The sequence below is a fragment of the Paenibacillus arenilitoris genome, from assembly GCF_014705655.1.
GTDB lineage: Bacteria > Bacillota > Bacilli > Paenibacillales > Paenibacillaceae > Pristimantibacillus > Pristimantibacillus arenilitoris.
In genome coordinates, this window is record NZ_JACXIY010000036.1 from 1 (window position 1) to 56,923 (window position 56,923).

57 protein-coding genes and 1 tRNA gene (1 of these 58 cut by a window edge) are annotated in these 56,923 nt (G+C 56.0%); 49 read left to right on the forward strand and 9 right to left on the reverse strand.

Features of this window, described 5'->3' with window-relative positions; translation table 11 throughout:
- The first annotated feature begins 115 nt into the window (after positions 1-115).
- From rnpA to IDH41_RS24575, 11 genes are all read left to right on the forward strand, one after another.
- Positions 116-493, forward strand: a complete 378-nt coding sequence (gene rnpA / locus IDH41_RS24525) for a ribonuclease P protein component (RefSeq protein WP_190865832.1) — start codon at positions 116-118, stop codon at positions 491-493.
- Positions 494-630: 137 nt separating this feature from the next.
- A complete protein-coding gene (locus IDH41_RS24530; protein WP_190865833.1) occupies positions 631-1,410 on the forward strand; it encodes a YidC/Oxa1 family membrane protein insertase in 780 nt (259 codons plus the stop codon).
- Positions 1,407-2,030: an RNA-binding cell elongation regulator Jag/EloR gene (jag, locus tag IDH41_RS24535; protein ID WP_190865835.1), complete on the forward strand. Its 624-nt coding sequence runs from the start codon at positions 1,407-1,409 to the stop codon at positions 2,028-2,030. The genes IDH41_RS24530 and jag overlap by 4 nt, the downstream gene beginning before the upstream one ends.
- Before the next feature lie 98 nt (positions 2,031-2,128).
- Entirely contained in the window at positions 2,129-3,508 is a 1,380-nt protein-coding gene (mnmE, locus tag IDH41_RS24540) for a tRNA uridine-5-carboxymethylaminomethyl(34) synthesis GTPase MnmE (protein WP_190865837.1), read from the forward strand.
- Between the two features lie 25 nt (positions 3,509-3,533).
- Positions 3,534-5,423, forward strand: coding sequence for a tRNA uridine-5-carboxymethylaminomethyl(34) synthesis enzyme MnmG (gene mnmG / locus IDH41_RS24545; RefSeq protein WP_190865839.1), 1,890 nt, complete (start codon positions 3,534-3,536; stop codon positions 5,421-5,423).
- Positions 5,424-5,425: 2 nt separating this feature from the next.
- Entirely contained in the window at positions 5,426-6,148 is a 723-nt protein-coding gene (gene rsmG, locus IDH41_RS24550) for a 16S rRNA (guanine(527)-N(7))-methyltransferase RsmG (RefSeq protein WP_190865841.1), read from the forward strand.
- Positions 6,149-6,640: 492 nt separating this feature from the next.
- Complete coding sequence (gene noc, locus IDH41_RS24555; RefSeq protein WP_190865843.1) at positions 6,641-7,462, forward strand: nucleoid occlusion protein; 822 nt, start codon at positions 6,641-6,643, stop codon at positions 7,460-7,462.
- A gap of 329 nt (positions 7,463-7,791) precedes the next feature.
- Positions 7,792-8,565, forward strand: a complete 774-nt coding sequence (locus IDH41_RS24560; protein WP_190865845.1) for a ParA family protein — start codon at positions 7,792-7,794, stop codon at positions 8,563-8,565.
- Positions 8,546-9,400 (forward strand): ParB/RepB/Spo0J family partition protein, encoded by an 855-nt coding sequence (locus IDH41_RS24565; protein ID WP_190865847.1) that lies wholly within the window; start codon positions 8,546-8,548, stop codon positions 9,398-9,400. Before IDH41_RS24560 ends, IDH41_RS24565 begins: the two co-directional genes overlap by 20 nt.
- A 124-nt stretch (positions 9,401-9,524) precedes the next feature.
- A complete protein-coding gene (locus IDH41_RS24570; protein ID WP_190865849.1) occupies positions 9,525-10,688 on the forward strand; it encodes an aminotransferase class V-fold PLP-dependent enzyme in 1,164 nt (387 codons plus the stop codon).
- Positions 10,689-10,715: 27 nt separating this feature from the next.
- Complete coding sequence (locus IDH41_RS24575; RefSeq protein ID WP_190865851.1) at positions 10,716-11,198, forward strand: DUF4446 family protein; 483 nt, start codon at positions 10,716-10,718, stop codon at positions 11,196-11,198.
- A 28-nt stretch (positions 11,199-11,226) separates the two neighbouring features.
- Here the strand turns inward: IDH41_RS24575 and yyaC are convergent, their stop codons facing one another.
- The gene (gene yyaC / locus IDH41_RS24580) at positions 11,227-11,832 is read right to left on the reverse strand and encodes a spore protease YyaC (RefSeq protein WP_190865853.1); all 606 of its coding nucleotides are present in this window, start codon (positions 11,830-11,832) and stop codon (positions 11,227-11,229) included.
- 111 nt (positions 11,833-11,943) lie between these two features.
- On the opposite strand from yyaC, the gene IDH41_RS24585 reads away from it, so the two are divergent.
- The 5 genes from IDH41_RS24585 to IDH41_RS24605 all read left to right on the forward strand — a co-directional run bounded on the left by IDH41_RS24585 (position 11,944) and on the right by IDH41_RS24605 (position 13,999).
- Positions 11,944-12,183 carry a DUF3343 domain-containing protein gene (locus IDH41_RS24585; protein ID WP_190865855.1) on the forward strand — a complete coding sequence of 80 codons (240 nt, stop codon included), beginning with the start codon at positions 11,944-11,946 and terminating at the stop codon, positions 12,181-12,183.
- Positions 12,184-12,216: 33 nt separating this feature from the next.
- Positions 12,217-13,101: a mechanosensitive ion channel family protein gene (locus IDH41_RS24590; protein ID WP_190865857.1), complete on the forward strand. Its 885-nt coding sequence runs from the start codon at positions 12,217-12,219 to the stop codon at positions 13,099-13,101.
- Entirely contained in the window at positions 13,082-13,300 is a 219-nt protein-coding gene (locus tag IDH41_RS24595) for a DUF951 domain-containing protein (RefSeq protein WP_190865859.1), read from the forward strand. Before IDH41_RS24590 ends, IDH41_RS24595 begins: the two co-directional genes overlap by 20 nt.
- A 67-nt stretch (positions 13,301-13,367) precedes the next feature.
- Positions 13,368-13,458, forward strand: a tRNA-Ser gene (locus tag IDH41_RS24600).
- Positions 13,459-13,537: 79 nt separating this feature from the next.
- Positions 13,538-13,999, forward strand: a complete 462-nt coding sequence (locus IDH41_RS24605; protein ID WP_190865861.1) for a helix-hairpin-helix domain-containing protein — start codon at positions 13,538-13,540, stop codon at positions 13,997-13,999.
- Positions 14,000-14,383: 384 nt separating this feature from the next.
- Here the strand turns inward: IDH41_RS24605 and IDH41_RS24610 are convergent, their stop codons facing one another.
- The gene (locus tag IDH41_RS24610) at positions 14,384-14,566 is read right to left on the reverse strand and encodes a YjzC family protein (RefSeq protein WP_190865863.1); all 183 of its coding nucleotides are present in this window, start codon (positions 14,564-14,566) and stop codon (positions 14,384-14,386) included.
- A 238-nt stretch (positions 14,567-14,804) separates the two neighbouring features.
- Between IDH41_RS24610 and rpsF the strand changes: the two genes are divergently transcribed.
- The 12 genes from rpsF to IDH41_RS24670 all read left to right on the forward strand — a co-directional run bounded on the left by rpsF (position 14,805) and on the right by IDH41_RS24670 (position 29,776).
- Complete coding sequence (gene rpsF / locus IDH41_RS24615) at positions 14,805-15,089, forward strand: 30S ribosomal protein S6 (RefSeq protein ID WP_190865865.1); 285 nt, start codon at positions 14,805-14,807, stop codon at positions 15,087-15,089.
- Positions 15,090-15,125: 36 nt separating this feature from the next.
- Positions 15,126-15,650 carry a single-stranded DNA-binding protein gene (gene ssb, locus IDH41_RS24620; protein ID WP_190865867.1) on the forward strand — a complete coding sequence of 175 codons (525 nt, stop codon included), beginning with the start codon at positions 15,126-15,128 and terminating at the stop codon, positions 15,648-15,650.
- 27 nt (positions 15,651-15,677) lie between these two features.
- Complete coding sequence (gene rpsR, locus IDH41_RS24625) at positions 15,678-15,962, forward strand: 30S ribosomal protein S18 (RefSeq protein ID WP_190865868.1); 285 nt, start codon at positions 15,678-15,680, stop codon at positions 15,960-15,962.
- 386 nt (positions 15,963-16,348) lie between these two features.
- Complete coding sequence (locus IDH41_RS24630; RefSeq protein WP_190865870.1) at positions 16,349-17,209, forward strand: AraC family transcriptional regulator; 861 nt, start codon at positions 16,349-16,351, stop codon at positions 17,207-17,209.
- Between the two features lie 81 nt (positions 17,210-17,290).
- Positions 17,291-19,096, forward strand: a complete 1,806-nt coding sequence (locus tag IDH41_RS24635; RefSeq protein WP_190865872.1) for a cache domain-containing sensor histidine kinase — start codon at positions 17,291-17,293, stop codon at positions 19,094-19,096.
- 2 nt (positions 19,097-19,098) lie between these two features.
- Complete coding sequence (locus tag IDH41_RS24640; RefSeq protein ID WP_190865874.1) at positions 19,099-20,775, forward strand: response regulator; 1,677 nt, start codon at positions 19,099-19,101, stop codon at positions 20,773-20,775.
- Between the two features lie 120 nt (positions 20,776-20,895).
- A complete protein-coding gene (locus tag IDH41_RS24645) occupies positions 20,896-22,470 on the forward strand; it encodes an extracellular solute-binding protein (protein WP_190865875.1) in 1,575 nt (524 codons plus the stop codon).
- A gap of 41 nt (positions 22,471-22,511) precedes the next feature.
- Positions 22,512-23,471: an ABC transporter permease gene (locus IDH41_RS24650; protein WP_190865877.1), complete on the forward strand. Its 960-nt coding sequence runs from the start codon at positions 22,512-22,514 to the stop codon at positions 23,469-23,471.
- 14 nt (positions 23,472-23,485) lie between these two features.
- On the forward strand, positions 23,486-24,385 hold the full coding sequence (locus tag IDH41_RS24655) for a carbohydrate ABC transporter permease (protein ID WP_223830039.1): 900 nt from the start codon (positions 23,486-23,488) through the stop codon (positions 24,383-24,385).
- Positions 24,386-24,419: 34 nt separating this feature from the next.
- Positions 24,420-26,432 (forward strand): alpha-L-arabinofuranosidase C-terminal domain-containing protein, encoded by a 2,013-nt coding sequence (locus IDH41_RS24660; RefSeq protein ID WP_190865881.1) that lies wholly within the window; start codon positions 24,420-24,422, stop codon positions 26,430-26,432.
- Positions 26,433-26,453: 21 nt separating this feature from the next.
- Positions 26,454-28,220, forward strand: a complete 1,767-nt coding sequence (locus IDH41_RS24665; protein WP_190865883.1) for a glycoside hydrolase family 2 protein — start codon at positions 26,454-26,456, stop codon at positions 28,218-28,220.
- A gap of 314 nt (positions 28,221-28,534) precedes the next feature.
- Positions 28,535-29,776 (forward strand): cation:proton antiporter, encoded by a 1,242-nt coding sequence (locus IDH41_RS24670; RefSeq protein WP_190865885.1) that lies wholly within the window; start codon positions 28,535-28,537, stop codon positions 29,774-29,776.
- Here IDH41_RS24670 and IDH41_RS24675 read toward each other — a convergent pair.
- Genes IDH41_RS24675 through IDH41_RS24690 form a run of 4 tightly spaced genes read right to left on the reverse strand, consistent with a single transcriptional unit; the run spans position 29,773 to position 32,690 of the window.
- Positions 29,773-30,498: a hypothetical protein gene (locus IDH41_RS24675; protein ID WP_190865887.1), complete on the reverse strand. Its 726-nt coding sequence runs from the start codon at positions 30,496-30,498 to the stop codon at positions 29,773-29,775. The genes IDH41_RS24670 and IDH41_RS24675 overlap by 4 nt on opposite strands.
- Entirely contained in the window at positions 30,492-31,208 is a 717-nt protein-coding gene (locus tag IDH41_RS24680; RefSeq protein WP_190865889.1) for a fluoroquinolone export ABC transporter permease subunit, read from the reverse strand. Before IDH41_RS24680 ends, IDH41_RS24675 begins: the two co-directional genes overlap by 7 nt.
- On the reverse strand, positions 31,205-32,062 hold the full coding sequence (locus tag IDH41_RS24685; RefSeq protein ID WP_190865890.1) for an ABC transporter ATP-binding protein: 858 nt from the start codon (positions 32,060-32,062) through the stop codon (positions 31,205-31,207). Before IDH41_RS24685 ends, IDH41_RS24680 begins: the two co-directional genes overlap by 4 nt.
- 1 nt (position 32,063) lies before the next feature.
- Positions 32,064-32,690, reverse strand: a complete 627-nt coding sequence (locus tag IDH41_RS24690; RefSeq protein ID WP_397328534.1) for a TetR/AcrR family transcriptional regulator — start codon at positions 32,688-32,690, stop codon at positions 32,064-32,066.
- A 129-nt stretch (positions 32,691-32,819) separates the two neighbouring features.
- Here IDH41_RS24690 and IDH41_RS24695 point away from each other — a divergent pair, with 129 nt between their 5' ends.
- Positions 32,820-33,116 carry a hypothetical protein gene (locus IDH41_RS24695; protein WP_190865894.1) on the forward strand — a complete coding sequence of 99 codons (297 nt, stop codon included), beginning with the start codon at positions 32,820-32,822 and terminating at the stop codon, positions 33,114-33,116.
- Here the strand turns inward: IDH41_RS24695 and IDH41_RS24700 are convergent.
- Positions 33,091-33,324: a hypothetical protein gene (locus tag IDH41_RS24700; RefSeq protein WP_190865895.1), complete on the reverse strand. Its 234-nt coding sequence runs from the start codon at positions 33,322-33,324 to the stop codon at positions 33,091-33,093. The two genes, IDH41_RS24695 and IDH41_RS24700, sit on opposite strands and share 26 nt — an antisense overlap.
- Positions 33,325-33,597: 273 nt before the next feature.
- On the opposite strand from IDH41_RS24700, the gene IDH41_RS24705 reads away from it, so the two are divergent.
- The 6 genes from IDH41_RS24705 to mnhG are packed head-to-tail and all read left to right on the forward strand — an operon-like array spanning position 33,598 to position 39,417.
- The gene (locus IDH41_RS24705; protein ID WP_190865897.1) at positions 33,598-36,468 is read left to right on the forward strand and encodes a Na+/H+ antiporter subunit A; all 2,871 of its coding nucleotides are present in this window, start codon (positions 33,598-33,600) and stop codon (positions 36,466-36,468) included.
- A gap of 1 nt (position 36,469) precedes the next feature.
- Complete coding sequence (locus tag IDH41_RS24710) at positions 36,470-36,808, forward strand: Na(+)/H(+) antiporter subunit C (protein WP_190865900.1); 339 nt, start codon at positions 36,470-36,472, stop codon at positions 36,806-36,808.
- Positions 36,801-38,285 carry a Na+/H+ antiporter subunit D gene (locus IDH41_RS24715; protein WP_190865902.1) on the forward strand — a complete coding sequence of 495 codons (1,485 nt, stop codon included), beginning with the start codon at positions 36,801-36,803 and terminating at the stop codon, positions 38,283-38,285. The genes IDH41_RS24710 and IDH41_RS24715 overlap by 8 nt, the downstream gene beginning before the upstream one ends.
- A 7-nt stretch (positions 38,286-38,292) precedes the next feature.
- Positions 38,293-38,769 (forward strand): Na+/H+ antiporter subunit E, encoded by a 477-nt coding sequence (locus tag IDH41_RS24720; RefSeq protein WP_190865904.1) that lies wholly within the window; start codon positions 38,293-38,295, stop codon positions 38,767-38,769.
- Positions 38,769-39,050 carry a Na(+)/H(+) antiporter subunit F1 gene (locus IDH41_RS24725; RefSeq protein ID WP_190865967.1) on the forward strand — a complete coding sequence of 94 codons (282 nt, stop codon included), beginning with the start codon at positions 38,769-38,771 and terminating at the stop codon, positions 39,048-39,050. The genes IDH41_RS24720 and IDH41_RS24725 overlap by 1 nt, the downstream gene beginning before the upstream one ends.
- Positions 39,037-39,417 (forward strand): monovalent cation/H(+) antiporter subunit G, encoded by a 381-nt coding sequence (mnhG, locus tag IDH41_RS24730; RefSeq protein ID WP_223830043.1) that lies wholly within the window; start codon positions 39,037-39,039, stop codon positions 39,415-39,417. Before IDH41_RS24725 ends, mnhG begins: the two co-directional genes overlap by 14 nt.
- A gap of 1 nt (position 39,418) precedes the next feature.
- Here the strand turns inward: mnhG and IDH41_RS24735 are convergent, their stop codons facing one another.
- Together IDH41_RS24735 and IDH41_RS24740 are read right to left on the reverse strand one after the other, a co-directional pair.
- Positions 39,419-39,871 carry a hypothetical protein gene (locus tag IDH41_RS24735; protein WP_190865907.1) on the reverse strand — a complete coding sequence of 151 codons (453 nt, stop codon included), beginning with the start codon at positions 39,869-39,871 and terminating at the stop codon, positions 39,419-39,421.
- 170 nt (positions 39,872-40,041) lie between these two features.
- Complete coding sequence (locus tag IDH41_RS24740; RefSeq protein ID WP_190865909.1) at positions 40,042-40,392, reverse strand: DUF4870 domain-containing protein; 351 nt, start codon at positions 40,390-40,392, stop codon at positions 40,042-40,044.
- A gap of 309 nt (positions 40,393-40,701) precedes the next feature.
- On the opposite strand from IDH41_RS24740, the gene IDH41_RS24745 reads away from it, so the two are divergent.
- The 14 genes from IDH41_RS24745 to IDH41_RS24810 form a co-directional block, all read left to right on the forward strand.
- Positions 40,702-41,760 (forward strand): LCP family protein, encoded by a 1,059-nt coding sequence (locus IDH41_RS24745; RefSeq protein ID WP_190865911.1) that lies wholly within the window; start codon positions 40,702-40,704, stop codon positions 41,758-41,760.
- Between the two features lie 67 nt (positions 41,761-41,827).
- Positions 41,828-42,244 (forward strand): CBS domain-containing protein, encoded by a 417-nt coding sequence (locus IDH41_RS24750; RefSeq protein ID WP_190865912.1) that lies wholly within the window; start codon positions 41,828-41,830, stop codon positions 42,242-42,244.
- 144 nt (positions 42,245-42,388) lie between these two features.
- Positions 42,389-43,294 (forward strand): DUF2232 domain-containing protein, encoded by a 906-nt coding sequence (locus tag IDH41_RS24755; RefSeq protein ID WP_223830040.1) that lies wholly within the window; start codon positions 42,389-42,391, stop codon positions 43,292-43,294.
- A gap of 18 nt (positions 43,295-43,312) precedes the next feature.
- Entirely contained in the window at positions 43,313-45,274 is a 1,962-nt protein-coding gene (locus tag IDH41_RS24760; RefSeq protein WP_190865916.1) for a DHH family phosphoesterase, read from the forward strand.
- Positions 45,271-45,714, forward strand: coding sequence for a 50S ribosomal protein L9 (rplI, locus tag IDH41_RS24765; protein WP_190865918.1), 444 nt, complete (start codon positions 45,271-45,273; stop codon positions 45,712-45,714). The genes IDH41_RS24760 and rplI overlap by 4 nt, the downstream gene beginning before the upstream one ends.
- A 76-nt stretch (positions 45,715-45,790) precedes the next feature.
- Entirely contained in the window at positions 45,791-47,155 is a 1,365-nt protein-coding gene (gene dnaB / locus IDH41_RS24770) for a replicative DNA helicase (protein WP_190865919.1), read from the forward strand.
- Between the two features lie 190 nt (positions 47,156-47,345).
- Positions 47,346-48,632 carry an adenylosuccinate synthase gene (locus IDH41_RS24775; RefSeq protein ID WP_190865921.1) on the forward strand — a complete coding sequence of 429 codons (1,287 nt, stop codon included), beginning with the start codon at positions 47,346-47,348 and terminating at the stop codon, positions 48,630-48,632.
- A gap of 187 nt (positions 48,633-48,819) precedes the next feature.
- Entirely contained in the window at positions 48,820-49,491 is a 672-nt protein-coding gene (locus tag IDH41_RS24780) for a hypothetical protein (RefSeq protein WP_190865923.1), read from the forward strand.
- Positions 49,492-49,632: 141 nt separating this feature from the next.
- Positions 49,633-51,210 carry a M23 family metallopeptidase gene (locus IDH41_RS24785; protein WP_190865925.1) on the forward strand — a complete coding sequence of 526 codons (1,578 nt, stop codon included), beginning with the start codon at positions 49,633-49,635 and terminating at the stop codon, positions 51,208-51,210.
- A 194-nt stretch (positions 51,211-51,404) separates the two neighbouring features.
- Positions 51,405-52,172, forward strand: coding sequence for a response regulator YycF (gene yycF, locus IDH41_RS24790; protein ID WP_190865927.1), 768 nt, complete (start codon positions 51,405-51,407; stop codon positions 52,170-52,172).
- A 2-nt stretch (positions 52,173-52,174) separates the two neighbouring features.
- Entirely contained in the window at positions 52,175-54,022 is a 1,848-nt protein-coding gene (walK, locus tag IDH41_RS24795) for a cell wall metabolism sensor histidine kinase WalK (protein WP_190865930.1), read from the forward strand.
- Entirely contained in the window at positions 54,019-55,479 is a 1,461-nt protein-coding gene (locus IDH41_RS24800) for a YycH family regulatory protein (protein ID WP_190865932.1), read from the forward strand. The genes walK and IDH41_RS24800 overlap by 4 nt, the downstream gene beginning before the upstream one ends.
- Positions 55,480-55,510: 31 nt before the next feature.
- Entirely contained in the window at positions 55,511-56,263 is a 753-nt protein-coding gene (yycI, locus tag IDH41_RS24805; protein ID WP_190865934.1) for a two-component system regulatory protein YycI, read from the forward strand.
- Positions 56,264-56,298: 35 nt separating this feature from the next.
- Positions 56,299-56,923 carry the 5' portion of an MBL fold metallo-hydrolase gene (locus IDH41_RS24810; RefSeq protein ID WP_190865936.1) on the forward strand. It continues 182 nt past the right edge of the window, so 625 of the gene's 807 nt are visible here — the first part of the coding sequence; it begins with the start codon at positions 56,299-56,301; its stop codon lies off the right edge, out of view.

A 56,923-nucleotide genomic window follows, 5' to 3' on the forward strand; every position in this document is an offset into this window, starting at 1 on the left:
GAACATACAAACGAACCTCGCCAGCGCCGCTGCTTACGCCGGCGAATAGTTGGCGATACTTGAGTGAGAAGCTTGCTTTCTTGCTAATTTGAACAATGAACGGTGGCTATCAGTCGTGCATAGAAAACTTCGCCTTCGCAATCGGGAGGATTTCAGCCGAATATACAGGGGCGGCAAATCGTTTGCCAACGGGCAATTCATCGTCTACTGGTCGAAGCAGCCCGCGGCCGATCCGTTCCGCCTGGGCGTATCGGCGAGCAAGAAGATCGGCAACGCCGTCGTTCGCAACCGGATGCGCCGAATGATCAAGGAGATCGTCCGCCACCAGGCAAGCCGCATCGTTCCGAAAACCGATTTGATCCTGATCGTGAGGAAGCCGGCGACCGCCATGAAGCTGAAGGAGATGGAGAAGAGCGTTCTCCACGTGCTGAAGAAGGCCGGTTTGCTCAAAAACGGGGGCAAACCCCCCGGGACGGAGAAGCAGTCGGATTAGCCCTTCCGCACGCTCGCAAGAAAGCGGATGCACGGGCATGGTCCTTGTTTCTTTGTCCTCTAAATTATGGTATAGTCGAGATTGGAAATATAAGAGTGTACAAGCTTGACGCAGGTGGCTCTCAGAGAGGAGTTTTCATGTTGTTTCGGATTACGAAGAAAAAGTGGTTTTTAGTGCTTGGGCTTGTCCTGTTAATGGGGGTGTTGGCGGGCTGCGGGGCTCCGACGAACCAGACGACGGAGACGGCCGACCTTGCCGAGGGCAACTTCTGGGAGAGGAACGTCGTCTACTATTTCGCGATCACGCTCGATACGTTCGCCGGCTGGTTCGGCGAATCGTACGGACTTGCCATATTGCTTCTGACGATTATCGTTAGGACGCTGATCCTGCCTTTGACGCTCAAGCAGTACCGCAGCTCGAAGGCGATGCAGGCGCTGCAGCCGGAAATGGCCGAAATCAAGAAGAAGTACAAGGATAACCCGCAGAAGCAGCAGGAAGAGACGATGAAGCTGTTTCAGAAGCATCAGGTGAATCCGATGGCCGGCTGCTTGCCGCTGATCGTTCAGATGCCGGTGTTCATCGCGCTGTACAACGCGATCTATATGAATCCGGACATTCGCGAGCATTCCTTCCTGTGGCTCCAGCTCGGAGAGAAGGATCCGTATTATATCTTGCCGATCCTTGCCGCGGCAACGACGTACATTCAGTCCAAAATGATGCAGAAGCAGCAGACGCAGACGATGCCGGGCATGGGCATGATGCTGGCGATATTCCCGGTGCTCATTTTCGTCATGGCGATTTCGTTCCCTGCGGCTCTGCCGTTATATTGGGTATACAGCAATATCTATACGATCGTCCAAAACTACTTCCTGTATGTTCGTTCATCCAACAAGGGTAAGGAGGCCCCTGCGAAATGAAGAAAATCGTTGCATCGGGAAAGACGGTAGACGATGCTGTACGAAACGGATTATCGCAATTACAGGTAACTGAAGACCGCGTGAAAACAGTCGTGCTCGAACATCCCGCCAAAGGCTTTCTGGGCTTGTTCGGCGTAAAGGAAGCGAAGGTTGAGCTTGAGGTAATCCCCGATCCGATGCTTGAAGCGGAGCAGTTCATCCGCGAGGTGGCGGGCACGATGGGGCTGCAAGTGAACATCGATCGAAAGCATACGAGGGAAGGCACCCAACTCGCCGTATCGGGCAGCGGGGACCTCGGAATGCTGATTGGACGCCGCGGACAAACGCTTGATGCGTTACAGTACTTAGTAAATATTGTCGCTAACCGTTATTCGGACAGTCATCTTCGTATCGTGCTCGATGCAGAAGATTTTCGCGAGCGCCGCCGCAAGACGTTGGAGGATTTGTCGGAACGGCTTGCGGGCCGGGTCATCCGGACCAGGAAAGAAGTCGTCCTGGAGCCGATGTCGCCGCATGAGCGCAAGGTGATTCATTCGCAGCTGCAGAACCATCCTAAGGTGAAGACGTTCAGCAAGGGCGACGAGCCGAACCGGCGCGTCGTCATTGCGCTCAGGCAGTAGCGCGAGGATTGAGAGATAAAGTCGAATTGAAACGCAATTTGCAGCAATGGCTCCTTATGGTCATTGCTGTTTTTCCATTTGAGAGGTGTTGAAAGACGATGGTGCATGATACGATTGCCGCCATTTCGACCGCGGTCGGAGAAGGCGGCATTGCGATAATAAGGATAAGCGGACCGGATGCGGTCGAAGGGACCGCCCGTATTTTCCGTTCGAAAATAAATTTGAAGGATGCCGAATCCCATACGGTTCATTACGGCCATATCGTGGATCCCGCGACGGGCGAGCGCGTGGAAGAGGTCCTCGTCACGCTGATGCGCGGGCCGCGGTCGTTCACGGCCGAGGACGTCGTCGAGATTAACGCGCATGGCGGCGTCATCGCGGTGAAGAAGGTGCTGGACGTCGTCCTGCAGCTCGAGGGCTTCCGGACGGCGGAGCCCGGTGAATTCACGAAGCGCGCGTTCCTGAACGGCCGGATCGACCTGATGCAGGCGGAGGCGGTTATCGATCTGATCCGCTCCAAGTCGGACCGGGCTTTCTCGGTCGCGCGGAAGCAGGCGGAAGGGGCGCTCTCCAAGAAGATCAAGGAGCTGCGGCAGACCGTTATCGAGCTGCTGGCGCATATCGAAGTGAATATCGATTATCCCGAGCATGACGTCGAGGAAATGACAAGCGCCTATATCCGCGAGCAATGCGGATCGGCTATTGTTGAAATAGATCGGCTGTTAAAAACGGCGAACGAAGGCAAAATATTGCGTGAAGGCATCGTAACGGCGATCGTCGGACGCCCTAACGTCGGGAAGTCGTCGCTGATGAACGTGCTGACGCAGGAGAACAAAGCGATCGTCACCGATATTCCGGGAACGACCCGCGACGTCATCGAACAGTTCGTCTCGCTTAATGGCATTCCGCTGCGCCTGCTGGACACGGCCGGCATCCGGGAGACGAGCGACGTCGTGGAGAGGATCGGCGTGGAGCGTTCGCGAAACGCGCTGGAGGATGCCGATCTCATTTTGTTCGTCTTGAACTATAACGAGCCGCTTCAAGCGGAGGATCGCGAGCTGCTTGCGCAATTGAAGGATCGTCCGGTCATTATTGTCATCAATAAGACCGACTTGCCGCATCAATTAGAAATTGAGGTGGTGGAGGAGTCGATGCCGGCCGCTCCGATCGTCCGGATGTCGGTTGTGGCGGAAGAGGGGCTGGACGGGCTGGAGCGGGCAATAAGCGAAATGTTTTTCGAAGGGCAGCTCGAAGCAAGCGATTTGACATATGTCAGCAACGTCCGGCATATTTCTTTGCTGAAGCGTGCGCGTCAATCGCTGTCGGATGCGATCGAAGCGTCGAATATGGGCATTCCGATCGACGTCATTCAGATTGACGCGCGTGCGGCGTGGGAGTCGCTCGGCGAAATTTTGGGCGACGAGGCCGGCGATTCGTTGATCGATCAAATCTTTTCGCAATTTTGTTTAGGCAAATAGGTTAGGCAGATTGGAGGTCTGAAGTATGGGATATTTGGCAGGACAATATGATGTTATCGTGATCGGCGCAGGACACGCGGGCTGTGAAGCGGCGCTGGCCGCCGCTCGCATGGGATGCGAGACGCTGCTGCTTACGATCAATTTGGATATGGTTGCGTTCATGCCGTGCAATCCGTCGATCGGCGGGCCGGCAAAGGGCCACGTGGTGCGGGAAATCGACGCGCTCGGCGGGGAAATGGGACGAAATATCGACAAAACGTTCATTCAAATGAGGATGCTCAATACGGGCAAAGGCCCGGCGGTGCACGCGCTTCGCGCGCAGGCGGATAAATTCGATTACCAGCATGTCTTGAAGAAGACGATCGAGGAAACGCCAAACCTGACGCTGCGTCAGGGGATGGCGGAAGAGCTCATCGTCGAAGACGGCAAGTGCGTAGGCATCATTACGAAGACGGGCGCGGAGTACCGCTCGCGTACGACGGTTGTGACGACGGGAACGTATTTGCGCGGCAAAATCATTATGGGCGAGCTGATGTATGAGAGCGGTCCGAACAACCAGCAGCCGTCGGTCCGGTTGTCGGCGAGCTTGAAGGAGCATGGCTTGCAGCTTGTGCGCTTCAAGACGGGCACGCCGCCCCGCGTGCATAAGGATACGATCGATTTCACCAAGACGGAAATTCAGCCGGGAGACGACAATCCGAAGTTTTTCTCCCACGAGACGGAATCGTCGACGAACGAGCAGCTGCCTTGCTGGCTAACTTATACGTCGGAGACGACGCATAAGATCATCAACGATAATTTGCACCGCGCGCCGATGTTCTCGGGAGCGATCGAAGGAACGGGGCCGCGCTACTGCCCGTCGATCGAGGACAAAATCGTCCGCTTCGCCGACAAGCCGAAGCATCAGATTTTCCTGGAGCCGGAAGGCAAGAACACGTCGGAGTATTACGTGCAAGGATTGTCGACGAGCATGCCGGAGGACGTGCAGCTCGGCATTTTACGTTCAATCCCAGGATTGGAAAATGTTGAGATGATGCGTAACGGCTACGCGATCGAATATGACGCGGTCGTGCCTACCCAGCTATGGCCGTCGCTTGAAACGAAAGTGATCGACAGCTTGTTCACCGCCGGACAAATTAACGGCACCTCCGGTTATGAAGAGGCGGCAGGTCAAGGCATCATGGCCGGCATCAATGCGGCGAGGAAGGTGCAGGGGAAAGAGCCGATCGTGCTCGGCCGCTCCGAAGGGTATATCGGCGTTATGATCGATGACCTGGTGACGAAGGGGACGAATGACCCGTATCGCCTGCTGACGTCGCGAGCGGAATATCGCCTGCTGCTTCGCCACGATAACGCGGATTTGCGCCTAACCCCGATCGGCTATGAGATCGGGCTTATAACGGAAGAACGCTACGCCAAGTTTTTGCGCAAGAAGGAAATGGTCGAGGCGGATATCGAACGGCTGCGCGGCATTAAAGTGAAGCCCAACCAGGTGAACGACATGCTGACGGCTGCCGGAACGGCCCCGATGACGAACGGTACGGACGCTCTGTCGCTGCTGCGCCGCCCGGAAGTCACGTACGCCATGCTAGAGACGGTCGTGCCGTCTACGCCGGACATGACGGACGAGATGAAGGAGCAGGTCGAGATCCAGATCAAATATGCTGGCTACATCGAGAAGCAGCTGCAGCAGGTTGAACGGCTGAACAAAATGGAGAAAAAACGGATTCCGGACGATATTGTGTATAGCGAAGTGCACGGATTGGCTTCGGAAGCGAAGCAGAAGCTCGAGCTCGTCAGGCCGCTCTCGCTAGGCCAGGCTTCCCGCGTGTCGGGCGTTACGCCTGCCGATCTTTCGATCTTGCTCGTATATCTCGAACATTATAATCGCGTTACCGCGGCGAAAGGTTCTTGAACATGGATGAAACGATCGCTTGGTTCACCGGACGGATGGAGGAGAGCGGCATTCCGCTCTCCGGCCGTCAGCTAGAGCAATTCGACTTGTATTACCGTTTGCTCGTCGAGTGGAACGAAAAAATGAACCTGACCGGCATAACGGAGCGGGACGCGGTATACGAGAAGCATTTTTACGATTCCGTATCCTTATCCTTCTACACGAATGTGAACAAGGTACATAAGCTTGCGGATATCGGATCGGGCGCGGGGTTTCCCAGCATTCCGCTTAAAATTTGTTTTCCTCATTTAAACGTGTTGATCGTAGACTCGTTGAATAAAAGAATTCAGTTTCTGTCTCATTTGACGGAGCAGCTAGGTTTAGCCGACGTTGCCTGTCTGCATGGAAGGGCCGAAGACGTCGCCCGGCTGCCGGAGCATCGCGATCGGTATGATCTCGTTACGGCCCGCGCCGTCGCGCGCTTGAACGTATTGAACGAGTTTTGCTTGCCCTTCGTGCGCAAGGGAGGGCTCTTCGCGGCGATGAAAGGGTCGCAATCGGATGAGGAAGTGAAGGAAGCGTCTTTCAGCCTGCGCGAGTTAAAAGGAATAATCAAATCGCAGCATAAGCTTACGCTGCCGAACGAGCAATCCGAAAGACATATTGTCCTTATTGAGAAAACCGACGCTACGCCTCGCAAATATCCTAGAAAAGCGGGCACGCCCCTGAAACAGCCGTTAATATAGCTCGTAAATAATGTTCCACGTGAAACATTTGTGCCAATGTACGCTGCAGAGCTATCCTCGTTGATAAAATGCGACAATTGTAGGTAGAGGACGGCTGTCAAGCAGGATTTCGCTCAAAGGCAGTCGAAATAGATAGGTAAGATGAAACTCAGGTTGCGGCAATGCTAGCAAGCTTTGTCATGATGCGCGGATTGCATCTGACAACAATCGTCTGGAAATGGATCGGTCCGTTTGAAGAAAGCCATTCGATTACTTCCGAATGACTTTTTGTTATGGATAATCGCTATGCGGATGCGAAAAGTGAAGCAGGAGCGTATTTATTTCAAAAAAACTTTGCAGCTGGTTTGACCGGTAGGAGAATGACATCTAGGCTGGCACTCTATTGGCGGATGGTGAAATTTTCAGAGAATTGCTCATGACGACAGTGTTATGGCGATTCGAGACGGACAACAGCTTGCGGGTTTATCTCATGATCGGGTGGTAATTATCGATATGAAAGAACAATTTTCTCGTTTGTTCGGTTTGTCCGACCAGCGCATACTCCATGAAGAAGTGCGGCAAATTCCGATTCAGGAAATCGATTCAAGTCCGTTTCAACCGCGAACGATATTTGATGACGATCGAATCGAAGAACTGTGCCAGACGATCAAGACGCACGGGATCATTCAGCCGATCGTCGTTCGCATGCGCAACGGACGATATGAGATTATCGCGGGGGAACGCCGTTGGCGAGCCGTAACGAAGCTTGGTTATGATACGATTCCGGCTATCGTGCGCGAGTTCAACGATTCGCAGACGGCGTCGATCGCCTTGATCGAGAACCTGCAAAGGGAAAACTTGACGGCGATCGAGGAAGCGATTGCTTATCAGAAGCTGATCGAGCTGCATCAATTGACGCAGGAAAGCTTGGCGCAGCGACTCGGAAAAAGTCAATCGACGATTGCCAATAAATTGCGATTGTTAATGTTAAGTGATACTATTAAACTTGCGCTGATGGAACGGAAGATTACGGAGCGGCACGCCCGCGCGCTGTTGTCGCTCGATACCGAGGAGCTTCAACATCAGGTGCTGGAAGAGATCATCACCAAAGATTTGAACGTGAAGCAAACTGAAACCAGAATCGCTTTCTTGAAGGAAACGGCCAAGGTGAAAAAGGCGAAACGGATTTCGTTCACGAAGGATGTCCGTTTGGCTCTGAATACGATTCGCCAGTCGATCGAGATGGTATCCGGTTCCGGGCTTCCGATCAAAACGAATGAAAAGGATCATGAAGATCACTACGAAATCGTTATTCAAATCCCGAAAAGGCAATAAAAATTCCTTATTTTATACGTAATCGATGCCGTCCTCGCCGAGGGCGGCGAAACCATTTGTAAAGAAATATAACCCTTTTTATTACACAGCGCGAAACGGGTTATTCAACCGAAGGATGGCCGACAGCCGGTTTCTCTTGGTTAATTCATTCAAAGATAACCATTTACAAGTTTTTCTAAGCCGTTTCGCTTGGCTTATACTCGGGTTATATTTCACCGCGAAAACCGTTCTCTTTCTCCGAAATGGCGGGACAGCTGGTTTTGCTTGTAAACCATCACGAAGATAACAAGGCAGCATATTAAAGTTGTACATACAGAGGTGAGCCGGTTTTGTCGAAAATTATTGCGATTGCGAATCAGAAGGGCGGTGTCGGTAAGACGACGACGTCCGTTAACTTAGCCGCCTGTCTGGCATCGCTGGGGAGGAAGGTGCTGCTTGTCGATATCGACCCGCAAGGGAATACGACGAGCGGACTAGGCATCGATAAAGGGGATGTCAACAATTGCATCTACGATGTGCTTATTAACGATGTCCATCCGCGGGATGCGATGTTTGATACGAACGTGCCCGGATTGAAAATCATTCCGGCAACGATCCAGTTGGCCGGCGCCGAAATCGAGCTCGTACCTACGATATCCCGCGAGCTGCGGCTAAAAAAGTCGCTTCATCTGGTGAAGGATGATTTCGATTATATTTTAATCGATTGTCCGCCATCCTTAGGCATCCTCACGATCAATTCGTTAACGGCCGCGGATTCCGTCCTCATTCCGATTCAATGTGAATATTATGCGCTGGAGGGCTTGAGCCAATTGTTAAATACGGTTCGGCTCGTTCAGAAGCATTTGAATACATCGCTACAAATTGAAGGCGTATTGCTTACGATGCTGGACGCCAGAACGAATCTCGGCATTCAAGTCATCGAAGAGGTTAAAAAATATTTTCAGCAAAAAGTATATCAAACGATTATTCCGCGCAACGTTCGACTGAGCGAGGCGCCATCCCATGGACAAGCCATTATCACATACGATCCACGATCTAAGGGTGCAGAAGTCTATCTTGAACTCGCAAAGGAAGTGATCATGTATGAGCAAGCGGCTAGGTAGAGGGCTGGATGCGCTTATTCCATCGCTTTCTGTGAATGATGACGATAAAGTAATCGAGATTTCATTATCACAGCTAAGACCGAATCCATATCAGCCAAGGAAAACGTTCGATGAGGAATCCATTAAGGAATTGGCGGAATCGATTAAGCAGCATGGCGTCATTCAACCGATTATTGTTCGAACCGTATTAAAGGGGTACGAAATTATAGCGGGGGAAAGACGCTTCCGCGCATCCCAGTTCTGCGGCAATACGACGATTCCGGCGGTCGTCAGATCGTTCACGGATCAGCAGGTTATGGAAATCGCTCTGATTGAGAATCTTCAGCGCGAGGATTTGAACGCCATTGAAGTGGCGGTTGCTTACCAGGCACTGATTGATAAGTTCAAGCTAACGCAAGAAGAGTTATCGATGAAGGTCGGCAAATCCCGCTCGCATATTGCTAATTTTGTCAGACTGCTATCGCTTCCGGCGGAAATTAAAGACAATGTTTCACGTGGAACAATTTCGATGGGTCATGCGAGAGCGTTGGTCGGCATTAAGGACGTGAAGGTGCAGAAGGAGTTTGCCGATCAGACGGTGGCGTTGGAGTGGAGCGTCCGCGAATTGGAAGAGGCGATTCAAAAGCTGGATTCGAAGCAGCAGCCGGAAGAAAAAACGAAGCCAAAGCAGAAAAAGCGGGATCCTTATATCGATCATCTCGAAGAAACGCTGCGCGAACGATTTAAAACGACGGTAAAAATTAAACAGCAGAAGGATAAAGGGAAAATCGAGCTGCAATATTACAGTAAACAGGATTTGGAGAGATTGCTGGAATTGCTCCAATATATGGCTTAATCGCATTCGATTCATACCTGAACAATGGCATACCCGACGTTGTAATCTTTCGGTTGAAGGATTAAACTAAGGTATGCCATTGTTATGTGGAACAACGATAGAGAGGGTAAGGTGGATGAATCAAATGGAGAAATCTACGATATATTTGGATCATGCGGCAACCTCTTGGCCGAAGCCTCCGGCCGTAACGGAAGCGGTTATGCAGGCGATGCTGAACGATGCGGCCAATCCCGGACGGGGCAGTCACGCCATGGCCGTACGGGCTAGCCGAATTCTCTTTGATGCCAGAAAGCAGCTTGGCAAGTTGTTTAATATAAAAAACCCGAATGACATTGCGTTCGCCTCGAATACGACGATGGCGCTCAACCAAGCGATCAAAGGCTGGCTAAAGTCAGGCGATCATGTCATCGCGACATCCGTCGAACATAACTCCGTTCGGCGTCCGCTGTATGCGTTGGAGCAAAAGATTGGTATTCAGGTTACTTATATAGAAGCGGATGAACGCGGCAATATTAAACTTGACGACGTCGCCAAAGCCATTCGGCCAAACACGACGCTCGTTATCGTTAACCATAGCTCGAACTTGCTCGGGACCATAATGCCGGTGGCGGATATTGCGGAAATGACGAAAAAATACGGCATTAAGCTTCTCGTCGACGCAGCGCAAAGCGCAGGCATATTGCCGATTGACGTTAAAGCGATGGGCATCGACATGCTTGCTTTTCCGGGGCATAAAGGTTTGCTTGGTCCACAGGGCACAGGAGGCCTGTACATCGATCCGGAGCTGGAGCTGGAGCCGTTGCTGCACGGCGGCACGGGGAGCCAGTCCGAGGCGCTGGAGCAGCCTCGCGTACGTCCGGACCGCTATGAGGCCGGGACGCAGAATACGCCCGGAATCGCAGGTCTGCGAATGGGCGTTCAGCATGTATGGAACGAGTCCGTTCAGAGCATCCATGCGAAGGAATGGTCATTATCGCAGCGGCTGATGGAAGGGCTGCAGCGGATACCGGGTATCAGGCTGCTTGGCCCCGCGCTTGGGGAACAGCGGACGGGCATCGTCGCATTCGATGCGGAGGGAATCGATCCGTCGGAGCTTTCGTTTATTTTGGACCAGCATTATAACATCGCGGTACGCGCGGGCTTTCATTGTACGCCGCTCGCGCATGCTTGCGCGGGAACGTCCGCGACGGGAGCCGTCCGCGCAAGCGTAGGCATCTATACGACGGAAGCGGAAGTGGATGCGCTCGCCGATGCCATGCAGGAAATAACTTCGCAATATCGGGCATAGCCATCAAATGGGGGCGGATTAACAACAATGGAAGACTGGACAACAAATCCGATGAATGCAGTCACGGTGGTTTTGGTTCTGCTTGTCATCATTTTAATCATTTGGATTGCGGTCGTCGGCGGACGGCTCAAAAAATTAAGAAAGCAATATACGGCAGTTATGGGGAATACGGGTGTTACGAATCTGGAAGAAGTCATCATCGACATGAAGGAAAGCATAGCCGAGCAGAAGCAAAGGTCCGAACGTCTGCAAGCGCAGCTTAACGGTATCCAGCAGGTTGTCCCTCTAAAAAAAGGAAAGCTCGGCATTCATCGTTATAATGCTTTCGCCGATCAAGGAAGCGATCTCAGCTTCACGCTCGCGATCATCAATGAAGAGAGCGACGGAGCGGTCATTACGAGCATTCATAGCAGGGAAAACTCGTATGTGTACGCCAAGCCGATCGCAAAAGGCGAATCCGCCTACCCGTTAACGCCGGAAGAGCGAAAGGCGATTGCAGAAGCGAAGTGACGGCGGTCGCTTTGAGGGGAATAATCATTTAGCCGTTATCGGCGGCTGCGGTCTGCTCGCGAGCGCTTAAGAGCTGAGCATGATTCGTAATTGCCGTAAACAAGCTTAACGAGATAATATCGGCCATCTTCATCACCAGGTGAAGGCGGGTGTTTTGCAGCACGAAATATTCCATGAAGCCTCCGACGTTTACGATGCCTGTCAGATGGATATCGCCGACAGGGGGCAGTTCTTTATTAACGCCTGCGCCGGGGCGGACCGGGCCCATGCCGAGCTGAATGCAACCGACGCTCGATACTTGGCCGAGGCAGGCGTCGATTCCGATGACGAACGGCTTGTGGAAGCTTCGGTTGATTTCCTGCAGCGTATCGTCCAAATTCATGGCATGAACGGGTTCCTCTAACGTGCCGAACAAGGTAAAATGAGAGCTGCGGTACTTCGTAAGCGAGGTGCCGATGAGCGGTCCCAGCGCGTCACCGGTGGAGCGGTCGGTTCCTACGCAAACGATAACGATCGGCCGATTGTCGGATAATTCCTCGAGCATGACCGTTAACCGATTGACAAGGATACCGATCACGTTAGCGGTCGTGTACGGTACCTTTAACGACGAGTCCTTCATAAATGGTAGCTTCATAGAATCCCTCCGATATGCCGATATGTTACTAGTATATGGATGGGTCAACCATTTTATACGTCACATAGTTTATAGGATGATTGATTAGCGAAAGGTTTGGAGGATGGGCTTATGTTAATTGCATTTGACTCGACGCAGCAGGCGCTGCGGGCCGAGATGCTGCTCGAATACGCCGAGGTCGATATCGATATTTGCCCGACGCCTAAGGAGATAACGGCCGGCTGCGCGCTGTCCATTCAATTCCCCGAAGAAAGCCTTGACGTGGTGAAGGACGTCATCGACCAGGAAAATGTCGAAATCAGGGGCATCTTTCAAGCCGCGGAATCGGGATACAAACAAATTGAGGTATAACGAGCACCGCAACCGGAAGAAGGAGGAGCATCGATGTCAATCAACGAGATGTACGAATCGTCGGCAGGCTGGCTGACCGATCAGGATGTATGGCAGAGTATCGCCAATGCCGCCATTCGCGTAGCCGTTATTTTAATCGTAAGCAAAGTGGTCGTATGGATTATACATAAAACGATTAACCGTGCGGTTCTGGAACGGGAGAGCAAGCGCTTATCCAGTCAGGCGAGGCGAATGACGACGCTGGGCAAGCTAATGAAAAACGTTGCCTCTTATGTGATTTATTTTATTGCGGCGATGCTTGTCCTGTCCGAGTTCGGCATCGATTTGGGCCCTCTGCTCGCAGGGGCGGGCGTACTGGGGCTCGCGATCGGCTTTGGCGCGCAAAGTTTGGTGAAGGACATCATAACCGGCTTTTTTATCGTCCTGGAGGATCAATTCGCCGTAGGCGACGTGATCCAGACGGGGCAATTCAAAGGGACGGTCGAGATGATCGGGCTGCGCACGACGAAAATCCAAAGCTGGACCGGCGAGATGCATATTATACCGAACGGCATGATTAACGAGCTGACGAATTTCTCCCTTAACAATTCGCTTGCCGTCGTGGATATTTCGATTGCCTTCGAGGAAGAGGTCGACCGCGCGATCGAAGTGATCCGGCATACGATGATCGGCATGCAAGATCCGGATCTTATCGCTTCCCCGCAGGTGCTCGGCATACAAGCAATCGCTCCGACCGGAGTGACGATCCGGGTCATCGCCGAGTGCAAGCCGAACACGCATCCGGTTGTGGCGCGCAAGTTGAATATGGAGATCAAGAAAGCGCTGGACGCGAACGGCATCGAAATTCCGTATCCAAGAATGGTTACCTATCAGCGAAATGAAAAGGGAGGGGTTACGGATGGAACGAAAACAGTTTGAGCTGGGCGATATCGTGCAGATGAAGAAGCAGCATCCTTGCGGCTCCAATGAGATGGAGATTATACGGATGGGGATGGATATCCGCATCAAATGCGTCGGCTGCAAGCACAGCGTCCTCATTCCGAGAGCCAAGTTCGAGAAAAACATGAAGAAGGTGCTTCGATCGAAAGCGGCCGAAGAGGGAGCGGCGGATGCTTGAATCTGCGATATAATAAAAATTGGACTTGCATCTGATCGGCCTTTATGATAATATAATTTTTGTGTCCGGAGAGGTACCCAAGAGGCCCAAGGGGGCTGACTCGAAATCAGCTAGGCGTGTCAAAGCGTGCGTGGGTTCGAATCCCACCTTCTCCGCCATTCATATAACAGTCAAGCGATCCGCGAATGGATCGTTTTTTATTTTGACCAATCTACATAAAAGGGGGCTGCCCGTACCATGAGTACGCCAAAGCTGCCGCTAACCGATGCCGAGCGCAAGGCGATGAGAGCAAGCAAAATCAAGCTGGCCGATCTTGCAGGCTATAATGTCGACCAGCTAGGTGTGAGTTTGCAAATTTCAACAGAAAGGGCGAAACTGCTGCTTGCGCTTGCCCGGTTCCAGAGCATACCTTCCCTCGGTCCGAAGCTCGCTTGGCATTTGACCGAGCTGGGCTTTTACTCGCTTGAAGACATCAAGGCAGGGGGAGAGACCGGCGCGCAGCTTGTCGAGCGTCTGGAGAAGCTTCAAGGCGTCTGGATGGATCCTTGCGTGGAGGATGTGATGCGGCTTGCCGTGCATCATGCCCATCATCCGGGGAGCGGGAAGCAGTGGTGGGATTTTACCGCCGAACGCAAAAGTTACAGAGAGAAGCACGGCTATCCCGCCGACCGGCCCGCCAAAGCCTGGCATGAAGCTTAAAATGAGGCAAAGAAGAAAGAGGACTCTTCGCGAGTCCTCTTCTTGACGGTGATTGATGGTTGAGTCGATCAATTCTCACTTCAAGCATGCGAAAGCTTGGAGCTACATTTACGCGAATGGACCATTCAGCAATTGCTTCAGTACATCCATTGGAGCATGATCGTACGTTTCCCGCCTTAACGGATAACGTACGAACGCTCGGAATGCGCGTGTGTTACAGACAGGAGTCTTTGGCACAACCCTCCGCTTCATTTATACCGAGTGGACGAAATCCTCACCGAGTTCCTATCACCAACAGGTTCAATGGAACCACACCTCTCTTGCACCGTCGATCATTAGAATGGCACATGTCGCATTCGAATATTCACGAACATTTACAAAAGCTTAATGGCCCATCCGTTTCCATCTTCGTTCATGGTTCGTCGTCTCGGGGAAACGCTCGCCTCGCTTCAGCGTCACCTTCTTCGGATTCTCGATCCCCATATGAAACGAATTGTCGCCGGTCTCGATGTATACGCCGTCGTTCGGGGCTCTGTCGCCGGCAACGAACTTTGTCCATTCGCCCATTCCAATCGCCTCCAGCTTGATCATTTGGTTCGAACGAACGCGAATTCGCAGTCGTCCGGAGCTTTAGTATTCGCAGCTGAGTGCCGTTGCATAATTAGCAGATTCCGGCTGCCTGGCTGAAACTTGAGGATTCACGCTTGTCATGGGCGATTGGATTTGATATAGTATAAAGATGCGAGCATACGCTCGTTCCTTGCTCCATTTATGGGGCCGTTAGTCCAAAAGGAGGTGAAACCCTATGCGCAAATATGAAGTGATGTACATCATTCGCCCGGACGTTGATCAAGAGAACGTTCAAGCGATCGTTGATAAGTTCAACGGCATTATCTCCAATGGCGGAGAGGTCACGAAGACTGATGTGATCGGCAAACGCCGTCTTGCGTATGAGATCAACAAGCTTCGCGACGGGTACTTCGTACTGGTACAGTTCAACGCGACTTCCGAAGTCGTGAACGAGCTCGACCGGATCATGAAGATCTCGGATGAAGTCATCCGTACGTTGATCGTAAGAGACGTTGCTTAGTCCGCGCAAGATCGTTCGATTGGGAGGTCGGTAACGATGTTGAATCGTGTTATATTGATTGGTAGATTGACGAGAGACCCCGAGCTTCGCTATACGCCTGCAGGCGTAGCGGTTACGCAATTCACGATCGCGGTAGATCGCCCGTTCACGAGCGGCCAAGGCGAACGCGAAGCGGATTTCATTCCGGTCGTAACCTGGCGCCAGCTTGCCGAGACCTGTGCCAACTACTTGCGCAAAGGCCGTTTGACGGCGGTGGAAGGACGCATTCAGGTGCGTAACTACGAGAACAACGAAGGCAAGCGCGTCTACGTGACGGAAGTCATTGCCGATAACGTACGTTTCTTGGAGTCCAACCGCGAAGGCGGCGCGGCGCGCGAAGAAGGCGGAAGCAGCAATTACGGCTCTAGCGGCGCAAGCGGCGGAGGAGGAAACTCCGGCGGCGGTAACGCTTCTTATGGAGGCGGGAACCGGTCTAACAATAACTCGCGGAATGACAGCCGTGATCCGTTCCAGGATGACGGACGCCCAATTGATATTTCGGAAGATGATTTACCGTTTTAACATTATCAACGATTGGAGGATACGACCATGGCTTTCAAGCAAAGAGAGAACGGCGGCGACGAGCGTCCGGAGCGCAAGTTCAGCGGACGTAAAGGCGGTCGCAACAAGCGCCGTAAAGTTTGTTTCTTCACCGTTAACAAAATTACTCACATTGACTATAAAGACACGGACCTGCTGAAGAAGTTCATCAGCGAGCGCGGCAAAATTTTGCCTCGCCGCGTGACGGGCACAAGCGCGAAATACCAACGCTTGCTGACGATCGCGATCAAACGTTCGCGTCAAATCGCCTTGCTTCCTTACACGACGGAATAGTCGACAGGCAGCGACATAACAAGAAAGAGCCCTTAACCGGGCTCTTTTTTTTGTTTTATATTTCATCGCGAAAAGAGCTTATGCCGCCAAAGGACGGCTCAGAACCGAGCTGCGCAAGATGGAGCTAGCGGTTCGTGCGCAGCGTCAGTCGTTTACTGCTGGATACTTCGAAGGGCGGTATACCGCCTACAAATTGTTAAATCCTCCCTTGTGAGGAATGCCAAATTTATCATTATGTCGGGTTTCCTAGACAGATCCGATTTCAACATATTATGATAGGGTTTACAATCAGTCATTTTACGCAAAAATACGATCATGATATAGTTGTCATTTTGTCGTAAGGAATAGAAGAATCGGACAGTCGATTGATGGAGGGAGCGTCTTTGATGCAGGAATACGATCATGAATTTGCCGATTTTATTTACTATACGCCGGGGGACTTGGACAAGGAGGGACGGATCTGGCCGGTCCGTGCGGGACGATGCATAGCAAAACCCCATTATAAAGTGGGGCCCAAAAGAATCGAGTGCTATAGCTTTCATTTCGTGCGAGAGGGAAGGGTACGGTTGGAATTCGACGGGCATCATGTCGAGCTGCAGAAGGACGACATGTTCTGTTTGTTTCCGGGCCGGACTTACTACTACTGCATGCTCCCATCGGACGAACCGCTGCAGATGAGCTGGATCGCGGTTGACGGGGACAGGGTCGAAGGGCTGCTGGAGCTTGCCGAATTATCGCCGGACAGGCCGTACCGCGAGAAGCTGGCCGCCTCCTCCGTCAAGACAACGGCCGATCGGCTGATCGCCGCGCTGGCCGTCGCCGAGAAGTGGAATCCGGCCGTATCCTTGTCGCTGCAAGCACTCGTCTGCGAGCTGTTCGCCGGACTCGTTCCGGAATCGGCGACGGTCCCGTCGTCCGAACCTGCCGGCTGGATTAAAGGGTGCATGGATTATATCGAGCTTCACGCGACGGAAGGGATTTCCGTTCAGCAGGTGGCCGAATTTGCCGGCGTGAACCGCTCGCACTTCTCCTACGTGTTCGCCAGTCAGGTCGGATTGCCGCCAATGAAATATATCCAGAAGGTTCGCATGGAGAAGGCGAAGCGGTTTCTGAGAGAAACCGACGCGACGATTACGGAAATCGCGTTTTCGCTCGGTTACCCCAGCCTATATTCATTCACCCGAGCTTTCAAAATTTACTTCGATTCTTCACCGTCCACCGTGCGCAAAGCAAGAAGAGCCGAATAACGGCGCAAAATAGTAAGCGCTTTAATCAAAGGGCGCATCGATTGTTCTACACACGGCTATTTGTAAAGGAGGCTGTTGCCTATGAAGCTTTCCTCCCTTATCAGGTTGATATCACCGCAGCTCAGCATCCAAGGGAAAATTTTAATCGCGTTCAGTCTGGTCACCCTTCTCTCGATCGTTACGATTACCGGCATCGTGTACGTGAACATGCGGGAGATGATCAAGCGGAACGCGGTCACCTCGGTGACGGACAGCATTCGCCAGGCGGATGAATCGCTCAATATTATGCTCGAGGAAATCGACCGGTTGAATACGGTTGTCGTGACCAACAGAAACACGGTGATCAATACGCTGCTCAGCCCGTCCGAGGAAATCAGCTTCGAGTGGTTTCAGGAGCAGAAGCGGATTGACGAATTTTTATCGGGATTAATCGATTATAAGCCTTATATTACGAGGATCGCCGTGGTCGGCCTGAACGGCAAGGTGTTCTTCACCGGCGGCCCGTGGCTGGACCGTACCGTCCTGGAGACTCCGATGATGGATTACATGCTGCGCAACGGCTCGCGGCATGCGTATTTTAAGCCCGAAGGCGCGATGGACGCCATCACCGTAGGCCGGGAGATCCGTTTCAACCGCGAGACGATCGGCGTCGTCATGGTCGATTTGAACTATGAATTCATCAAAAAAACGTACGGCGTGAAGCCGACCGAGGACAGCATGCTGTACGTGCTCGACGAACAGAACGGCTTCGTCTACCGTACCGAAACGGAGCCGTCCTCCTCCGCGCCCGCCTTGGAGACGATCGTCAAGCTCAATGAGCGATTCGCGGGATCCGCCGACGTCGTGGAGACGGACATTGACGGAAGGAAGTACATCGTCGTCAGCCGCTTGTCCGTAAGTACCGGCTGGACGACGCTGGCGCTCATTCCGATGGACTCGCTGCTAATCGACTTTACGAAGATGCGCAATTTGATGGCGGAAGTATCGGTCATCGTGTTTATCGTCGTGCTGATCGGCTCGCATATGGTAACGACGCGGATGACGATCAACATCCGGCGGCTGAAAGCGATGATGATGTTCGTGAAGGACGGCAATTTGACGTTTCCGAAGACCGAGATCAAAACAAAGGACGAAATCGGTCAGCTGTACCGCGTCTTCATCAGCATGGTGGAAGAATTGAAGCGCCTGATGGAAGGGATACGAATAAGCGAGAAGAAGAAGCGCGAGGCCGAGCTGACGGCACTGCAGGCGCAGGTTCGGCCGCATTTTCTATACAATTCGCTCAACACGATCAAATATTTGGCCAAGCTGAATCGGGTGCCCAATATCGAAGAGGTGTCCGGCTCGCTGATCGAGCTCATGCGAAGCGTACTCGGCAATTCCAACGAATTTCTTACGGTGCGCGAGGAGCTCGACTACGTGTTCAGCTATGTATCGATCGAGAAATACAAGTATATGGTGCCGATAGAAGTGCATACTCAGATCGAGGACGAAGCGCTGCTCCATTGCCGCGTGCTGAAGCTGATGATGCAGCCCCTCGTCGAAAATGCCATCATTCACGGCATCGGTCCTTCCGAGAACGGGGGATACGTGCTGATTCGCGTCTACGAGGAGAACGGCGAGCTTCGAATCGAGGTAACGGACAACGGCAAAGGCATGAAGCCGCATCAATTGGAGCAGCTGCTCGGCGAAGGGGAAGCGGGCAAGGAGGAAGAATCGTCGCGCTTCAGCGGCATGGGCATCCGCAGCGTGCATGAACGGATCATCCGCATGTATGGCGAGCCCTACGGCGTGAAGGCATACAGCGAGCCGGGGCTGTATACGAAGGTCGAAATCAGGTTTCCGAAATTGACTGATACGGATAATTCCGATAAAAAGGCGGTGTGATCATGTTTCAAGTGCTGCTGGTAGACGACGAACCACTCGTTCGGAACGATTTGTGGACGTTATTGGACTGGGAGAAGCATGGATTCAAGCTAAGCGGCGAAGCATACAACGGGGCAATGGCGCTGGACATGATCGAGCAGTCGCCGCCTCACATCGCCATAATCGACGTGAATATGCCCGAGATGAACGGCGTGGAGCTTAACAAGACGATTCGGGATCGGTTTCCTTCCGTCAAGACGATCATGCTGAGCAGCTACGACGACTACGACTATGTGCGCGAGTGCTTGAAGGACGGTGCCGTCGATTATTTGTTGAAGCATCGGCTCGACGGCGATGCGCTCATGGCGGTATTGAACAAAGCGGTGCTGGAGCTCGGGAAGAAGAACCGGAACCAGGAGGGTGGGATCGCGGACGAAGCGGCGGAAGAACGGGTGAATCCGGATCATGTCCGCGACTGCATCGCGGAGCTGGTGAAGGGCAGCCCTTCAGCAGCCAAGGAGCTCGAAGCCCTTGCCCGCAAGAGCGGCCTGTATCGCGGGGCGGTCGGTTACGCCGCTGCCGTCGTACAGATCGTGCCCTTCCTGCTGCTGACCGAATCCTACAGCGACGTGCAGACGAACCGTCTGGTCCGGCAGGCGGTCGATATGATGCAGCAGAACCTGGGCGATCCGGGCGAGCGGACGGCGGCCTACGTGGGGAACGGGCGCCTTGCCGTCGTGTTCGCGTTCAAGGAACGCAGCGAGCATGCATCCGCCAGCGAAGCCGCCAGACTGATGAGCAAGCTGCAGCATTCGCTCGAGCTGTTTCTTAACTTGAAGTGCAGCTACGCCATCGGGCACGTATGCGGCAGCTTGATCCAGGTCGGCGCAAGCTACGGCTCGGCGGAGCGGGTACTCGACGCTTCGCCCTCCGCGGAACGGCCCGCCGCAAGGCCGGCTGGCGAGATGCCGGAACAAGAAGAGACGAAACAAAGCGTCTATACCAGTCAGCGCGTCTCGCTCAGCATCGAGGAGCAGAAGCAGCTGCTCCTTTCCATCGAGAGGCTCGATAAGGATGGAATGCACAATGTATTAATGGCCGTGTTCGCGTCTATCCGCAATCAGCCGGTTCATTCCCATGCCGTGCAGATGATCGTCAGCGAGCTCCTGCACACCGGCGATAAAGCGATAAAAAAATGGATGCCGATGCATTCCGCCGAAGCCGCGATGGAGGAGCTGCCTTCGCGCAGCGATCTCGAGAAATGCGGCAAGGTGGGTGAGCTGGAGCAATGGCTGCAAGCCTATTATGCCGGCTTGCTGAAGCTGCTGAAGCAGCAGCGCGTCACCGGGCCCTATTCGAGGCATGTGGCGCAAGCTATCCATTTCATTCTGGAAGGGTACTCGGGCTACATTACGCTGGAGCTGGCGGCGGGCGCCATCGGCCTCAACCCTTCGTATTTAAGCCGGCTGTTCAAGGAGGAGACGCAGCAGACGTTCTCCGAATATTTGAACCGGGTCCGGATCGACGCCAGCCGCAAGCTGCTGGAGGACGGCCAGTACTCGATCAAGCAAATCAGCAATCAGGTGGGCTTTACGACGCATAACTATTTTTTCAAGGTGTTCAAGGAATTGACCGGCATGACGCCGCAAATGTATTTGAACGGATTGGGCCGTGGAAGCGATAACAAAACCGTAAAATAAGTGGAGTAAATAGTCATATTATTGTAATTTGCCGTTTTTTCGCGTGGATTATAATAAATTGACACCGCGGAAACGCTTACATCATCCGTAAGGTGAATATAAAATGGAGGTCATTAATACATGCGCAAACATTGGGGGAGATTTGCGGTAAGTACGATGGTCGTTGCCGGGCTTTTGATTGCAGGGTGCAGTTCCAATGCCGGCAACAAGAACGGGAACGAAGCGGGCAATTCGGAAGGCGCCGTCGTTCAGGCGGAAGGATTCCCGATCGTCGAGCAGCCGATCAAGCTGAAGATGTTCACCCGGATCGCGCCGGTCAACGGTCCGTTCAAGGATATGCCGGTGTTCCAGGATTACGAGAAAATGAGCAATGTGCAAGTAGAGTTCATCGAGGCTCCGACGGACGGCTTTGCAGAGAAGAAGAACCTGCTGTTCGCGTCGAACGAGCTTCCGGACGCGTTGTTCCGTTCGGGCTTGTCGCCGCTTGAGGCGGTTCGTTACGGCTCGGCCGGCCAGCTGATTCCGCTGGAAGAGTTGATCGACCAATACGCGCCGAACCTGAAAGCGCTAATGGACGAATATCCGGAAATTCGCCCCGGCATTACGTCGCCGGAAGGCCATATTTACGCAATCCCGGGCATCGTGACGCTGAATGCGGCCCGCACCGATAAGAAGTGGATCAATAAAGCTTGGCTCGACAAGCTCGGCCTGCCGGAGCCGGAGACGACGGAAGACCTGTACAACGTGCTGGTCGCATTCCGGGACCAAGACCCGAACGGCAACGGCAAAGCGGATGAGCTTCCGATGACCGCACGCCCCGGCCTTGCGATCGTCCTTGCGATGGGCGGATCGTTCGGACTGGATACGCAGCTCGGCTACAACATCAATCTGGTGAACGACAAGGTCGAAATCTGGATGGGCAGCGAGAAGAACAAAGAGATGCTGATGTACTTGAACAAGCTTTACAAAGAGAAGCTTCTCGACCAGGAAATTTTCTCGCATAAGGAAGCGCAGTTCCTGGCGAAGCAAGGCACGGGCAACACGGGGCTGTTCTTCGACCAGACGAACAATAACTTCCTGTCGATCCAGGATCAATATACGGGAGTCGCGCCGTTCACGGGGCCGCACGGAGACAAGATCCAAAGCCAGGGCGGACCGGTTCCGCGGGATTTCGGAGCGTTCGCCATTACGTCGGTCAACAAATATCCGGAAGCGACGATGCGCTGGATCGACTATTTCTACAGCGATGAAGGCTCCACGCTGCTGCGGTTCGGCCGCGAGGGCGAGCATTACGAGCTGAGGGACGGCATTCCGTATTACACGGAAGATTTCCTGAAGGATATTACGAATCAGGCGAAAATCACGCCGTACGCAGGGGGCGGAGCGCCGCACATTATTAGCGAGAAGGTCGCTTCCTTCATTAACCCTCCGCAGGTGCAAGAGGCTCAGGAGAAGCTCGATCCATACATGCCCGAAGTACGCTACGCGGCTCCGATGTTCGATGAGCAGACGGCGCAGCAGGTGAACGTCCTTCGCAACGATATCGACAAATACTACGAAGAACAAAGCACGAAGTTTATCGTTGGCGCGCTCAGCTTCGATAAGTGGGAAGAGTTCCAATCCACGCTCAAGAAGATGAAGCTCGATGAGCTGCAGAAGATCTATCAGGAAGCTTACGATAAAATGGAAAAGTAAGGCCGACACATTGATCCGCGTTAGATAAGGAGTAGATGCCCATGAAGAGCGCGCAAGCAGAGGCGATTCCCGCTCTGCCTCGAAAATCGAGCCGCGGCTCCCGCCTGTTAAAACAAATGGCCAAGCGGTATGATCTGTACCTCATGCTGCTTCTGCCGATCGCTTGGTATTTGATCTTTCACTACGGACCGCTGTATGGGCTGCAAATCGCCTTCAAAAATTTCAATCCGGCAAAAGGCATTCTCGGCAGCGAATGGGAAGGCTTCGGACATTTCGAGCGGTTCTTTGATTCCTACTATTTCTGGAGGCTGCTCTGGAACACGCTGTCCATTAACCTGTTCTCGCTGCTGATCGCCTTTCCGATTCCGATTATGCTGGCGCTGCTCGTGAACGAGATCCGAAGCAAGCGGTTCAGCAAGCTGCTGCAAAACATCACGTATATTCCGCACTTCATTTCGGTTGTCGTTATCGTAGGCATTCTGAACGTCTTTCTCTCGCCGACGTCCGGTCCGATCAACATGGTGATCGAGGCATTCGGCGGAGAGCCGGTCCGCTTCCTGGAGGAGGCGGGCTGGTTCAAGACGATCTTTATCGGCTCGAACATCTGGCAGAACATGGGCTGGCAATCGATTATTTACATCGCGGCGCTAAGCGGCGTTAATCCGCAGCTGTACGAGGCGGCCAAGATGGACGGGGCGACCCGGCTGCAGCGCATCTGGCACGTGTCCATACCGGGCATCGCGCCGGTCATCGTCATCCTGCTCATCCTGGATATCGGCCATTTCATGAACATCGGCTTCGAGAAGATTTTGCTCATGCAAAATAACTTGAACCTGGAATCGAGCGATGTCATCTCCACGTTCGTCTACACGACGGGCGTTCTGAAAGGCGAGTACAGCTATACCGCCGCCATCGGCCTGTTCAACTCGGTCATTAATCTGGTGCTCTTGCTGCTCGTGAACCGCATCGCGCGCAAGACGTCGGAGACGAGCTTATGGTAAAGGAGGAACCTGCATTGTCCAAGCAACAAACCATAAGAGGCGCTTCGGACGACAAGGTGTTCGACGCCATCGTGTATGCGATCGCGGCGGTCATTATCGTCATCGTGCTTTATCCGCTTCTCTATATCGTCGGCGCCTCGTTCAGCGATCCGGCCAGGGTGATCAGCGGCGAAGTGTGGCTGCTGCCGAAGGGCTTCACGATGGATGCGTATACGAACATTTTGCACGACGACCGTATTTGGACGGGATACCGCAATACGATATTCTATACAGTCGTCGGCACGGTCATTAATATCCTCATGACGCTGCTCGCGGCCTATCCGCTGTCGAGGCCGGATCTGCCGCTTCGCAACGGGATCATGGTGCTCATCACGCTCACCATGTTTTTCGGCGGCGGTCTTATCCCGACTTATCTGCTCGTCAAGGATCTCGGCATGGTCGATACGATGTGGGCGCTGATCGTTCCGGGCGCCATCGCCACCTACAATCTCATCGTCATGAGAACGTACTTCCAGTCGAGCATCCCTTGGGAGCTTCAGGAGGCGGCCCATATCGACGGCTGCTCCAACTGGCGGCTGCTGATCAGCATTATTTTGCCGTTATCCAAGCCGATTCTGGCGGTAATGGTGCTGTTCTACGCGGTCGGCCATTGGAATTCCTTCTTCAACGCGCTGATCTATATCCGCGACGAGGCGCTTCATCCGCTTCAGCTCGTGCTTCGCGAAATATTGCTGATCAGCCAAACGGCGATGACCGACAGCAGCAGCGTCGTCGGGATGGAAGACAAGATACTGCTCGCGGAGAGCATCAAGTTCGCGGTCATCATCGTATCGTCCCTGCCGGTATTGGTTATGTATCCATTCGTGCAGCGTCACTTTGTCAAAGGCGTCATGATCGGTTCGGTCAAAGGTTAACGGCGGCCAATATCACAAGACTTACGGAGGCATTATGAATAGGAACGCAAAGATTACCATTGATTGCAGCCGAACGAGCGAGCATACGATTAATCCGTATCTGTTCGGGCATTTCGTAGAGGACATCCGGGATCATATGGAAGCGATGCTCGCTTATCCGCTCAAGGATATGGATTTCGAGAGCGAATCGCTGACGAAGCGGGAAGTATCGGGAAGCTGGACAACGTACACGAACGGCAAGAATACGCAGTACGCCCTGGAGGGACCGGCTCCCCGGCACTCCGGACGCGGCCAGCGCATCCGCATCCTGAGCGACGACGAAGCTTATGCCGGCATCGCGCAGAAGGCCGCTTTGAAAGGGCCGATGGATTATACGGTCAAGCTGGTCGCACGGGCATCGATCGAGCTCAAGTATGTGCTCGTCCAAGCGGTGGACCGGCGCACGGAGGAGCTGCTTGGCGGAGCGCGCGTCGACTTGTCCAGCCATAACTGGCGGGAGTACGAGGCGCGGCTGTCCGTGGCGCGCGAATGCGCCGACGCCGAGCTCCGCATCTACGTTCCCGCCGACCATCCTAGATGGATCGATCACGTATCGACCGGCATGCTTTGGCTCGATCACGCGTCGCTGCTGCCGATGGACAGCGTCGCGATGGTGAAGCGCGAGGTCATCGACATGACGCGGGATCTTAACGCGGGCATGATGAGGCTGGCGGGCAACTACATCAGCGCTTATCACTGGGACCATGGCGTAGGGCCCGTCCTGGAGCGGCCGGTCATGTACAATGAGGCATGGGGCGGCTGGACGAGCAAATATTTCGGAACGGACGAATTCATCCGCTTCTGCCGGGAGCTTCAGGTCGAACCGCTCATCTGCATCAATGACGGCTCCGGCACGCCGGAGGAAGCCGCGCAGTGGGTTGAATATTGCAACGGCGGCGCCGATACGCCGATGGGCGCGCTGCGCGCGGCGAACGGCCATCCCGAGCCGTACGGCGTTCGTTATTGGGAGATCGGCAACGAGGTGTGGGGCCAGTGGCAGGTCGGCACCTGCTCCGCGGAAGAGTTCGCCAAGCGCACCGTTCCGTTCATCGAGGCAATGAAGGCGGTCGATCCATCTTTGATCCTGTCGGTCTGCGGCCACTTCGATCAGGCGTGGAACAAGACGGTGCTGGATATCGCGGGAGATCGCTTCGAATACTTGACGCTGCATCTGTACCACGGCTACGGCCCGTTCGGCATGAACCGGGAAACGCCGGCGGACGAGCGCTACAAGGCGATCGCGGCGTTCCCCGAATTTACCCGTCATCATGTGTCGAAGACGGAGGAGCACATCCGCGCGAACGCGAAGCACAGCCACGTCAAGCTGGCCATTACCGAATATAACACCATGTATTACCCGAATACGATTCGCAAAGGGCTGCCGGACGAGCATACGCTCGGCGCGGCGGTCGCCAATGCCGGCAACCTGAACGAAATGCTTCGCCGCAGCGACATGATTCATATCGGCAGCTTCTCGGATCTGGTGAACGGCTGGCTCGGCGGATGCATCCGCGTAGGCGATTATTACGCCGACCAGTACCGCGGCAAGGAAGCGGGCTGGAGCGGGAAGCCTCTCGCCGTATACGGAACGCCGACCTACGAGGTCATGAAGCTTTACGCGAATCGGGACATCCGGCATATGCTGCAAGTCGATGCCGAGTGCGGCACCTTCTCCGTCGAAGCTTCCAAGCCGACGCCCGTCGCGCTCGACGCGCTGCCGGATCTCGACGTCGCGGCCTGCGCGAATGAAGACGGCAGCGTCGTGACCGTATTCATCGTGAACCGCAGCCTGAACGAAGTGAAGGCGGAGCTGGATTTGCCGGGCTTCGACGCCGCGGAGGAAACGATTGTTCACGAAATTACGGGCGATCATTACGAGAACATCAATTCCGTGTTCGAGCCGGACCGGATCGTCAGCGCGTCGAGTGCCGTTCCGGCGTCCGAATGGCGGAGCGGCTATACGCTGCGGCCGGCGTCGGTCTATGCGCTTGAGATAAAGAGACGGTAAGGGTAAGGAGAGGGAGATTCCATGACGACCAAAGCTTATACGAAGGACTATCCCAGACCGCAGTTCGTTCGCGAGCATTGGACGAATTTGAACGGCGAGTGGAGCTTCCGCTTCGACGACGGCAACGTCGGCGAGTCGCAGAATTGGCAGGAGACGTTCGAAGAGACGCATAAAATCACCGTGCCGTTCACGTACGAGACGAAAGCGAGCGGCATCGGCGAAGAGCGGTTCCATCCGCACGTATGGTACAGCAAATCGGTTTCGATTCCGAAAGACGCGGAAGGCAGACGGGTCATCCTGCATTTCCAGGCGGTCGATTACATCGCCAAAGTGTGGGTGAACGGCTCGATGGTCGGCCGGCATCAAGGTGGCTACGCGGCGTTCTCCTTCGATATTACGCCTTATCTCGTATTCGGGGCCGATAACATCATAACGGTCAAGGCGGAGGACGGCGACAGCTGCACCCAGCCAAGGGGCAAGCAGCGCTGGACCAAGGACAACTTCGAATGCTTCTACGTCCAGACGACCGGCATCTGGCAGACGGTATGGCTCGAATACGTGGAGGAGCAGAGGCTTGATTCCGTCAAAATAACGCCGGACATCGACCGCAACGCCGTCCGGTTCGATTACAAGGTGCACGGCGCGGCGGGAACGGCGGGCGAGCTTAGGCTCGAAGCCATCGTGACGTTGAAGGGCAAGCCCGTGAAGCGGGTAAGCTTGGCAGCGGACCGCCCGAGCCAGAGCATCGAGGTCGATCTGGTGCATGAAGCGAACGGGCCATGGAAGAAGAGCCTGTGGTCGCCGCGGCATCCGAACCTGTACGACGTCGAATTCGTGCTGTACCGGGGCGACAAGGTCGTGGACCGAGTCCATTCCTACTTCGGGATGAGAAAGATCTCCATCGAGAACGGCAAGGTGCTGCTGAACAACTCGCCGATCTATCAGCGGCTTATTTTGGACCAAGGCTATTGGACCGATTCGCATCTGACGCCGCCGAGCGAGGAAGCGCTGATCGAGGATATCGACAACATGCTGGCGATGGGCTATAACGGCGTGCGTAAGCATATGAAAATCGAGGATGCCCGCTTCCTGTACTGGTGCGACGTGAAAGGGCTGCTCGTCTGGTCCGAAATGGCGGCTACCTTCGAATTCAACGATGACGCGGTCGACAATTTTACGAAGGAATGGCTCGAAATCGTGCAGCAGCAGTACAATCACCCGAGCATCATTACGTGGGTTCCGTTCAATGAGTCATGGGGCGTATCGGCCATCCTTCGCGACAAGAAGCAGCAGAAATTTACCGAAGGCATCTACTATCTGACCAAGTCGATCGATCCGTACCGTCCGGTCATCACGAACGACGGATGGGAGCATACGGTGTCGGACATTCTGACCTTGCACGATTACGTCCAGACCGGCGACGAATTTCTGAAGCGCTATGCGGGCAACAAGGAAGCGATCGTCAGCAACGAGACGACCTGCAACCATTGGAAATACGCGTTCGCCGAAGGATACGGGTACAAGGGACAGCCGATCATGATCACGGAATTCGGCGGCATCGCATTCCAATCCGACAAGGGCTGGGGCTACGGCGAGCAGGTGACGACGGACGAGGCGTTCCTCGCGAGGTTCGAAGGCTTGACGAAGGCGATTAAGAGCGTCGATTACATCAGCGGGTACTGCTATACGCAGCTTGCCGACGTGCAGCAGGAAATCAACGGCCTTCTGACGGAAGCCCGCGAGCCGAAGTTTCCGCTCGAGAAGATCAGAGCGATCAATTTAGGCTAATTCGGCTTTGGAAACGCAAGAAGCCTGTCCGGGCGTATGCCTGGCAGGCTTCTTTTGCATGCTTGCGATTGGAAGTTCTATGCATGAATTTCCAAAATAGCATTTACACCGGAATGATCACGAGGTATGATTATTTTAACAGAATAGTTTTGGAATACCGGAGGAGCCTGTCGACAAGGGATAGCTATGTCTTAAACATGGGTATCTGCTTGTGACGGGCTTTTTTGCTGTTTAAAGGGGGCTGCCCCTATAAGCGATCGCCGCATCCGGTTCAAGACCAAGCACTTCCGTATTCGATAAAGGGGGATCTCTGCATGCATGTATTTAATGAAACCTTTGTGCAACTACTCATTCTGCTCGCCGTCTCGATGTTCGTTATCGCGATTTCGAAGAAGCTGAATCAGCCTTACTCGATCGCGCTTGTCATCGTCGGACTGATCCTTGGCGTAACGCATGTTCCATTGCTGGAGGAAGCGGAATCGTTCATTACCCAGTCCCACGTATTCCAGGCGATTATTATTTCGTTGTTCCTGCCGATTCTGCTTGGCGACGCCACACTGAAGCTGCCATTCTCGCATCTCAGAGAACAAAGCAAGCCGGTCCTGGCGCTGGCGTTCGGAGGCACGCTGCTTTCCTTCTTCATCATTGCCGCCGCTTGCTATTACCTGCTTGATCTGCCGCTTATCGTTGCGTTTACGTTCGCTTCGCTAATGAGCGCAACGGACCCGATCAGCGTCATTTCCATCTTCAAATCGCTGGGCGTTCCCAAATCGGTCGTTACGATCATTGAAGGGGAATCGCTGTTCAACGACGGAATCGCGGTTGTGCTATTCCAGATATCGTCCGTCTACTTGCTTTCCTATATGGAGATGGGGATAGCGGGACTCGGAAGCGGCCTATTGCTGTTTTTAAAATTCGCGCTCGGCGGTATTGCCGTAGGCGCCGTACTTGGTTATCTGTTCTCGCAGCTCATTCGGTTATATGACGATTACCCGCTGGAAATCGGGTTTTCGATGCTGCTCTTCTTCGGCAGCTTCTTTATTGCGGAGCACTTCCACGTCTCCGGCGTCATCGCGGTCGTGGTCGGCGGCCTGATCTTCGGCAGCTACGGGGCCAAAATCGGCATGTCGGAGACGACGAAGATGAACATTAACTCGTTCTGGGACGTCGTTACCCTTATCGCGAACTCCATGATTTTCCTGATGATCGGATTGGAAATCAAACATATCGACTTCTCGGACAAATGGCTCGCGATCGCATCCGCCATCGGGATTGTGCTCGTAGGCCGGACGGTTGCGCTGTATGCGAGCGTCTCGATGCTGCGCAATTTCCCCGGCAGATGGAAGGCGGTGCTGAACTGGGGCGGATTGAAGGGCAGTCTGTCCATCGCGCTGGCGCTCAGCCTGCCGGCCTCCTTCGAGGGACGCGATACCGTTCTGGTGCTGACGTTCAGCGTCGTCCTCTTCTCCTTGCTCGTCCAGGGGCTGACGATCAAACCGCTGGTTCTGAAGCTTGGATTAAGCGAGAAGACGAAACAATCCTCGCAATCGAATTAATCGATTCGCTTCAGGAAGGCGCGGATCAGCAGCCATAAGAGGAACAGGTGAAACAGCAGTCCCGCAACCGGCAGCGCGGAGGAGAGGACCGGCTCATCGTTCGCGCCGAGAAAATAAACTTTGGCCGGCCAATACGAAGGGATCCACGCGCCGGCATACTGCCATGGCTCCGGGACGAACGCGGCGACGGCCGGTCCGGCGAAGAGAAGGCCGCTCAGCTTGGACAGAGCCAGGCCTTCGACTTTGTTGCCTGCATATGCGGCAAGAAAGAGAGAGAAACAGGGCGCTTCGATCGCAAGCAGAAGGAAGGCGTGCATCGCTCCCGGTCCGATAACCGCTAAATCCGACAGAAGGATAAAGGCTGCACTCAGCAGAGCGGACAAGAGGCTCGGCATAAACAATCGGTACGCCAAATAACCGCCGCGCGTAAGAGGCGTAGCCGCATAGTAGCCGATCAGGTGCTCATCTCGTTCATCGAGCATGAGCAGCCCGGCCATCGTTCCGGGAAGGAGCGGGATGGTGAGCAGCAGGAAGACAGCGGCAAAATCCGTATACGGAAGCAGGGAAAAGGCGAATTGCCCCTCCAGCCAGCCGGAAAGCGGAACAAAGACGAACCGGGCAAATGCGATGACGGCAATCGGGCCGAGCAGGGCGGCCATCAGCATCGGGTCCTTCCAAATGTGGCGCGCGTCGTTTAGCAATAAGATCCGGTATTTTAACATCTGTCGCTCTTTCCCCTCTCCGTTCCGGATAATAAGTGCCGCTCGATGGAGCGTTTCGCCCAAAAATAGACGATGACGTTGCCGGCCCACAATATTGCGATCGAATAGACCGTCTCCATGATCGTAACAGACCGATAGACCGAGCCGATCAGCAGAAGCGAGCCGTTCGTCGGCAGAATCGCGTACCAAGCCGGGTGGCCGATCTCAAACAAGCGGAGCAAAGGCAAAGCCAGCGGCAAAGCATACAGTTGAGTCAAGAGAAGGAAGCCGTTGACGGACTGCGTTCGGACGACAATGCCGATGGACAGCAAGGTGCACAAGGTGGACGTAAGCGCGACGCCGACGGTGAACAACGCGGGCGCAGCCGGCATGCCTAACGAAAGCCCGTGAATCGCCCATGCGGCCATTGTAGAGAGCAGGGCCAGGGAGGCCGACTTGCCGAGCAAATATTCCCGCAGCCTAAGCGGGGTAACGAAAAGGCTGACATGAATGCCCTGATCCTTCTCGAGCAGAACGATCCCCCCGGCAAAAATCAACCCGAGCGCGCTTGGATCGGAGAACGTAAGCAGTACGGTAACCGTCTCCTTGTAAGCGGCCGGAATCGCATGGAGCAGCAGCAAATAAAGAGAGCAGACGAGCAAATAAACGAAATAAAACCGGTGGCGCCACTGGAAACGGACATCGTTCAGAAAAGCGGCGAGAAGCCTCATGCCAGCGTCCTCCCGGTGACGTCGATAAAGATTTGCTCGAGCGACGCCTCCAGCGAATGGATCGTTTCGACTTCGAAGCGGGCGAGAAGCGCCAGAAACCGTTCATTCCGGTGCAAGCCGTCGATCGCGAATTCCTCCGTATGCCGCTGTTCTCCGTCCATGTACTCGACCCGAACGCGCTTCTTGCCTTGCCGCAATCGCAGCTCTCTCGGCGAGTCGATCAGCTTGATCCGTCCGTCCACGATAAAAGCGACCCGGTCGCACAGCTCCTCGGCGGCCTGCATGTTATGCGTCGTAATGACGATCGTCGTTCCTTCGGCCCGCCTCTCCAGCATGAGCTCCTTCATGATCCTCGCATTGACGGGATCGAGCCCCGACGTCGGCTCGTCGAGGAAGAGGACCGGCGGCCGGTGAAGGAGGGCGCGGCAGAAGTTCAGCCGCATCTTCATCCCCTTCGACAGCTCCGACACCTTCGCGTGAGCGGCGTCTCCCAGTCCGACCCGTTCCAGAAGGCGCATCGGGTCCTCGGTCTCCCCGGCGTAGAGCGAACGGAACAGCTTTAAATTCTCAAGCGCGGTAAGCTTCGCATAAAAGTTAGGGAATTCGAAGGCGACGCCGATCCGTTCGTAGTAGTCGGAGCGGCTGTTCCGAATTTCCTCGCCCAGCACCTGGACCCGGCCTTCGTAGCTTTTCAGCGCGCCGATCAGAATCTTCTGCGTCGTGCTTTTTCCCGCGCCCGACGGACCTAGAAAGCCGAAAATTTCACCCGGCCCGATGGAGAAGCTTAATCCGTGCAAAATGCGTTTTTTTGTACCCGGATAAGCAAAAAACAATTGATCGGCTTCAATGACCATGTCATCCTCTCCCTGCGTCTTGATTGGCGAGCATGCCTTCGGTGATCAGGTCGATCAGCAGCGCAATCGTCTCGTCGAAGACGGCTTCTCCGATTTCCTTCTTGTGCAGGGACAATAGCAGCAGCGACCGCAGCATGCCGACGATCAGCTCCGGGCGGGTGCCGGCCAAGAGTCCGGAAGCCTGCCACCTGCGAATGACCGGCATTAAGGCGTCCCGATCCTCGGCGAAATTGCGTTCCAGCATCTCGGCCGGAAGCTTGCGTACCAGCTGCTCGAAATCGCCCTCGAGGTACATCTGCTTCATGAGCGGGCTTTCGCTAAGGAGCCGGAAGGCTTCGAGCATGAATCGCTTGATCGATTCCTTCGCGACGACGTCCTCCGCAAGATAAGACTCAAGCAGCGTCACGCGTATCCGCTGTTCTTCCTCCAGCAGCAGCTGATAGAACAGCACTTCCTTGGACGCGAAGAACAAATAAAACGAGCCCTGCGCGATTCCGCACGCTTTGGTCAAATCCTCCACGCTCGTCTTCCGAAGCCCGGACGCAGCAAATCGGCGCCGCCCTTCTTCCAGCAGCTTGTGCTGGATCCAATCCTTTTCCTTTTCCGTGAACTTTTTAGGCACGCGCATCGAACCCGCTTTCAATGACTTTATGAATGATTATATTTTATATTCACCATAATGCAAGAAGAACGGCTCTTATGTCAAGCGCCGGTGATTCTGTTATGCTGGTATGGAACGACTAAGGGGGATCGGACAATGAAATGGATCGCGGAGCAGTCTTACTATAAGGTGGAGCGGGTCGTCACGGCGAACAGCCAGGAAGCCATTGTGCAGGAGAGGCATATGCGTCTGTACGAGCATAAGCTGGAAACCCGCTTCCGCGAGTTTCCGATCCGGGAGCTGTTCGATCTCTCCTACCGGCAAATGGGGGGTGAAGGGGGATTGCTTTATTTGCATACGAAGCAGGGCGTATTCTCCTATACCGTTCACGACGACCCGGCCGCATTCATCGATGCGTGCAGAGCGATCATTCGGCGGTATTCCGGCGAATGATGCGGATATACTCCCTTGGCGCGAACGGCGATTGGCGGTCAACCGGTCCGGTCGAAGGGAAGGACGAATAGATCGTGACGCTTGGGGCGTCGTGCGATTGATTGCGGGCCGCGGATTGCTTGGCGGACAGGCGGTTGTTCAGGACGCCGCCGGCGAGCACGAGGAGAACGAACAAGGCCGCGCAGACGACGATTTTTTTGACGGGCATGCGATCACTCCTTATTAGAGAGTAATCTCCAAGTCGGGGACGATTCATGCTCCAATTGCGGAAAACGGCGGCGATTTGTTTTGACAACGGGGACGCCGGACGATATACTTTATATCAGCTATGAAAAAAATCATATGACGTTTTAACCGGAGGAGCCTGCCAACAGCGGGCTCTTTTTGCGTTTTTTCGGGGATTGCGGCTGCCGGCACTTACTTTTAGCTGAAATTGGAAATGCTGATTAGGTATATCTTGCTTGCGTAAGGAGGAACAGATTTGTCTTTGCTTCATATCGTCATTCTATTGCCTTTTATCCTGGCCGTCTTCGTTCCGGTTCTGCATAAATGGTCGAAGCGATTGCATACGGGATGGTTCGTGCTGCCCGCTCCGGCCGCGTTATTCGTTTATTTGCTGGGATGGCTGCCGAATGTGCAAGAAGGAGAGCGGATGACGGCGTCCTTGCCGTGGATTCCGTCGCTGGGCATCGATTTTACCGTCTATGTGGACGGCCTCGGCTTATTGTTCGCCCTCCTCATAACGGGAATCGGTACGTTGGTCGTATTATATTCGATCTTTTATTTGGATAAAGGAAAGGAAGCTATTGGGCACTTTTACGTCTATTTGCTGCTCTTCATGGGGGCGATGCTCGGAGTTACGCTGTCGGACAACGTCATCGTTCTTTACGGATTTTGGGAAATCACGAGCATCTCGTCCTTCCTGCTGATCGCCTTCTGGCATCACCGGGAAAAATCGCGCTACGGCGCGCTCAAGTCGATGCTGATTACCGTCCTTGGCGGCTTGGCCATGCTGGGCGGCTTTGCGCTGGTCTACGTCATGGCGGGGACGTTCAGCATTCGGGAGCTTGTCGGCAGCGCGGCGGACATAGCCGAACATGACTTGTTCATCCCGGCGATGCTGCTCATTCTGCTTGGCGCGTTCACGAAGTCGGCGCAGTTCCCGTTCCATATCTGGCTGCCGGACGCGATGGAGGCGCCGACGCCGGTCAGCGCCTATTTGCACTCGGCGACGATGGTGAAGGCCGGCCTGTATTTGGTCGCCCGCTTCAGTCCGGTATTCGCCGGCGAGCCGGCCTGGTTCTGGCTCATCGCCGCATCCGGCATCGCCACGTTGCTGTACGGCTCGTACCGGGCGCTCAAGCAGACCGATCTGAAAGCGATGCTCGCGTTCTCGACCGTCAGTCAGCTTGGCCTGATCATGAGCCTGCTCGGACTCGGTTCGGCTGCGGCGGTCTACACGGGCACGAGCGAATCGTTGTTTTACGCGAAAGCGACGTTGGCGGGCATCTTCCACCTGATGAATCACGCGGTATTCAAAGGGGCGTTGTTCATGGTCGTCGGGATCGTGGACTATGAGACGGGCACGAGAGACATTCGCAGACTCGGCGGCCTGATGTCCGTCATGCCGGTTACGTTCTCGGCTGCGCTGATCGGCGCGTTGTCGATGGCCGGGCTGCCGCCGTTTAACGGCTTCCTTAGCAAGGAAATGTTTTTTACGGCCGTTCTGAATATCCGCGAGCTGGACGTATGGAACATGGCGTTCTGGGGCGCGTTCTTCCCGGTGATCGCCTGGATCGCGAGCGTGTTTACGTTCTTGTACAGCATGCTCCTCCTGTTCAAGACGTTCGCGGGCAAGAAGCAGTTCGAGAAGCTGGCGAAGAAGCCGCACGAAGCGCCGCTCGGCATGCTGCTGCCGCCGGTCGTTCTCGCTTCGCTGGCCGTCGTGTTCGGCTTGTTCCCGAACCTGCTGTCCTACTCGCTTATTGAACCGGCGATGGCGGCGATCCATCCGGCCATGCTGGACGCGGGCGCGAAATTTCATGTCTCGATCTCGTTCTGGCACGGCTGGACGGCCGAAATTTATATGACGATCGGCGTCGTCGCCGCAGGAATATTGCTTTATAAGCTGTATCCGCGCCTGAGCCTGCTGAACAGGCCGCTGTTTACCCGCTTTTCCTTGAACAAGACGTATGACGGAGGGATCGGCAGGCTGGACGGGAGCGCGAAATGGCTGACCGATCGTTATATGACGGGCTCGGTCCGGCACTATCTGATCTATATCCTGTTCTTCCTTATCGTCTCCGTCGCCATGACGATGGCCGGTTCGGGGGGGATGCGGGTCGATCTCTCGGACTTCGCGCCGATGTCGCTGTACGAGGCGGTCATTATATTTGCGCTCGTCGCCTCCGTCATTGCCGTGCCGTTCGCGCGCTCCCGGATGATGGCGATCATCCTGACGGGTACGGCGGGGTATATGGTTACGTTGTTTTTCGTCATTTTCCGCGCGCCGGATTTGGCCCTGACCCAAATGATCGTGGAGACGGTGTCGGTCACGCTGTTTCTTCTATGCTTCTACCATTTGCCGAAGCTGAAGAAGGAGTTGGCGAGACTTCGCTTCAAGCTGTCGAATTTCCTGATCGCGCTTGGCGTGGGCGCCGTCATGACCGCGGTCGCGCTCAGCGCGAGCAGCGGCCGCTCGTTCGAGTCGATATCCGGTTATTTCCTGGAAAATAGCTACAAGCTGGCCGGCGGCAAAAACGTCGTCAACGTCATTCTCGTCGACTTCCGCGGCTTCGACACGATGCTGGAGATTGTCGTGCTCGGCATCGCCTCGCTCGGCATATACGCGCTGATCAAGCTTGGACCGGACGCGGTCGGAACGGCAGACGGGCGGCCGGCTCAGGTTCTCGCTGCCGATGGAAGGGACATCCGCAGCAACGACGTCATTCTGAAGACGATATCCAAGGCGGTCATCTTCGTCATCCTGACGTTCTCGCTCTATCTGTTCTTCTCGGGCCATCACGAGCCGGGAGGGGGCTTTATCGGCGGGCTGATGACGGCTGCGGCCTTCGTGCTGCTGACGATGGCGTTCGGCATGAAGGCGATGCGGGATATCGTTCCCGTCGACTTCCGCAAGGTGACGGCGGCCGGCATTATCGCGGCGCTGCTGACCGGAATGGGCTCGTTCTTCTTCGGCGAGCCGTTTCTGAGCCACGCGTTCGGCTATTTCGACCTGCCGCTGCTCGGCCACGTGGAGCTCGCCACGGCGATGCTGTTCGATCTTGGCGTCTATTTAACGGTCGTCGGCATTACGATGACAATCATTCTGGCCATAGGGAGGGATAAGTAGAATGGAGCTGTATATGTCGCTCGCCATCGGCGTTATTTTCACCGTCGGCGTCTATCTGATTTTGTCCAAAAGCTTGCTGCGCATCATTCTGGGCACGTCGCTGCTGACACACGGCGTTCACCTGCTGCTGCTCACGATGTCCCGGCTCAAGACGGGCGCGGCGCCGCTTCTCGGACAGAAGGCGGACGCCTATGTCGATCCGCTGCCGCAGGCGCTTATCCTGACCTCGATCGTCATCAGCTTCGGCGTCACCTCGTTCTTCTTCGTGCTTGCCTACAAGGCGTATCAGAGGCTCGGGACCGACGACATGGAGCGGCTAAGGGGGAAGGACGATGAATAACCTGCTTGTCTTTCCGCTGCTTATCCCGCTATGCACGGCGGCCGTTCTTATTTTCCTGAAAAATAACGTCGCCGCCCAGCGCTGGATCAGCGCGCTCAGCATGCTCGCGACGGCTTCGGCGTCGGCTGCGCTGCTGATGAAGGTGAAGGCGGAGGGCATCCAGACGCTGCATATGAGCGGGTGGCTGCCGCCTTACGGCATTGTATTCACGGCGGATATGCTTGCCGCGCTGCTGGTTCTTGCTGCGACGGCAGTAAGCGCGTTCTGTCTGATCTACTCCTTCGGCACCGTCGGAGCGGATCGCGAGCGGCATTACTATTATCCGTTTATGCAGTTTTTGATGGTCGGCGTTAACGGCTCGTTCCTTACGGGGGATTTGTTCAACCTGTTCGTCTGCTTCGAGGTGATGCTCATTTCTTCCTATGCGCTCATCGTTCTCGGGGGTACGAAGAAGCAGCTTCGGGAGACGCTGAAATATATGCTGATCAATATTTTGTCATCGACGCTGTTCGTCGCCGCCGTCGCCTATCTGTACGGGGCGGTCGGCACGCTGAACATGGCCGACTTGTCCGTGCGGGTGGCGGAAGCGGGGCAGGGCGGCGTGCTGAACGCGATTGCCGTCTTGTTCCTGATCGTATTCTCGCTGAAAGCCGGCCTGTTCCTGTTCTTCTGGCTTCCCGGCTCGTACGGCGTTCCGCCCGCGGCCGTCGCCGCCTTGTTCGGCGGCTTGCTGACGAAGGTCGGGTTGTACGCGCTGATCCGCACGTTCACGTTGATTTTCTACCACGAGCCGCAGGCGACGCACGGCTGGATCGGCTGGATGGCGGGCGCCACGATGGTCCTCGGCGCGCTCGGGGCCATCGCATATGCCGACGTGCAGCGCATATTGAACTATAACGTCGTGATCAGCGTCGGCTTTCTGGCATTCGGGCTCGCGGCCGGATCGAAGGATTCGCTTGACGGCGCCGTCTTCTATCTGCTGCACGACATGCTGGCCAAGGCACTGCTGTTTCTGCTCGGAGGCATGATCGTTCATCTGGCCGGCACGAATAAGCTGAAGGAAATGGGCGGCCTGATCAAGCGTTACCCGGCCGTCGGCTGGATGTTCTTCGCCGCGGCGCTGGCCGTCGCCGGCATCCCGCCGCTGAGCGGATTTGCCGGCAAGCTTCTGCTGATCCGGGGAGGCTTGCAGGAGCGGGAGTACGAGCTCGCCGCGATATCGCTCGCATCCAGCCTGATCGTGCTCTATTCGCTCATCCGCTTGTTCATGCATGCGTTCTGGGGCGATGAGAAGGCTCGTCCGGGGCGAGAGCCGGTGCCGGCGCTATCCATAGGAATGCTTGCGTCCACAGCCTGTCTGACCGTCCTCGTTATCGCCGTCGGGCTGGGCTCGGAATGGGTGTACCGGTTCGTCGCGGAGGCGGGGGACACGCTTATGAATCCGGCGGCGTATATTGACGCCGTATTGAAGGAGTAGAGAGGACATGGCTTTGCAAATCCTGTTGAATTTTATTATCGCCTTCGTCTGGATGTTCCTGTTCGAAGATTGGTCGTTCTCCCGGTTTGCGGTCGGTTATTTGCTCGGCATCGCGAGCATCGGGCTGCTGAGCCGCTTCTGGCCGCAGGGCTTCTACTTGAGACGGCTGTGGGCGGCTTTGAAGCTTCTGCTCTTGTTCGCGAAAGAGCTGCTCCTCTCGAGCTGGGCGGTGATGGTTCACGTCATGCGGCCAAGGCTTGCGGTCAGGCCCGGCATATTCGCGCTCAAGACCGAGCTGAAGTCGGATTGGGAGATTACGCTCCTCTCCTGCCTGATCTGCCTGACCCCGGGGACGTTGACGCTCGACGTGGCGCGGGACGGACGCATCTTATATATCCACGCGATGGACATCGAAGACGCGGAGGAGCTGTCGGAGCAAATCAAGGGGACGTTCGAGCGGGCGATTATGGAGGTGACGCGGTGATGCTGTCCACGATGCTGCTCGTTTCGCTCGGCATTCTGTCGCTCGCGGTCATCGGCTGCATGTACCGTCTGCTCAAGGGGCCGTCCATCGCCGACCGGATTGCCGCGCTCGATACGATCGGCATTTTGCTGCTGTCCATGATCGCCGTCGTCTGCATGCTGCTGAAGACGTTCGCGTACATCGACATTATTCTGGTCATCGGCATATTGACCTTTATCGGGACGACGGCTTTCGCGAGGTATATCGAAAGAGGTGAGGTCATTGAACATGGTGATGATTAGCGCGGCCGGCGAAATCGCCATCGGCCTAATCGTGCTGACCGGATCGCTGATCGGTGCGCTTAGCGCGTTAGGTCTGATCCGGCTGCCGGACGTCTACCTGAGGTCGCATGCCGCGACGAAGAGCGCGACGCTCGGGGTGCTGCTTATTCTAACCGGCGCCTTCCTGTACTTTGCGTTCTATTTGGAGCATGTGAGCGCCAAGCTGCTGCTCGGCATCGCGTTCGTGTTCGTAACCTCGCCGGTCGCCGGCCATTTGAACGGCAGAGCGGCTTATCGCTCGGGCGTCCCGCTATGGGAGAGAAGCGTGCGGGACGATCTGTCGGGCGTTTACAAGAGGGGGCGGGAGGAACGGGATCCCGAGCAATAGCCTATAGCAGGCGTTGGCGCTTCAACAGAAGATAATAGAAATAAACAAGATAATAGGCGAAGACGTAGGACAAATACGTCCAGCCGACGTTCCAGCCGTTGTCGTACCATACCCGGCCGATCAGCAGGCCGAAGCATTCGAGCAGCGTCGTGCCCAGGGAAAACAAGAGGATAATAAGCAGCGATCCCCGTTTGCGGGCATGAATCGCCCAGATCAAGGACGCGGCCAGTATGGCATAGAGGCCGAGATCGAGCGGCAGGGCGGCTACGGATTCGTTGTTTTCCTTGACCGGGGCGAAGATCCAATACCGCTCGTGAATGCCCCAGTCGTTGATCGTATGGGAGATGACGATGCCGACCGGGAAGATGAGCAGCAATATTTTGGGCACTTTGCGAGCCATATAGATGCCGAACAGCCACGGAACGATTAAGCCCCAGAAGTAGTTAAAAAGCATGATCATGACCCTTTCGCGAATTTGTTTACCCGTTAGCGTACCCCCAATTGGAAGCAAATACGCGCGGGCAAATGCGGACGGCTCCGTTCCTCAAGAGAACGGAGCCGTTTTTTGTGCCGCAAATACCCCGCCCGGACCTGTCCGATCCGCGGGCGCGACAAGCCGCCGGATCAGAACCGGTTCGCCTGCTGCTCGCACCAGTCGCCGATGACGGGCAGCTTGCCGAGCCGGCCTTGGAGAGCGAGCAGCATGAGCCCGATCCACAAAATCAGCCCGATGGGCGCAAGCAGGAAGTTAAGAAACAATCCGATCAACGGGATGAAACCGAACAGGATATTCAGCACGATCAATCCGACGCATACGACGGTCGACTGCATGGCGTGCAGGCGGACGTATCGGCTCTGCTTCTCGAGCACGAGAAAAATAATGCCGGTAACGAATCCCCCCAAATAACAAAGCAAGCCCGCTACTTTCGGGTCGAGGCCGGTCGAGGAAGGATCCGGCTGCAAGGACGGTTGCATGGTGGCGCTTCACCCTTTCCTGTTTTACATATTCTTGCCATGATTGTATTCGGCGGAAGCGGCTCGTAGACCTTTTTACGATTGAATCAATTTCCAAAAAATCGCCTATAATTTGTTTTCATTCGACTTAAAAAAGGGTAATTGCAGCCATATAACGTCAAAATCCGTCTGCGTCTTCCAATAAAAAATGTTTCCAGCGCAGGCGAAATTTTCTGTAAAAGTTTTGTAACCTGTTTTGTCGAACGATCGTCTAAAATGAGAGGGAGCGCGATTTATGCAAAAATAGCGATAAGGAGAAGCCATCATATTATGAATAAACGAAAAAAATGGATGTACAGAGGCACCGCCGCACTGGCGGTCGTCGTGCTGCTTGCCGCCGCCTTCTTCAACCGCGGAGCGCTGGCCATGCTCGGATTCGATTGGCTGATCGAGGATCACGTGGAGAAGCAGCTGGAGCCGACGTATAAGCCGGTGGAGAGGACGAAGCCCGTGCCGGTCGCGACCGAGAAGAAGCAGGACCCGTTCGCGATGCTGCTGCTCGGCGTCGACCAGCGCGGCAACGAGATCGGGCGATCGGATACGATGATTTACACGGTCGTCCGTCCGGAGGACGGCAACCTGCTCATGCTGTCGATCCCGCGCGACACGTACGTCGAAATCGTCGGCGAAGGATACGAGGACAAAATCACGCACGCCTACGCGTTCGGCGGGGCGGGCATGGCGATGGACACGGTCGAGAAGCTGCTCGATTCGCCGATTCATTACTACGCTTCGATCAATTTCGAAGGGTTCCGCCAAGTGATCGACAAGCTGGGAGGCATGCCGCTTCCGATCGAAGAGGACATGGTGAACGACGATTACGACCACGAGAAATTCGTTATCAAAGCCGGCCAGGAGACGTACGACGGGCAGGATACGCTTAATTACGTCCGCTACCGCGAGGATGCGGGCGGCGATATGAACCGCACGGAGCGGCATCAAATTTTCTTGACCCTGCTGATGGACAAGGCGAAGCAAATGAACCAATGGTCCAAAATTCCCGAGATGTTCGACATTATGGGCGAGAATTTCAGCACGGATATGCGGCCCCAGCAGCTGATCGATCTCGGGCAAGATATGCTGTCGGCGAAGGAGCGCCGCATATACAGCCATTCGCTGCTCGGCACCGGGGGCCGGCTGAAGAGCGGCGGGGCCTGGTATTATTTTGCCGACGAAGAGGATTTGGCGAAGGCGCAGGCGATGATCAAGAGCTGGCTGGATCCGAATACCCCTGCCGCAAGCCTGATTCTTCCGGACAAATACGGCGCGAATAAGCCGAAGGAAGTACAATCGCTGTCCAGCGCGGAGAATACGACCGCCGAGCAATAAGCCCCTTGCCCGGACCGTCTGCCGCCTTTACAATAGGGGATGGAGCAAACGGAACGGAGTTGAAGAGATGAATATCGCTTTTTTCTTATTGCCGAAGCAGGACGTCGTATGCTTCACGCAGGACATGACGCTTCGGCAGACGCTCGAGCGGATGGAATACCACCGTTTCGCGGCCGTGCCGATCATCGATGAGGAAGGCGGCTACGCGGGCACGGTAACCGAGGGCGATCTGCTCTGGTACATCAAGCGGCACGCCGACCTGACCCTGGAGCAGACGAACAAGGTGAAGCTGACGGAGGTTCCGCTCCGCATGAACAACAAGACGGTGCGGATCGACGCGAACATGGACGATTTGATCTCGCTCGCGAAGGTGCAGAACTTCGTCCCCGTCGTGGACGACATGAACCGCTTCATCGGCATCGTCCGCCGAAGCGAGATCATCGATTACTGCGAGAAGATCATCATGCAGCAGCAAAGCGTCTGAACGGCAACGTTACGCGCGTCAAATGGATAAAATAAGAGGCAGCCGGACGGAATGAGAAAGTGGTTCCGTCTTTTTTTTATGCTATAATGGGGTGTAAAAGTTTCGTAAGGAACTGATGATTATGATGCGCAAGAGGTGAACGGTTTGAAAACCGGCTTGAAACCAGTGCTGTGGAGCTGTGCGGCACTCCTATTATTATTGTCCTTAGTATTGCCGTTATTGAACGTCATTACGATGCTGCTGCTGATGGTGCCGTACGTGGTGCTGTACGCGACGCTGCCGCCGAAATCGTTCGTGCTTCATCTCCTGCCCGTATGGGTGATCGCTTATTTCGTGGGAGGGCCGGCAACGCTTATTATCGGCTTGTTCTTCCTCATACCGTCGATCGTGATGGGCTATTTGTACGCGAAGCAGGCGCCCGCCTCGAAGGTGATCCGGACCGTGGGCGTCGTATTTCTGGCCCAGCTCATGCTGGAGCTGCTCGTGTTCGAGATGTTCCTCGATATTTCGCTTATTCGCGAGCTGAGCGCGATGGTCAGGGCTTCGATCGACAACATGGAGGCGCAAGGGCTGCTGACGCAGGAATGGAACGCCGAATTTACCGATACGGTTATCCGGACGATGATCAATTCGATTCCCGTCACGTTCATTATGATCGCCTTCGGATACACGGTTATTACGCAGTATCTCGTCCGCAAGGCTCTGAAGTGGAGCGGCGGGCCGGAAGCGCCGAGATTCGCGCGCGCCAGGGACTGGCGCTTGCCGCGCATCCTCGTCCTTATTTATTTGATCGCGTACGTCATCGAGCTGTTCTCCACGCCAACGGGAGACTCGTTCTTCGCGGTGGCGGTCATGAATCTGGTGCCCTTGCTTAGTTTTGTGTTCGCATTCCAGGCCGTCGGATTTTTCTTCTTCCTCGCGCATCAGCGGGGATGGAACAAAGCGGTGCCGGTCATCCTGGCGATTCCGGTTCTGATCTTCCCGCCGCTGAGCCTTATCGGCGTGCTGGATACCGCTTTTCCTATCCGGAAGTCATTCACGAAACCATAACACGGGAGCGGATCGGAAATGCCGAAATTTTTGGTAACGCGCTGGCACGGCATGCATCAAATATGGGCTTTTATCCTGCTTGCGTTCATGACGGTGGCACTTGCCTGGTATGAATGGCTGCTCGGTTTGGTTGCGCTCGTATTAACGGCCGCTCTCGGGGTTTATACCGTCATGGCGGAGAGGGCGTTCCGCAAAGATTTGAAATCGTATTTGGGCACGCTGTCCTACCGGGTGAAGAAGGCGGGCAACGACGTGATCACCGAGCTGCCGCTGGGCATTATTTTGTACAACGAGGACCGGACGGTCGATTGGCATAATCCGTACATTGCCCAAATGCTGGAGAAGGAGAGCGTCGTAGGCGTGCCGCTTACGGAGCTGTTCCCGACGCTGCAGCAGGTGAAGGAGCGCGAGAGCGCCATCGAGGCGAAGATCGGCTCGAACGTGTATGAGCTGATCTTCAAGCAGAAGGAACGCCTCCTATATGTCAAGAACATAACAGAGCTTTGGAACCTCGGCCGGAAATACGACGACGAGAAGCTCGTGCTCGGCGTCGTCATGATCGACAACCTCGAAGAGGTGTCGCAAGGGCTGGACGACCATCAGCGCAGCTCGATGCTCTCGAAGGTGACGGCCGAAATTACCGAATGGGCGCAGAAGTTCCATATTTATTTGAAGCGGCTGACAAACGACAAGTTCCTGTTGATCACCGACCAGAAGACGCTCAGGCAGCTGGAGCAGTCGCGGTTCGTCGTGCTCGACGAGGTGCGGGACATTACCGGCGACCACAAAATCCCGGTCACGCTCAGCATCGGCTTCGCGGCCGGCGCCAGCCACATTACCGAGCTCGGCCAATGGGCGCATACGAGCCTCGACATCGCCCTCGGGCGCGGCGGCGACCAGGCGGCGGTCAAGGTCGGCAGCCGGCAGTCGTTCTACGGCGGCAAGTCGAACGCGGTGGAGAAGCGGACCCGCGTCCGCGCGAGGGTCGTGGCGCACGCGCTGCGGGATCTGATGCGCGAGAGCCACAATATCGTCATTATGGGCCACAAGATGCCCGACATGGACGCGATCGGCGCGGCGATCGGCGTGCTGAAGGCGGCGCAGCTGTTCGGCAAGGAAGCGTATATCGTGCTCGAAGGCGTCAATCCGGCGATCCAGAAGATGATGGAGATGATCAAGGAGGACGAGAAGCTCTCGAAGCGGTTCGTATCGCCGGAGCAGGCGCTCTCCCTGGTGACGCATCAGACGCTCGCCGTCGTCGTCGACACGCACAAGGTGTCGATGGTGAAGGAGCCGAAGCTGCTCAGCTTGACCGAGCGCATCGTCGTCGTCGATCATCACCGCCGCAGCGAGGAATTCATATCGAACGCGACCTTGGTCTATATGGAGCCTTACGCGTCGTCGGCCTGCGAGCTGGTGACGGAGCTGCTGCAGTACATCCATGATCGCGTCGTGCTCGACGTAAGGGAGTCGACGGCGCTGCTCGCCGGCATTACGGTCGATACGAAGAGCTTCTCGCTCCGGACGGGCGCGCGCACGTTCGAGGCGGCGTCGTTCCTGCGCCGAAGCGGCGCGGACACCACGATGATCCAGCGGATGCTGAAGGAGGATCTCGAGGAGTACGTGCGCAAGGCGGAGATCATCAAGCATGCCGAGGTGCTCTACGAGCACGTGGCGATCGCGGTCACGGAGAGCGGGCGCAAATATTCGCAGCTCCTGATCGCGCAGTCGGCCGATACGCTGCTCAATATGACGGACATCCACGCGTCCTTCGTCATCGGCGAGCGGCCCGACGGCCTCATCGGCATCAGCGCGCGCTCGCTCGGGGATATGAACGTGCAGGTCGTGATGGAGAGAATGGGCGGGGGCGGGCATTTGACGAATGCCGCCACGCAGCTGGAAGGGACCGTTCAGGAGGTAGCCGAGAGGCTGAAGCGGGTATTGGAAGAAATCGAAGCGGAAGAGGGGTTATTCGAATGAAAGTAATCTTTTTGCAGGACGTCAAAGGGCAAGGCAAGAAAGGGCAAATCAAGGAGTTGTCCGAAGGCTACGTGCGCAACTTCTTGCTGCCGAAGGGGCTGGCCAAAATCGCTTCCGAGGGCAACCTGAAGACGCTGGAGGTGCAGAACGCTTCCGAGCAGAAGCGCAAGGAGAAGGAGAAGGAAGACGCGGTCGCGCTCGGCAAGCGTCTCGACGAGCTGACGGTCGTCGTGAAGACGAAGGCCGGCGAGGGCGGCAGATTGTTCGGCGCCATCACGAGCAAGCAGATCGCCGAAGCGCTGGAAGCGCAGGGCATTAAGATCGATAAGCGCAAAATCGAGCTCGACGAGCCGATCCGCACGCTCGGCGTGACGCAGGTGGCCGTGAAGCTGCACCCCGAGGTGAAGGCGAAGCTGAGCGTTCAGGCTTCCGAGGAATAGCGGACGGCGTAGCGAAACGAGCTTATGCCGCCTAAGGACGGCGTCAGCCGTTTCCACATGATAAAAGGAGTGACCCATGAGTACAGAGCTTATGTTTGACCGCGTGCCGCCCCAGAACCTGGAGGCGGAGCAAGCCGTCATCGGCGCGGTGCTGCTGCAGACCGAAGCGCTGATCACGGCGATGGAGCGGGTGCGCAGCGAAGACTTCTACAGTGGTCCTCATCGATTGATATTCGAAGCGATGGTCGAGCTGGCCGAGGCCAACCAGCCGGTCGACCTCGTCACCTTGACCGCGCATATGCAGGACCAGCAGGTGCTCGAGGAAATCGGCGGCGTCAGCTACTTGGCGAAGCTTGCGAACTCGGTGCCGACGGCGGCGAACGTCGATTACTACGCGCAGATCGTCGAAGAGAAGTCGATGCTGCGGAGGCTCATCCGGACGGCGACGAACATCGTGTCCGACGGCTACGCCAATTCGGACGACGTCGCGGTATTGCTTGGCGATGCCGAGAAGAAAATATTGGAAATCTCGAACCGTCGCTCGGGCAGCGGCTTCATCTCCATCCGCGACGTGCTGATGGAGGTGTTCGAGAAGGTCGAGATGCTGTACACGAACCGCGGCGGCGGCCCGACGGGCATTCCGTCCGGCTTCACCGACCTCGACCGGATGACGGCCGGCTTCCAGCGGAGCGACCTGATCATCGTCGCGGCCCGTCCGTCGGTAGGGAAGACGGCGTTCGCGCTCAATATCGCCCAGAACGTCGGCGTCCGCGCCCGCGAGACGGTCGCCATCTTCAGCCTGGAGATGTCGGCCGCCCAGCTGGTGCAGCGGATGGTATGCGCCGAAGGCAACGTCGACGCGCAGCGAATGCGGACGGGCCATCTTGAGGGCGACGACTGGGAGAAGCTGACGATGGCGATCGGCGCCTTGTCGGAGTCAGAGGTGTACATCGACGACACACCGGGCATTACCGTCGCGGAGATTCGTTCGAAATGCCGCCGCCTGAAGAAGGAGCGCGGGCTCGGCATGATTCTGATCGACTACCTGCAGCTCATCTCCGGCCGCGGCAAGGCGGGCGAGAACCGGCAGCAGGAAGTTTCGGAAATATCGCGTACGCTGAAGCATATCGCGCGCGAGCTCGAGGTGCCGGTCATCGCGCTGTCGCAGCTCAGCCGGGGCGTCGAGCAGCGGCAGGACAAGCGTCCGATGATGTCCGACCTCCGGGAATCGGGCTCGATCGAGCAGGACGCCGACATCGTCGCGTTCCTGTACCGGGACGATTACTACGACAAGGAATCCGAGAAGAAGAACATTATCGAAATCATCATCGCGAAGCAGCGTAACGGCCCGGTCGGCACGGTCGAGCTGGCGTTCCTGAAGCAGTTCAACAAATTCGTGAGCCTGGACCGGACGCACGAGGAGCCGCCGCACGCTTCCTAAATAATTCCCGAACAATTGCATGGGCGACTATGCAATTGTTCGTTTTTCGTTTGACTTCTCGAGGCCGGACTGCTACACTAATAATGCTGTCTTTTGACTTTTAACGCGTCGCCTCGATAAGGCGAATGCCGCGTTAATGCCATAAGACGGTAATTTTCGGTGTTCGTAAACGCCGGACGGGGGTATGATTATGTCTACGGTAGTTGTTGTTGGTACGCAGTGGGGAGACGAAGGGAAAGGCAAAATCACCGATTTCTTGGCAGAAGGAGCCGACGTCGTTGCTCGTTACCAAGGGGGGAACAATGCCGGACACACGATCCTCATCAATAACAAAAAATACAAATTGACGATGATTCCATCGGGAATTTTCAACCATAACAAAACTTGCGTCATCGGCAACGGGATGGTTATCAACCCGCAGGCGCTGATCGACGAAATCAATTATATCCACGAGAACGGCTTCTCGACCGACAATTTGAAAATCAGCGACCGCGCGCATGTCATCATGCCGTACCACCTCGTGCTCGACGCGCTCGAGGAAGACCGGAAGGGTGACAACAAGATCGGCACGACACGCAAAGGCATCGGTCCGTGCTACATGGACAAGGCGGCGCGCAACGGCATCCGGATCGCCGACCTGATGGACGGGGAGAGCTTTGGGGCGCGCGTCCGCGCCATCGTCGCCGAGAAGAACCAACTGATCGAGCAGGTATACGGCGGCGAGCCGCTTAACGCCGACCAGATCGTAAGCGACTACCTGGGCTATGCCGACATTTTGCGCCCATACGTCACCGACACGTCCGTCGTGCTGAACGACGCGATCGACGCGGGCCAGAAGGTGCTGTTCGAAGGCGCGCAGGGCGTCATGCTCGACATCGACCAAGGCACGTATCCGTTCGTCACGTCCTCGAACCCGTCGGCCGGCGGCGTCTGCATCGGCTCCGGCGTAGGTCCGTCGAAGATTCAGCAAGTCATCGGCGTTGCCAAGGCGTATACGACGCGCGTAGGGGACGGTCCGTTCCCGACCGAGCAGGATAACGAGATCGGCCAATTGATCCGCGACAAGGGGCACGAATACGGCACGGTTACCGGCCGTCCGCGCCGCGTCGGCTGGTTCGATACGGTCGTCGTCCGCCATGCCCGCCGCGTCAGCGGCATTACGGGCTTGTCGCTCAACTCGCTGGACGTGCTGACGGGACTCGATACGGTCAAGATCTGCACGGGCTACAAGCTGCGCGGCGAAGTGATCGAGAACTACCCGGCGAACCTGAAGCTCGTCTCCGAATGCGAAGCGATCTACGAGGAGCTTCCGGGCTGGTCGGAGGACATTTCGAACGCGAAGACGCTCGAGGACCTGCCGGAGAACACGCGCAACTACGTGAACCGCGTATCCGAGCTGACGGGCATTCCGATCGCGATCTTCTCGGTCGGCCGCAACCGCGAGCAGACGAATCCCGTTCGTCCGATCTATGAATAGTCGGCAATGAAGGATGGCCTTTGGCCATCCTTTTTTTTGTTCTCTCGCAGCCGAGCCTATCGCGAAATAAATAGAGCGGATGGAATGGACGGCCGGATTGTTGACCATAATGGTAGGTATCGGATTAGGGTAGCAGGCGTCGATTGCTAGCGGATCGGCTGCCGAATCGAGAGGATTGGTGATTCGTATGTTCAAAAAAATAGGGTGGCTCGCGAAGCTGATCGCCGCCGGGCTGATCGTAAGCTTCCTGTCGATATGGACGACCGGATACATCGTGACGAGCTACGTGGACACGCTGCTGAAGCAGTTCAATCTGCCGCTCGACGTGCCGCCGATGGCCACGTCCGGCGTCTGGGGCAAGCTGTGGGGAGCCGATCCGCTGCTGAAGACGGATATCGCGGATAAGGAGGGAACGTCGCCTGCCGGTGAGGACGGGACGGAGAAGGACGAGCCTGCGGGCGAGGGCCAGGGCGAGGAGCCCGAGGCGGTAGACGCGTTCGGCCAGCTCGAGGACGCGCCGCTCACCGATATCGGCGTAGGCAGCGGGACCCAGGCGAACGGGGGAGCTGAGTCCGAAGGCGGAGCGGAGCAGGAGGGTGCGTCTGGGATCGACGGCACCGAGACGGCCGTTACGACGGACGAATTGTCCGAAGTGAAGGAGCAAATGACCGATCAGGACAAGGAAACGCTGTTCGGGCTGTTAATGGACAAGCTGCCGCAGCAATCGTGGCAGACGATCTCCCAGTATGTCGAAAACGGCCTGACCGAGCAGGAATTGACGGACATTCAGCAGATCATGGCGCAGTATCTGGACAAGACCGAATACGAGCAGATGATGACCATTCTGAAAAAATATTAATATAGTGAACGTAGTGTAAAGGTTGCTCCAATTGTTGGGCATGTGTTACATTATTAGGCGAGTGATCCGACGGGAGAATTCGCCTTTTTTTATTGTCGGAATCTGGAAATCTAGTTGCAAAAGCGCGAAAAGGAGACAATCATGACCGATTTCAGGGACAAGGGTCGGATGAAGAAAGCATGGGAACAAGCGACCCAGTACTTTCGTCATGGTCGGCCGCAGCACTTGAATGGCAAGACGAAGCAGCAAACCGTAAGCGATCGGGCTATCAAGCCTTTTTGGCGGAAGAAGCCGGTGTTGCTGACGGGCGGGGCGCTCATACTCCTCGCAGTGGCCGGATTTGGCGGCATGCAATATGTTCAAGCAAATACCGTAACTTTTTATAACGTATATATGAACGGCACGGCGGTCGGCACCGTAAGCACGCCCGACGAGGTGGAACAGCTCGTTCTGCTGGAGACCGAGGAGATTCAGAAGGCCAACCCCGACGTGAATATGATTCTCGATACCGGAGAGCTTACATACGAAAGCGACAGCGGTTATAAGGCGGAGCCCGAGACCGAAGCGACGCTGAATAAGCTTGAAGGTATGTTCACCGCTCACGCGGAAGGCGTGGAAGTGAAGGTTGACGGCAAGGTCATCGGAATCGTGAAGGATCAGCAGACGGCGGACGATATTTTGCTCCGCGTCCAGAGCAAGTTCGCCCCCGAGCTGGCGGCGGCGAAGAAGAAGGATAAGGAAGTCAGGTCGCTCTCCTTCAGCGCCGAAGAGGCGGAGGCGGCCGATGCGGCTGCGAAGAGCGCGCCGTCCAAGGAGCCGGGCCGGGAAGTGACGGAAGTCGCGTTCATGGAAGCCGTTCTGACGGAAACGGTGGACGCCGATCCGGAACAGATCAAGGCGGCGGAAGACATTTACAAGATGCTCGTTCAGGGCAGCGTAAAGCCGACGAAATATACGGTGAAGGAAGGGGATTGCATCGGCTGCATCGCACAGCAGTTCGACATTTCCCCGGAGGTCATTTACGAGAATAATAGCTGGATCAAGGACGACAAGATTACGATCGGCGACGTGCTCGACCTGACGGTGCTTCAGCCGGAGCTGACGGTGAAGACGGTCGAGAATCTGGTCGAGGTCGAATCGATCGAGCCGCCGGTCGAAGTGAAGCAGAACGCGAGCATGCGCGTGGGCGAATCGAAGACGCTCTCCGAAGGAACCCCTGGCTCGAAGCGGTTGACGTACAAGATCGTGAAGCAGAACGGCTACGTCGTCAGCGAAGAGCTGCTGACGAAGGAGATCATCAAGGAAGCGACGCCGAAGATCGTCGAACGCGGCACGAAGGTGGTGCTCGGCGAAGGCAGCGGCAACTTCGCGATGCCGGTATCGGGCTCCAGGCTGACAAGCAAGTTCGGCCAGCGTTGGGGACGGATGCACAACGGAATCGATCTGACGGGCAACAAGAACATCAAGGCGTCCGATGCGGGCAAGGTCACGTTTGTCGGCACGAAGGAAGGGCTAGGCAAGACGATCGTCATCGACCATAAGAACGGCTACGAGACGGTGTACGGCCATTTGAGCTCCTATAAGGTAAGCGATGGCGATATCGTCGAGAAGGGCGATATTATCGGCATCATGGGCAGCACGGGCAATTCGACCGGCGTCCATCTGCACTTCGAGATCCACAAGAACGGCGTGATTCAAAATCCGTTAAAGTACTTATAATTTCATACCCGATTTCAAGCAAAGAGAATCACTCCATCGCAAGGCGGAGCGGTTCTCTTTTTTTATTGGCGGGAGGCGCCCTGCGGCGAAGGAAAAACCTTGCTAACATGAGGGAAGTTTCATTGTGAACAAGGCATCGACGTGTGTTAGAATAGAAGGTAAAAGACTATGGACAAGCGACAGGCGGTGTAGCGATGCACGGAAAAATTTTGGTGGTCGACGACGAACAGCCGATTGCGGATATATTGAAGTTTAATTTGGAGAAGGAAGGCCATCAGGTCATCTGCGCCTTCGACGGCGGGGAAGCGGTAAGGCTCGCGTTCGAGGAGAAGCCGGATTTGATCCTGCTCGACCTGATGCTGCCGGTGAAGGACGGCATGGACGTCTGCCGGGAGGTGCGCGCCAAGCTGCAGATGCCGATCATTATGCTGACGGCGAAGGATACGGAGATCGACAAGGTGCTCGGCCTCGAGCTCGGCGCCGACGACTACGTGACGAAGCCGTTCAGCACGCGCGAGCTGCTGGCGCGGGTGAAAGCGCATTTGCGCAGGCAGCAGAAGCAGCCGGTCGCGACGTCGGGCGTAAGCGGCAGCGATTACGGCGGTTCGGCCGGCACGGATACGCCGGCGGAGCAGGAGCAGCAGGGCCTGCGGCTGTTCAATCTGTTCATCGACACGGATATGTATGTCGTGTATAAGGACGGCGAGCCGCTTGACCTGACGCATCGGGAGTACGAGCTCGTCTATTATATGGCGCGCAACAGCGGCAAGGTCATGACGAGAGAGCATTTGCTGCAAGCCGTATGGGGCTTCGAATATTTCGGCGATGTGCGGACCGTTGACGTGACGATCCGCCGGCTGCGCGAGAAGATCGAGGACGATCCGAGCCGGCCCGAATACATTATGACCCGGCGCGGGCTCGGCTACATGATGCGCAATGCGAAGACCGGGGGCTTCGGTTAAGAATGAAGGGCAAGAGCTTCTTCCATACGATTCAAGTCAAGCTCGTCATTATTTATTTGCTGCTCATTCTGGTGGCGATGCAGCTGATCGGGGTTTATTTCATCAGCACGGTGAAGAACTCGCTGAACGACAGCTTCACGAACAACCTGAAGGAGCAGGCCGACATCCTGTCGAAATTCGCGGCGCCGAGCCTCGCGGCCAAGCCTGATACGGAAGGCGATTCGGCGGAGAGCACGACCGAGGACCTCAGCCTCGTCGTGCGCAACCTGTTCAGCATCAGCGGCGCCGAGGTGCAGGTGCTCGATTCGAACGGCAAGGTCGTCGCAACGTCGCTGCAGGGCCATCAGTCGTACATCGGCAAGAAGAACAAGTCGCTGGCCGTCAGCCGGGCGCTGCAGAACATCTCGGACAACGAAGAGGAGATCATCGACGAGGACAACACGCGCAAGAAGATGATCGCGCAGCCGGTGACGCTTAACGACAAGGTCGTCGGCGCGGTGTACGTCGTCGCGTCGATGAACGAGCTGTACGATACGGTGAACCGGGTGAACCAGATTTTTTTCTCGGGCACGCTTATCGCGCTCGGGTTGACCGGCGTGCTCGGCATTCTGCTGGCGCATACGATCACGAATCCGATCCAGGGCCTCACGAAGCAGGCGGAGGCGGTGGCCGAAGGAAAGTTCGAGATGCAGGTGCCGGTGCTTGGCGACGACGAGATCGGCCGGCTCAGCATGGCGTTCAACGACATGACGATCCGGCTCAAGGATGCGCTTTCGGTGAACGAGGAAGAGAACGAGAAGCTGATGTCGATTCTGTCGAATATGAGCGACGGCGTCGTGGCGGCGGACGAGCATGGCCAGGTCATCGTCTGGAACCGGCGGGCGCTCGAGCTGCTCGACGTGCGGACCTGCGAAGGCTGCCAGCTGACGGAGCTGCTCGATCTGTCCGAGCAGAAGCTGCAGGAGCTGCAGGAAGGCCGGGGGCAGACGCTGCTCATCGAGCGCGGCCCGAGGGAGCCGGAGGCGGATGGCGGCGAAGAGGGGATTCTGCGCGTCACGTTCACCCCGATCCACCGGCGCGACAAAGGGACGACCGGCACGATCGCGGTGCTGCAGGACGTCACGGAGCAGGAGAAGCTGGAGCAGTCCCGCCGCGAGTTCGTCGCGAACGTGTCGCATGAGCTGCGCACGCCGCTGACGACGATCAAGAGCTACGCGGAGGCGCTCAACGACGGCGCGCTCGAGGAGCGGGAGCTGTCGGAGCGGTTCGTCGGCGTCATCCGCAACGAGACCGAGCGGATGATCCGGCTCGTGACGGACCTGCTGCACCTGTCGCGGCTCGATTCGAACCAGGCGCCGCTTCGGCGGCGGCAGACGAACGTGCACGAGATGCTCGACGAGGTCGCCGACCGTTTCTCGTTCCAGCTGCGGCAGAAGTCGATCAAGGCGGCGGTCCGGGTCGACCGCGGGCTGAAGGCCGCGTGGCTGGACCGCGATCAGATCGACCAGGTGCTGGACAATTTGTTTTCGAACGCGATCAAGTATACGCTCGACGGCGGTACGATCGAGCTGACGGCGAAGAAGCCGGCCGATTCGGACATGCTGGCGATCAGCGTGAAGGATACCGGTATCGGCATACCGAAGAAGGATTTGATCCGGATTTTCGACCGGTTCTACCGGGTCGACAAGGCGCGCTCGCGCAATATGGGCGGCACGGGTCTCGGCCTGTCGATTGCCCGGGAAATCGTCAAGGCGCACGGCGGCACGATCTCGCTCCATTCCGAGCTGAACGAGGGCACGACCGTGACGTTCACCCTCCCGCTGCTGCGGGAAGGGGGTGAGCCGGCATGATGGAGAAGGCGAAGACGACCGTGCTCATCGTGCTGGTGGCGCTCAGCCTGCTGCAAAGCTACTTGCTTGCCTACAGCATGCCGGGGCTGGGCGCGACGGTCCGCAGCGAGCAGGATTACGTGAACGCGGAGCCGATGGGGCCCGCGGCGAGCGTGGAGAGCGTTATTTTTCCGGAGGAGCTCATCATTCATCTGGGCGGCAACAAGCATACGGTCATCTACCCGGGCACGCAGTTCTATGAGATGATTCTGAACCAGCGCATTCAGGGCCGGGAGTTCAAGGGCTTCCAGCGAAGCCCGGTGAACGTGCTCGAATGGGATGAAATTCGCAAGAACGACATCGGAATCGAGCTTCGCTTCGACAACGGCATTCCGGTCGAGCTGCTGCAGAAGCTGCTGAAGCTGGAGGGCGATCTGCTGTTCCTGAACGAGACGATCGACCGGATCTGGATATTCAAAACGACCGGCACGGAGGAAGTGCGGACATTCTTTTTCAGCGCCGACGGGCAGACGGTGTACGAATCGGTGCGCGCCGACCTGACCGTCCGCGACGTGCAGGATTACGTCGGTTTCGGGCAGTTCCAGCCGAAATATACGATGACGGCGGACGGCTTGTACGTACCGGACGACCCGATCCAATCGACGGAGATGGTGTTCCCGTACGAGGCGTATTCGCCGGACCTGATGCAGCACAGCCTGTTCTTCGATCCGAACACGACCAGGGCGTTCGAGGACCGGAGCGGCTCGCAAATTTTTACGGACGGGAAGAAGGGCTTGCAGGTCGAGCAGAACGGCAAGTGGATCAGCTATACCGATCCGGCCGCACCGCAGAGCTTGGAGAACCTGCTCAGCGACAACGTGTACGCCTCGGTCGATTTCATTAACCAGAACGGCGGCTGGGACGGCGTTCACCGGTTCGTGAAGCAGACGGGCGAAGGCGAAGGGAAGTATATTTTGTTCAAGCAGTACGTAGAGCAGTACCCCGTGATCGAGACGCCGCCGTTCCGCTACGGCTATATGCGCTTGACGGTTCAGCAGGGCGACGTGACGGAATACTCGAGATCGCTCATTACGCTTGGGGCCAAGTCGGAAACGCGCAATATCCGCTGGCTGCCGGGCGGGGAGACGCTGGGGGGCCGTCTGGAAAATTACGCGAGACGCGGCGAGGTGACGGCGTTGTTCCCGGCGCTGCAGGCGATGCCGGCCGACGAGAATAGGATGCGGTTCACGCCGGTATGGGCCGTTCGGCTGAAGGACGGCACGGAGGAAGTGCTGTCGGAAGCATACCCGAGCGGCTATGAGCCGCCGAAGGGGCAGCAGGAGGAAACCCCGGCGGGCGGCGCGGAGGCTGGCGGGGAGGAAACGGCGCAGTCGGAGGAGCTTAGCGACGAGGCGAAGCTGCTGTCTTCCGTCGGCGCGGGCAAGCTTGGCGGCCAACCGATAGGGAACGGACCATAGAACAAGGCGGAACGAACGGAGGTGAAGGCGCGTGGATTGGGGACGGGCGAAGAGCGTATTGATTATTTCGTTCCTGCTGCTCAATATATTGCTCGGTTATCAGCTGTGGCTCGATATTAGCGAGCAGCTGAACGTTAATGTGAACACGGCGGAGCTGCCGCAGGACAAGGTGCAGCTGATGCAGCAGAAGCGGATTTCGCTCGAAGCCAATCTGCCGCTCGAAACTCCGAAGCTGGGCGACCTGACGTACTTGCTGCAGTCGGAGAGCCGGAAGAAGGCCGAGCCGGTAACGCTCGATACGCCGGTGGACAGCAAGCTGATTTATAATCAAGCCGAGCTGGTTAAGGAGCTGGGCGGCCGCATTCCGCAGCTGGAGCAGTATTCGTTCGACCTGCTGAACAGCAGCGACGGCAAGTTCGTCCTTCACCGGATGGTGGAGGGGCATCCGATGTTCGATGTGCGGCTGGAGCTGTACTACAACGGCAATCAGAAAATCGTGGCGTACAAGCAGGACCTCGTCGAGCTGCAAAGCATCGGCGAGGCGAAGCAGGTGCTGCCGGCGACGAAGGCGGTCGGCAGCTTGATCGAGACGTACCTGCCGGACGGGGCGGTCATCACGGATATTCAGCTCGGCTATCACGGGCAAATTTTCGATTCGGAGAAGCAGGTGTCGGCGCCATCCTGGCGCGTATTGCTGGAGAACGGGCTTCCCTATTACGTTCATGCGATCAGCGGGGAAGTAGCGACGGACGAAGCGGCAGAGGAAACGGCGGCGAACGGTTAATTCGGGAGCGGGAGAAGGGACAGGAACAAGAAGCTATGGGATTACGATTTACGGTATTGGGGAGCGGATCGACCGGCAACGCGACGATCGTGCAGGGGTGCGACAAGACGGTGCTGGTCGATGCGGGAATGAGCGCGAAGAAGCTGGACGAGCTGATGCGCGAGCGGGGCATAGCCGGCCACGAGCTGGATGCGCTGCTCGTCACGCACGAACATTCGGATCATATTAAGGGACTTGGCGCGTTCGCGCGCAAGTACGATCTGCCGATCTACGCGAACGAGGCGACGTGGGGCGCCATGGAGAGGCATATCGGCACGATTTCGGCCGAGAAGCGGGTCTGTATGGAGACCGGCGAGGAGGTCGTCTTCGGTTCGATGGCGGTCCAGTCTTATCCGATCTCGCACGACGCGGCGGAGCCGGTCGGGTACGTGTTCGTCGAGCACGGCGAGAAGCTGAGCCTGGCGACGGATCTCGGGTATGTAAGCGAGAAGGTGAAACGGCATATTATCGATTCGGACGTGCTCGTGCTGGAGTCGAACCACGATACGGAGATGCTGCGCATGGGCCGGTATCCGTGGAACACGAAGCGAAGGATCTTGAGCGACGTCGGCCATCTATCGAACGTCGCGGCGGGCGAGGCGCTGCTGGAGCTCATGACGG

What these genes read in the sequence shown, in the direction of transcription:
- mnmG (WP_190865839.1), top strand. Translation starts at nt 3,534, where the DNA reads ATGGGATATTTGGCAGGACAATATGATGTTATCGTGATCGGCGCAGGA.
- IDH41_RS24660 (WP_190865881.1), top strand. Translation starts at nt 24,420, where the DNA reads ATGAATAGGAACGCAAAGATTACCATTGATTGCAGCCGAACGAGCGAG.
- IDH41_RS24575 (WP_190865851.1), top strand. Translation starts at nt 10,716, where the DNA reads ATGGAAGACTGGACAACAAATCCGATGAATGCAGTCACGGTGGTTTTG.
- rsmG (WP_190865841.1), top strand. Translation starts at nt 5,426, where the DNA reads ATGGATGAAACGATCGCTTGGTTCACCGGACGGATGGAGGAGAGCGGC.
- IDH41_RS24690 (WP_397328534.1), bottom strand. Translation starts at nt 32,690, where the DNA reads ATGCGCGTGCCTAAAAAGTTCACGGAAAAGGAAAAGGATTGGATCCAG.
- IDH41_RS24745 (WP_190865911.1), top strand. Translation starts at nt 40,702, where the DNA reads ATGAATAAACGAAAAAAATGGATGTACAGAGGCACCGCCGCACTGGCG.
- IDH41_RS24710 (WP_190865900.1), top strand. Translation starts at nt 36,470, where the DNA reads ATGGAGCTGTATATGTCGCTCGCCATCGGCGTTATTTTCACCGTCGGC.
- IDH41_RS24585 (WP_190865855.1), top strand. Translation starts at nt 11,944, where the DNA reads ATGTTAATTGCATTTGACTCGACGCAGCAGGCGCTGCGGGCCGAGATG.
- IDH41_RS24635 (WP_190865872.1), top strand. Translation starts at nt 17,291, where the DNA reads ATGAAGCTTTCCTCCCTTATCAGGTTGATATCACCGCAGCTCAGCATC.
- IDH41_RS24605 (WP_190865861.1), top strand. Translation starts at nt 13,538, where the DNA reads ATGAGTACGCCAAAGCTGCCGCTAACCGATGCCGAGCGCAAGGCGATG.
- ssb (WP_190865867.1), top strand. Translation starts at nt 15,126, where the DNA reads ATGTTGAATCGTGTTATATTGATTGGTAGATTGACGAGAGACCCCGAG.
- IDH41_RS24680 (WP_190865889.1), bottom strand. Translation starts at nt 31,208, where the DNA reads ATGAGGCTTCTCGCCGCTTTTCTGAACGATGTCCGTTTCCAGTGGCGC.
- IDH41_RS24565 (WP_190865847.1), top strand. Translation starts at nt 8,546, where the DNA reads ATGAGCAAGCGGCTAGGTAGAGGGCTGGATGCGCTTATTCCATCGCTT.
- IDH41_RS24570 (WP_190865849.1), top strand. Translation starts at nt 9,525, where the DNA reads ATGGAGAAATCTACGATATATTTGGATCATGCGGCAACCTCTTGGCCG.
- rplI (WP_190865918.1), top strand. Translation starts at nt 45,271, where the DNA reads ATGAAAGTAATCTTTTTGCAGGACGTCAAAGGGCAAGGCAAGAAAGGG.
- rpsR (WP_190865868.1), top strand. Translation starts at nt 15,678, where the DNA reads ATGGCTTTCAAGCAAAGAGAGAACGGCGGCGACGAGCGTCCGGAGCGC.
- IDH41_RS24785 (WP_190865925.1), top strand. Translation starts at nt 49,633, where the DNA reads ATGACCGATTTCAGGGACAAGGGTCGGATGAAGAAAGCATGGGAACAA.
- IDH41_RS24630 (WP_190865870.1), top strand. Translation starts at nt 16,349, where the DNA reads ATGCAGGAATACGATCATGAATTTGCCGATTTTATTTACTATACGCCG.
- yyaC (WP_190865853.1), bottom strand. Translation starts at nt 11,832, where the DNA reads ATGAAGCTACCATTTATGAAGGACTCGTCGTTAAAGGTACCGTACACG.
- IDH41_RS24530 (WP_190865833.1), top strand. Translation starts at nt 631, where the DNA reads ATGTTGTTTCGGATTACGAAGAAAAAGTGGTTTTTAGTGCTTGGGCTT.
- IDH41_RS24700 (WP_190865895.1), bottom strand. Translation starts at nt 33,324, where the DNA reads ATGCCCGTCAAAAAAATCGTCGTCTGCGCGGCCTTGTTCGTTCTCCTC.
- IDH41_RS24695 (WP_190865894.1), top strand. Translation starts at nt 32,820, where the DNA reads ATGAAATGGATCGCGGAGCAGTCTTACTATAAGGTGGAGCGGGTCGTC.
- IDH41_RS24610 (WP_190865863.1), bottom strand. Translation starts at nt 14,566, where the DNA reads ATGGGCGAATGGACAAAGTTCGTTGCCGGCGACAGAGCCCCGAACGAC.
- IDH41_RS24750 (WP_190865912.1), top strand. Translation starts at nt 41,828, where the DNA reads ATGAATATCGCTTTTTTCTTATTGCCGAAGCAGGACGTCGTATGCTTC.
- yycF (WP_190865927.1), top strand. Translation starts at nt 51,405, where the DNA reads ATGCACGGAAAAATTTTGGTGGTCGACGACGAACAGCCGATTGCGGAT.
- IDH41_RS24645 (WP_190865875.1), top strand. Translation starts at nt 20,896, where the DNA reads ATGCGCAAACATTGGGGGAGATTTGCGGTAAGTACGATGGTCGTTGCC.
- IDH41_RS24640 (WP_190865874.1), top strand. Translation starts at nt 19,099, where the DNA reads ATGTTTCAAGTGCTGCTGGTAGACGACGAACCACTCGTTCGGAACGAT.
- IDH41_RS24595 (WP_190865859.1), top strand. Translation starts at nt 13,082, where the DNA reads ATGGAACGAAAACAGTTTGAGCTGGGCGATATCGTGCAGATGAAGAAG.
- IDH41_RS24675 (WP_190865887.1), bottom strand. Translation starts at nt 30,498, where the DNA reads ATGTTAAAATACCGGATCTTATTGCTAAACGACGCGCGCCACATTTGG.
- IDH41_RS24665 (WP_190865883.1), top strand. Translation starts at nt 26,454, where the DNA reads ATGACGACCAAAGCTTATACGAAGGACTATCCCAGACCGCAGTTCGTT.
- IDH41_RS24685 (WP_190865890.1), bottom strand. Translation starts at nt 32,062, where the DNA reads ATGGTCATTGAAGCCGATCAATTGTTTTTTGCTTATCCGGGTACAAAA.
- IDH41_RS24590 (WP_190865857.1), top strand. Translation starts at nt 12,217, where the DNA reads ATGTCAATCAACGAGATGTACGAATCGTCGGCAGGCTGGCTGACCGAT.
- IDH41_RS24650 (WP_190865877.1), top strand. Translation starts at nt 22,512, where the DNA reads ATGAAGAGCGCGCAAGCAGAGGCGATTCCCGCTCTGCCTCGAAAATCG.
- IDH41_RS24780 (WP_190865923.1), top strand. Translation starts at nt 48,820, where the DNA reads ATGTTCAAAAAAATAGGGTGGCTCGCGAAGCTGATCGCCGCCGGGCTG.
- jag (WP_190865835.1), top strand. Translation starts at nt 1,407, where the DNA reads ATGAAGAAAATCGTTGCATCGGGAAAGACGGTAGACGATGCTGTACGA.
- IDH41_RS24670 (WP_190865885.1), top strand. Translation starts at nt 28,535, where the DNA reads ATGCATGTATTTAATGAAACCTTTGTGCAACTACTCATTCTGCTCGCC.
- noc (WP_190865843.1), top strand. Translation starts at nt 6,641, where the DNA reads ATGAAAGAACAATTTTCTCGTTTGTTCGGTTTGTCCGACCAGCGCATA.
- IDH41_RS24725 (WP_190865967.1), top strand. Translation starts at nt 38,769, where the DNA reads ATGCTGTCCACGATGCTGCTCGTTTCGCTCGGCATTCTGTCGCTCGCG.
- mnmE (WP_190865837.1), top strand. Translation starts at nt 2,129, where the DNA reads ATGGTGCATGATACGATTGCCGCCATTTCGACCGCGGTCGGAGAAGGC.
- IDH41_RS24735 (WP_190865907.1), bottom strand. Translation starts at nt 39,871, where the DNA reads ATGCTTTTTAACTACTTCTGGGGCTTAATCGTTCCGTGGCTGTTCGGC.
- dnaB (WP_190865919.1), top strand. Translation starts at nt 45,791, where the DNA reads ATGAGTACAGAGCTTATGTTTGACCGCGTGCCGCCCCAGAACCTGGAG.
- IDH41_RS24740 (WP_190865909.1), bottom strand. Translation starts at nt 40,392, where the DNA reads ATGCAACCGTCCTTGCAGCCGGATCCTTCCTCGACCGGCCTCGACCCG.
- IDH41_RS24775 (WP_190865921.1), top strand. Translation starts at nt 47,346, where the DNA reads ATGTCTACGGTAGTTGTTGTTGGTACGCAGTGGGGAGACGAAGGGAAA.
- mnhG (WP_223830043.1), top strand. Translation starts at nt 39,037, where the DNA reads ATGGTGATGATTAGCGCGGCCGGCGAAATCGCCATCGGCCTAATCGTG.
- IDH41_RS24715 (WP_190865902.1), top strand. Translation starts at nt 36,801, where the DNA reads ATGAATAACCTGCTTGTCTTTCCGCTGCTTATCCCGCTATGCACGGCG.
- walK (WP_190865930.1), top strand. Translation starts at nt 52,175, where the DNA reads ATGAAGGGCAAGAGCTTCTTCCATACGATTCAAGTCAAGCTCGTCATT.
- IDH41_RS24800 (WP_190865932.1), top strand. Translation starts at nt 54,019, where the DNA reads ATGATGGAGAAGGCGAAGACGACCGTGCTCATCGTGCTGGTGGCGCTC.
- rpsF (WP_190865865.1), top strand. Translation starts at nt 14,805, where the DNA reads ATGCGCAAATATGAAGTGATGTACATCATTCGCCCGGACGTTGATCAA.
- IDH41_RS24760 (WP_190865916.1), top strand. Translation starts at nt 43,313, where the DNA reads ATGCCGAAATTTTTGGTAACGCGCTGGCACGGCATGCATCAAATATGG.
- IDH41_RS24720 (WP_190865904.1), top strand. Translation starts at nt 38,293, where the DNA reads ATGGCTTTGCAAATCCTGTTGAATTTTATTATCGCCTTCGTCTGGATG.